Source organism: Nocardia sp. 348MFTsu5.1, assembly GCF_000383535.1.
GTDB classification, from domain to species: Bacteria; Actinomycetota; Actinomycetes; order Mycobacteriales; family Mycobacteriaceae; genus Williamsia; species Williamsia faeni.
On the sequence record NZ_KB911517.1, the window covers coordinates 115,140 to 172,810 of the forward strand.

A 57,671-nucleotide genomic window follows, 5' to 3' on the forward strand; every position below is an offset into this window, starting at 1 on the left:
GGTGAGCAGCGCGGGGCGCTCCTCGATGAACGAGGTGGTGACCCGCCCGGCGATGAAGTCGGCATCATCGAGGACCGCTTGCAGAAACGGGATGTTGGTCGCCACGCCCCGGATACGGAACTCCGCGACCGCGCGGCGTGCACGGGTCACCGCCGTCTCGAAATCTCTTCCTCGACAAGTCAATTTGACCAGCATGGAATCGAAGTGGGCCTCGACTGCCGCGCCCGTGGTGGTTCCACCATCGAGTCGGACGCCGGCTCCCCCAGGACTGCGATAAGCGGTGATGCGTCCGGTGTCCGGCCGAAATCCGTTGGCCGGATCCTCGGTGGTGATGCGGCATTGCAGGGCTGCACCCCGCAGCACGATCGTCTCCTGGTTCAGGCCGAGGTCGGCCAAGGTCTCCCCGGCCGCGATCCGCAGCTGAGCCTGAACCAGGTCGACGTCGGTAACCTCCTCGGTCACCGTGTGCTCGACCTGGATTCGCGGGTTCATCTCGATGAACACGTGGTTGCCTCGACCGTCGAGGAGGAACTCGACGGTGCCGGCGCATGCGTAGCCGATCTGCTTGGCGAATGCGACAGCGTCGGCACATATCTTCTGCCGCAACGACTCTGGCAGATTGGGTGCCGGCGCCATCTCGATGACCTTCTGGTGGCGCCGTTGCAGCGAACAATCCCGTTCGAACAGGTGCACCACGTTCCCGTGACCGTCGGCGAGGATCTGTACCTCGATGTGGCGTGGGTCGATGACCGCCTGCTCGAGGAACACCGTCGAATCCCCGAATGCCGACTGTGCTTCCCGCGCCGCGGCTTCGATCGACTCGCGCAGCTGCGCAGGCTCAGCAACCCGCCGCATCCCTCGGCCACCCCCGCCGGCCACTGCCTTGACGAACAGCGGGAATGTCATCGATTCCGACGCCGCCACCAGCTCGGAGACATCTGTCGACGGCTCCGACGACGCCAGTACCGGCAACCCGGCCCGTCTCGCGGCGGCGATGGCCCGGGCCTTGTTGCCCGTCAGTTCCAGCACCTCGGCCGACGGTCCGACAAACGTGATGCCCGCGCTCGCGCACGCCGCGGCGAGATCCGGGTTCTCCGAGAGGAACCCGTAGCCGGGATAGATCGCATCGACACCCGCCTGAACCGCAACGTCGACGATCTCGTTCACCGACAGATAGGCATGTACGGGATGCCCGACCTCACCGATCTGATAGGACTCGTCCGCCTTGGTGCGGTGCACCGAATTGCGGTCTTCGAACGGGAACACCGCAACGGTGGAGATTCCGAGTTCATACGACGCGCGAAACGCACGGATCGCGATCTCACCCCGATTGGCGACCAACACCTTGGCGAACTTCGGCACAACAACATCCATTCATCGTCGAGTGACACCGAGGCGGCACACCGCGGCGGGAAAACAGCTACCGGCCACCGCGGGTGGCCGGAAGGGATCAGTGCATGTGGCTTCCGCCATTGATGTCGATAGTGGTGCCGGTCAGATAAGCGGCGTCATCGGAGGACAAGAAGGTGATCACCGATGCGATCTCACGCGTGGTTGCGGTGCGGCCCAAAGGGATCCCGGAGGCGATCGCCTTTTCCTGTTCCTCGGTGCTACCGACCCGGATATTGGTGTCGACCGCTCCGGGGGTGACAGCATTGATCGTGACGCCTGTGTCCTCGAGTTCCCGGGCCAATGCCTTCGTGAAGCCGAGGACCGCTGCCTTGGCCGACGAGTACGGCACTTTGCCGAACACACCACCGCCGCGCTGGGCCGAGACGGACGACATGGTCACGATCCGTCCCCATCCGAGGGCGATCATGTCCGGCAGAAATGCCTTGGTCACCAGGTATGTGCCGGTCGCGTTGACCGCGAACACCTTGTTCCACAGCGCGAGTGTGGTCTCGAGGAACGGCACCGGGGAGGTGATCCCCGCGATGTTCGCCACCGCGCCGACCGGAGGAAGGTCGCCGGCGTCGACTTCACGTTTGGTCGCCAGGTACGCGGCCTGCACGGAGGCTTCATCGGATACGTCTACGGCATGGCCGAAAGCCGGGACGTTGTATGTGCCCCCGATCTCCGCGGCGACCTTGGCCGATGCCTCGCCGTCGAGGTCGAGAATCACCACTGCCCAACCATCTTCGGCGTACCGCTCCGCGGTCGCGCGGCCGATCCCCTTCTCCGAGGTGGCGCCGGTGACAACTGCGGTACGTGTCTTGGTGTTCATCTTTTCTCCTGTGTGAGTTGATATCTCAAGCGGCGAACGTGAGGAGTTCGCCGATGTTCTGCGCAGCGGCAGCGGTCGCGGCCGGGCGTTCGTCGTCGGTGACGTCTCGGGTTTCGAGTTCGAGAGTGAAGTGACCGCCGTATCCGGCAGCGTCGAGCGCGCGCAGACCGGATGCGAAGTCGACATCCCCGCGACCAACGCTCAGGTTGATGTTGCCCGGACGGTCGCTGATCGGTTCGGTGTCGAGTTGGACGTGTCCCCGCAGGGCATCGCGGATGTGCACGTGAGCGATTCGTCCCGCGGTGTCCTGTACGAAGTCCACCGGATCGCCACCAGAGGCGACGATGTGACTGAAGTCCATCACGATCCCGATGTCCGGATGCAACCTCTCCGTCAACGCCGCCGCGCGCGTGTGGTTGCAGCACAGCCGCCAGACATGCAGGGACTCGACCCACAGATCGACACCGAGCAAGCGCCCCCGGTCGAGTACGAATTCGAGATTGTCAGCCACCCGTAGGAGGTCATCGTCGAGATCTGTCATCGGGGTGTGCTCGAGCGCCCCGTTGGGCAGGACGATGGCTTTCGCCTCGAGCACGGCGGCCAACTCGAGCAGCCGGAACAGATGCTCGGAATCGTGCATCCGCGTCCTCGGATCGTTCAGGTCACCGACGTCGACGTTGATCGATCGCACGGTCAGACCTGAATCGCGAACCGCGCCCACCACCCGAGCGATGCCCGCCCTGTCGAGGTCCAGCGGGACGTGGTCACACACCCCTGGCAATGAGCCCAGGTCTATTTCGGTGAATCCCAGTTCCGCCATCGCCGCCAGTGCGTCCGGCAGATCTAGATGACGAAACGAGATGCTCGAGCACCCCAGCCTGCTAGCCGTCATGGCTTCTCCGTTCGTCGTTAAGTGATGCGGCCCACAGTAGGACAAATAACGGTTATCAGTCAACCGTCGCCGGTTGACTGTTGACAGTGACAGTGCAGTGGGTCACACTCGTTGATGTTGACAGTCGACGGTCACTGGACGAGTTTGTAACTACTACCTCTTCAGGAGGGTTCCAATGAGCATCAATGCTCTCGAGATGCGCGGACCGGTCCACGGCACGAAAGACGCCAAACGCGTCGCCGTCGGCTCGTCGGTCGGCGCGGTCATCGAAACCTACGATTTCATCGGCTTCGGCACGGCCGCAGCACTCTACTTCGGCACAGCATTCTTCCCGGGCCAAAGCTCGGTGGCCGGCACCCTCGCCGCCTTCGCCACGCTTGGCGTCGGGTTCGCAGCGCGACCGATCGGCGGTGTCATCGGCGGCCACATGGGCGACAAGGTGGGCCGCAAACCGGTGCTCGTGGCTTCCTTGATCATCATGGGTCTGGCCACCTTCGCCATCGGCCTCCTGCCGACCTATGCGCAGGCAGGCGTGATCGCACCGATTTTGCTCGTGCTCGTTCGCATCGTGCAGGGATTGGCGTTCGGCGCCGAATGGGGCGGTGCAATTCTGATGAGCTACGAACACGCACCATGGCGAAAGAAGGGGCGGTACACCGGCATCGTGCAGGCCGGCTTCCCCGTCGGCCTATTGCTGGCAAACCTGGTCTTTCTCGGTAGCGTCCACCTCGGAGGCGACTGGGCCTGGCGAGTGCCGTTCCTGGCCAGCATCTTCCTGGTCATCGTCGGACTCATCATCCGATCCAAGGTCCCCGAATCTCCAGTCTTCGAAGACGTCAAAGAGGCCGGCGACATCACCGACTCCCCCATCAAAGAGGCGATCAAGCAGGACTGGCGGAACATCCTCCGCGGCATCGGACTTCGTGTCGCAGAGACCGCCGGATACGCGGTGTCGGTGACCTACATGATCTCCTACCTGCACACCGAGAAGCTGGCATCGACCACGGAAACCATCACCGCCCTGTGCATCGCCTCCGGGATCGGAATCTTCGCCACCGCGGGCTGGGCGGCACTCACCGACAAAATCGGGCGAAGGCCGCTCTATCTGATGGTCTGCGGCTTCGCCGCCCTGTTCGGGATCCCGATGTTCTTACTGGTCAATACCGGACTCTCGCTGTTTGTCGTCGCAACCATCGTCTTGTCCTACGCCGTGTGCCAAAACGCACTGGCAGGATCTCAAGGACCCTGGTTCCCCGAGCTGTTCACCGCCGCCCGCCGCGCATCGGGAGCCTCACTCGCCTACCAGATCTCAGCCATGGTCTCCGGCTTCACACCGTTCATCACCACGTTGCTGTTCGTCTGGATGGGATGGCTGGGCCCGGCGCTGCTATTCATCGCGTACGCCCTGATCGGACTCTTCTCCGCGCTCGTCACCAAAGAAACATGGGGACCCACCGAGCGTCGCCTCGCCAAGGAGGCAGAACGCACCACCCCTACTGAACTCACCGCTCCCCAGCGCGAAAAGGAACTGGCATGACAACGACCACCACCGAGTCGGCAACAACCGCAGAGCGCATCGAGCGCGCAGCCCGGTTCGCCTACAACATGCGCCACCACGTCATCGACATGGGCGAAGCCCAAGGACAGGGTTACGTCGGACAAGCGCTCGGGGCTGCGGACATCTTCGCCGCCGTCTACGCCGACCGACTCAACTACCGGGCCGACGATCCGCACTGGGAGGGACGCGACCGATTCCTGCTCTCCACCGGCCATTACGCCATCGGCCTGTACGCCGCACTCGCCGAAGCCGGGATCGTCCCGGTCGAAGAACTCGAGACCTACGGGTCCGACGACTCCCGGCTTCCCATGTCCGGGATGGCAACGTACACACCGGGTATGGAGATCTCAGGTGGCTCACTGGGCCACGGGCTGACCGTCGCGGTGGGCATGGCCCTCGGACTGCGCTTGCAAGGCTCGCAGTCCACGGTGTTCAACTTCCTCTCCGACGGCGAACTCGACGAAGGATCGACGTGGGAAGCAGCCATGGGCGCCCACCACCATCGCCTGGGCAATCTGATCGCCATGGTCGACATGAACGCCCTGCAGGCAGACGGACCCACCGAAGGCATCCTCGGAATCGAGCCCGTCCACGAGAAATGGGCCGCCGCCGGATGGTTTGTGCAACGCGTCAACGGAAACGATCCCGCCGCTCTGCTCGCCGCCTTCGACAACGCCTGCGCCGCGGCGACCCCCACCGGTAGGCCCGCGATCATCATCTGCGACACCAAGATCGGCTACGGCGTACCACTGCTGGAAACACGAGAGAAGGCGCACTTCATGCGCATCGACGAGCACGAGTGGAGCATCTGCCGCGACCAGCTCACCAGTCGCTTCACCGACCCTACATATTTGCAAGAAGATGAGGTTCAGGCATGACCGCCACGACAGCACCCAAACTCAAGACCTCGGCGATGATCGCGTCGTTCGTCGATCCCGGACAACGCACCGCGACAGCGCCTTTCGGGCACGCGCTGGTCAAAGCCGCCGAGGGCAACGACAAGATCGTCGGCCTGAGCGCCGATCTCGCCAAATACACCGACATGCACATCTTCGCTCAGGCCTTTCCGGAACGGTTCTTCCAGATGGGCATGGCCGAACAGCTCCTCCTCGGAGCATCGGCCGGGATGGCCGAGACCGGGCTCATCCCATTCGCGTCGACATATTCGGTGTTCGCCGCCCGGCGCGCCTACGACTTCCTGTGCCTGGACATCGCCGAACCCAACCTGAACGTCAACATCATCGGCGGACTGCCCGGACTCACCACCGGCTACGGCCCCAGCCATCAGGCCACCGAGGACATCGCGATCTTCCGCGGGATGCCGAACCTGACGATCATCGACCCGTGCGATTCGGTCGACATCGAGCAGGCGGTTCCACAGATGGCCGCCTCCGACGGCCCGACGTACCTACGACTCCTCCGCGGAAAGGTCGCCACCGTCCTGGACGAATACGACTACACCTTCGAACTCGGCAAAGCGAAAGTCCTCCGTCCAGGTAACGATGTCGTGTTGGTCTCGAGCGGACTGATGACGATGCGGGCGCTGCAGGCGGCGACCAACCTGGAGAAGCACAACGTCGACGTCGCCGTGGTGCACACCCCCACCATCAAACCGTTCGATGCAGTCACCGTCCTCGCCGAACTCGACACCGACCGACTGGCTTTCACACTCGAGAACCACACGAAGATCGGTGGACTTTTCGAGACCGTTGCATCGGCAGTGGTGGAACGTGGCCTCGGCAAGCGAATCGGCTCCATCTCCCTGCCCGACAAGTTCCTCGACGCCGGCGCCCTCCCGACCCTGCACGACCGGTACGGGTTGTCCACGTCAAGTATTGAGTCACGCATCCTGGCCGAGCTGTAGAAACAGCTGGATCAGTGAATCCACAGTGCGCAGAAGGGTGCCGGTAGGATGACTGTCAACAGACAGCGGTCGACTGTCTGCAGTGGGACGTCACCGAAGTACCGAATGAATGGAGGCTCCGTCATGGGCCAACCCGGCGCTCTTCTCGGACTGCAAAAAACCAACCTGCGCGAGCAAGCGGTCGCAGCCCTGCGAACGGCCATTACCCGGGGTGAACTCAGGCCTCGAAGCGCGCTCATCGAGACAGAGCTGTCCGAACGCCTAGGAATCAGCCGCGGAACGTTGCGCGAGGCGCTGCGGCAACTGCAGCAGGAAGGACTTGTTGTTGCCGGCGCACGCGGTCGCCTCGCCGTCAGAAGCCTCGACCCAGGGGAAATCACGGAAATCTTCGCGGTTCGCGCTGCACTCGAAGCTCTCGCCGCAGCCGAACTCGCCGCGCTCGAAGATCGGAGCCCGGTCATCAAACGACTGCGGGAGACACTCGACCGGATGGCACTCGCCGGCACAGAAAACCTGGACGATCGAATTGAGGCAGACCTCGATTTTCACCGCCTGATGTGCGAGCTCACTGGCAATCGAACCCTGCTGCACTCGTGGACTTCTCTCGAGGGATCAATCCGAATGTCCATCATGTACGGCGGCACCGACCGCGCCGTCGGCAACATGGACACCGACCGACACTCCGTCATCATTGATGCCATCGAATCCGGTGACAGCGACGCTGCCCGCGATTCGGTTGTCACACACATGACGTGGGCTGCAAACAATTTGGTCAGTGCCGACAGGTAACGACCAGGCGTGTCATCTACGGGGACTTGTTCGTTACAGAGAAAGCCGGCCTCTCCAACACCGGTATGGATAGGTATGCAGAAACGCCGAACACGGTCGCAACGACCCAACACCATCAAACACCAATACCGCTCCCCCACTGCATAATTCACATACGGTCAACAAACTCCACAATGCACAGGCATGAGATGGCCGTAACGGTCGAGGGTCATCGTCGCGCTCTTGTGACCCAGCAGACACTTGAACCGCATAACCGCAGGTCAACATGTCGCGCGTGGATGGTTGTGGACGGCAGGGGATGCAGGCGGCGAGAACACGAGGTTAGGGTTCGAATCCCCTCGGGCGCAACAAAATAGGCGTGACCCCAACATATGTGCTCGATCATCTCCTCGTTCAATGAGGTCTCCAGGACCGTTTGGTGAGCTGCTCGAACAGTCCGTCCGGACTCGTCAGACTGTTTCTAGGGCGCCGCTGACTGACCCATGGGTCGTCACTCCCGAACTCTGCACTGCACCGATGGACGGAGTACCGGTCGAGGCGTGTTTCGACGAGTTCGACCACACCGCGCTTGCGGCGGAGTTCCTCGGGTAACGCTTCGGCACGGACACGGCTCCTTCGACGGCGTCGTGACCAAGAGTCAAGCAAACCGACTCCATGCGACCCGGGGTACATCGAGGTGCGCATCAAACGCGGGGCGGGTCAGTGACCAATCCGCGGCGCGGCCGGATCCGAATCACTTTCTGCGACCAGAGTTCTGTGGACGTTCCACAGCTTCCGCCGCTGACTATTGAAGGGAAACTATGGATGACGACCTGCAGGAATTCGCACTGACTGGGGAAATCGCCCAGGATGTGCGGCAGCGGATAGAACTGCTGCGCCACTTCGACTCCGTCGGTCAACTCCCGTTTTTCCAACAAATCGATGCCGTCGACACACCGTTCGTCGAGGTTCACGGGCGGAAGTGCGTGTTGCTTGGCTCCAATTCCTACATCGGCTTGTCGACGCATCCGGACGTCGTCGCCGCGTCGGTCGAGGCGACGAAGGAATTCGGTTCGGGCACCACCGGTAGCCGCCTGCTCAACGGGACCTACAGCCTGCATGTGGCGCTCGAACTGCAGATTGCGGCATGGTTGGGCCACGAGCAGGCGCTGGTCTTCACCACCGGCTACCAGACGAATGTCGGCACCATCCAGGCTCTGCTCAGCGACGATTGCCTCGCGGTGGTGGACTCGTTGGCCCATGCGTCGATCCGCGACGGGGTCCGGCTGAGCCAAGCGGTCGAAGCCAAGTTCGAGCACAACGACGCCGAGGGGTTGGCCGAAGTTCTGCGCAGCCATGCCGGCACTCAGTACCGCCGGGTTCTGGTAGTCGTCGACTCGCTCTACTCGATGGAGGGCTCGACCGCTCCGCTGGAACGGATCATCGAGATCTGTAAGAACGCCGGCGCACTCCTGATGGTCGACGAGGCGCACGGCATCGGAGTGTTCGGCCCCACCGGTGGCGGTTTGACGCAGCGGAACGGGGTCGCCAAGGATGTCGACATCCTGATGGGTTCTTTGTCGAAGGCGATCGGCGGCCTAGGCGGATTCGTTGCCGCATCAAGGGATTTCATCGACGAGATCCGGCTGAGCGCGAGGTCGTTCTGGTTCAGCACATCGGCGACACCCGGCGCGATGGCGGCGGCGTCCGCCGCAGTCAAGATCATCCGCAGCGACGAGGGCACTGACCGCCGCAGCCGATTGGAGCGCAACTCGCGGCTCATGCGGGAAGCGCTCGCACCCTTGGACGTCGCCCTGCTCCAGTCGGACGAACACAGCCCCGACTGGTCACCGATCATTCCCATCCGGCTGTTCGATGAGATGCGAACCGCCTTGAGCTGGAATCAACTTCGGGATGCGGGGGTATTCGTCACACCGGCGATCTATCCGGCGGTCCCGATCGGCAAGCCGATCCTTCGTGTCTGCATGACCTCTGAACTCAGCGAGGACGATGTCCTCAATTCGGCCGAACTGCTCGCGAAGGAACTGTCCTGGGCCCAGGCGGATGCATGAGCGGCGGGTTCCGTCTCGCAATCACGGGCGGAACCGGAGATTTCGGACGGTCCATGCTGAAGTGGGCCATCGAGAACGACGACATCAAAGAGGTCACCGTCCTCGGTCGCCGACCGACCGGGGTGGTGCACCCCAAGCTTCGCGAAGCGTTCCTCGACTTGAGCAACCATGTCGATCTCGACGCCGTCGCTGGTTACGACGCGCTGATCCATCTGGCGTACTGCGTGGAGGAACCCAGAAACAAGCGTCACGCCTATCAGGTCAATGTCGTCGCGACGCGGACACTTCTCGAGGAAGCGAACCGGGTGGGCATGGGCCGGCTGATCCTCACCTCCAGCGCCAACGCGCTCGGCGTCGCGGCATGCGGCACAGGAAAACAGTTGACGGAGAACAGCTATCCGGCCGGCGATCAGAACTCCGACCATTACTACTTCTATCACAAGGCGCTTGTAGAGCACCTGGCCAACTGGTACTGGGCGCATCGCACCCCGGGGTGTACGGAGTTGGCGGTGGCACGGCCCTGCTACGTCGTCGGCGAGCACTTCGACAATTCGGGCCTGCAGGCGTTCCTGGCCAAAACCGTGATCTACCCCGACCCGGCACACTCCTACTACCAGTTCCTCTGGGACTCAGACCTGGTGCAGGCCTACGCCACCATTCTCACGGAGGGCCTGACCGGGATCTACAACATAGCCCCCACCGACCAGACCAGCGTCAAAGAGATCGCCTCGATGACCCAGGCGCGCTTGATCTCCGGACCGCTACGTCTGCTGAAACCGGGCGCCGATCTGGCGTTCCGGTTGCGCCTGTCCCGCTTCTCCGGGCACTGGGTGACACCCGGCGACCCACTGCTCGACTCCCGGTTATTGCGCGAGACGACCGAGTGGAAGCCCTCGGCCAGTTCCGCAGAAGCGCTGCGCCGTTACATAAATCGCACCTGATCGAGGAAGGACTTTTATATGGACCGCACTGGACTTGAGGCACAGCTGTCGCACGTGGCGGCTGTCCGCCGTCACCTCCCCGAACTCGCTGACAAACTGGATAAGCTCGGCCTGATGGTCGCCGAAGATCCGGAGACGAACGTCGTCGCACTCTGGAAACAGCACGACGGGCCCCGGCTGACCGCGCCGAAAGGCCTCGGCGGAATCGGCGCGACCTGTGTGGAAACCCTTGAGCTGCAACGTGGTGTCGGCTACCTCAGCCCCTCGCTCGCCGCGGCGACCACCATGCATTACCTGTCCGTGGCGGGCCTGGCCGACTTCGCGAACTCCGCCGATGAGGAGACCGTCGGCCTGATCAAATCGCTGATCGAGAACCGTACCGTCTTCGCCTCGGGATTCTCGGAGGGCAAGATCGCCGGCAGCGTCTTTCGTCCCACTATGCAGGCCAGCCCTGCCGACGGTGGTTACACCCTGACCGGGCAGAAGAAACCATGCAGCCTCGCCGACAGCATGGACTGTGTGATGGCCAGCGTGCTGCTCGATGACACCAAACAACGGGCCATCACGGTGATCTTCAACGGCAGCCCCGGTATGAGTGTCAGCCCGCTGTGGACCAGCTCGCCGCTGTCCGCCGCGCAAACCCACGCGGTGGTCTTCGAGGACGTCTTCGTACCGAACGATCTGATGATGGTCAGCGACGTCGAGGATGCCGACGGCCGCAACGAGAAATCCGGGTACGTCCTATTCGGACTGATCATCACGGCAGGCTATGTCGGCGCCGCCACCCGACTCGCGCTCAAACTCGCCGACCGCGACGACTTCACCCCGGCAGACTTCGTCGAACTGTTCTCGCCGGTCGAAGGAGTGTGGCGCGCGCTGCGGATGATCGCGGCGCGTTATGACAACGGTGATCGCAGCGACGACCTGTTCGCCGACCTGCTGTGGATCCGTCTCGGTCTGCGCGACCAACTGCAGACGGCCGTGGCCCGCATGGTGGCGAAGGTGGGCGGCGTCGCCTTCGCGACCGATCCTGAGATCGCCTACCTGTCCTCGTGTATCTCGGCGTATTCGTTCCACCCGCCGAACCTGCGCGAGTCCGGCACCTTCCTGCTCGATCACGAGCTGGCCGGCGAGATCAACCTGACTCGCTGATCCCCACTTTGGCGTGCAGCTTCGCCAGGGGTGCGGGCGCCCACCAATTCCAGGTCCCGGCGAGCTTCATGACGGCCGGTAGCAACACCATTCGGACCAGGGTCGCGTCGACCACGACGGCGAGTGCGAGACCGACACCGATCATTCGCATGAACGCGACCTGACCGCCGGCCAGCGCCGCGAAGACGATCACCATCAGAATCGCGGCCGCCGTGATGACCCGCCCGGCGCCGGCGATCCCGAGTGCCACGGCCTCGTCGTTGTCCTCTTTCCGGCGGGGCGACGCGAGCCAGTGTTCACGGATCCGGGACAGCAGGAACACCTCGTAGTCCATGGACAACCCGAACGCGGTTACGAACAGGAACACCAGCACATCGGCGACCAGCGTGCCGGTGGGTGTGGTGCCGAGGCCGCCCAGGTGCCCCTGTTGGAACACCCACACCAGCGCGCCGAGCGTCGCCGTCAGGGACAAGGTGGTGAGTACCAACGCTTTCACGGGGAGCAGCAGGCTTCCGGTGAGCAGGAAGATCAACACGAACGTCGTGATCGCGATGAGCAGGAGAACCGTGGGCAGCAGCCGGACGATCTCATCTACCGAGTCCTGGTTGAGCTGGTTGGCACCGGTGAACAGTGCTTCGGCGCCGTGCGGCACCGGGACGGCGCGCAGCCGGTCGAGCTCGTCCCGCGACAACTCGTCCGACGATGGGTGCTCGATCGCCACGGAAAGCCATACGCTGCCGTCTTTCACCGCGGTCGGCAGCAGCGGCGGGCCGACGGCACGGCCCTGGACGTAGGAGCCTTTCGGGGCAGACACCGCGACGGCACCGGGCACCTCGGACAACGCAGCGGCGTAGGCGGCAATGTCGTTGTCGGTCAGGCTGCGCCCATCGGGGATCACGATCGAGGTGGCCGCGGCGGCATTGTTCGGGAACTCGGCGCGCACGATGTCGCCCACCTGACGTGACTGAGCACTCGCGGGCAGCACCCGATCGTCCGGCAACCCGAAAAGCGCACTGAGGAACGGGGCCCCGAGAATCAGCAACAGCGAGACCACCGCCAGCGCGCACGGTATCGCGTGACCCATGACGAAGGTGGCGGTCCTGTAGAGCATGCTCACTCGGACGTCCTGATCCTTGGGCCCGCGGCGGAACTTGGTACGGATGTTGAACGATTCGATCCGGTCGCCGAGGAGCTTGATCACCGCCGGGGCGACGATCACGGCGAAGAGGCCGGCGAGCGCTATCACGCCGCAGCCCGCGTAGGCCATCGATCGCAGGAAGTACATCGGGAAGACCGCGAGTGCGCCGACCGCGAGGAACACGGTGCAGGCCGAGAACAGAATGGTGCGGCCGGCTCTCGCCACCGCCCGCCGCAGGGCCTCATCGCGATCACCGACCAGTTGATACTCCTCGCGGTACCGGCTGACGAGCAGCAACGTGTAGTCGATCGCGAGTGCCAAGCCCATGGCGGTGGTGAGATCGAGTGCGAAGATCGAGACGTCGGCGAAAAGAGTTATCCCGCGCAGCATTCCGAGGGTCCCGACGATGGCCAAACCGCCGACAACGAGCGGTAGCAGCGCAGCGAACACCCCGCCGAACACCCAGATGAGCACGACCAGGGACAGCGGCAGTGCGATGGCTTCGGCGATGAGCAAGTCCTTCTCGGACTGCACGTTGATCTCCGCGGAGATCATCGCCGCGCCACCGGCCAGCACGATGAGACCGTCACGCTCGCCGGTGACTCCGTCGGCGACCTCCTTGCCGTGCTTGGGCGCATCGTCCTCGCCGCCGGTCATCTGGACGATCACCACGGCGGTCGCGCGGTCGGCGCTGAGCAGAGCCTGGCCGGCGGGAGAACCGTCCCAGGGGGATTCGATGCCGCCGACGTGCGGGGCGGCTCGCAGGTCAGCGACGAGCGCGCGTCCGGCCGCCGCGGCTGCCGGCTCCAGCACACTGCCTCCACCGGTGCGTCGCACCACGAACGTCAGATCCATGTCGCCCTGGCCGAACGTGTCGGTGAGCACCTTTGTCCCGCGCGCCGATTCGGAGCTCGGGTCCTGGAAACCGGCAGCGCCAAGATGTTCGGTCACGGTCGCGCCGCACACCCCGGCGATGATGGTCAACAGCCCGACAACCAGAAGCACTCGTCTCGGGGCGGCGATGACCACGCGGGCCAGCAAAGTGAGCACACCGCGGATCCTACGGGTTCGCGCTGATGGACCGTGTGGAGTTCGGTGCTCGCGCAGGCGCTCATTGTGCCGGCCTCTCGTCGTCACGGGAGTGTGACAACTCATGCGCGACACCCGCGAACGCGAACGAACGCCCACGAGCAATATGCGCGGGTAGGACCGCAAATTGCGTACACCCGCGAATACCCCCGGACGGGTCCCTTCGCTGGCTGGTCTCATATGCATGTTGGCAGCGGGGCCGACGAAAGTGGATCACGTCCTGATCTGGATCCGGGTGTATTTGATGGCTGCTGCATTGTCTGAAGAAGACGATGTCACTGAGCTACGTAAGTCCATGGAGGGCCTGCGGATTGGGGAACCGAAGGTTCATTGGCATCGACGTCGGCGCCAACACCGCCGCAAATGCATGGAAGTCCTGCTGCCGCATCTGACGCACATGCCCTGCTCCACAATCACTCTGGAATTTAGAGGTCAGCTCGACAACAGCGACCTGTCCAAGCTGCAGATGCTGCGGGCCCAGCGTGCTGTGGAGTCGACCCTTCGATCGAACACTCGTGGGCTGAGCTTTGCGCACAGGATTGAGGGAAACGGTGGGCTATCGTCGCCGGAAGTATCCACGGGCGCGGCGTATTGGGCGGATGCGCCAGAATCGGGGTCGGCGGTAACGATGTCGAGGTCGGTTGGGGAGCGATCGTCTCTGCACTCGCACCAATGCGCCGCGCCAACCCGCTGGTGGAGCCGGCTGCGGATCTGATGCGTCAATACGGCATGTGAACAGCCATTTTCCACTGCGGCGGCATACCAGTCGCGGGCAACTTGGTCGTCGAGCTTGTCGATGAGCACGGTGAGGTGTCCCCACGGCAATTGTCCAACAGCTTGTTGGACAATTGCCCCCCCCGCGACCAGGCGCCAGCCGCGGTGCGCATGTAGTGAAGGTTGCTCCGAGAGAACCCCGCATGTCGGAAACTCCGCCCTCAGATCGGTCGCAAGCCGATCAATCACACAGCTGCCCACCCCCGAACGTCCTGGCGATCCGCGTGCTGAGCTGATCGAGCAGGTCACCGTAATCATCGGGCAGTAGCCCTGCGTCGCTCACACGACCATCTTCCCTCGTCGGTTCCCGGGCGTTTCACCGCGATAACCAGACCGACATTTGGTTAGAAGGCCGGGCCGAGGCGGCCCGGCAGTGGGTGCCGTTCAGCGCCGGCCCGGTGGTGTGCCCGGGCCGAAACCTGTTCTTGCACATCACGAGTACCGCCTCGGCCGTGATGCTGTCGAGGGCGCAGTTCACGCCGGGGTCATCGCCTCATCTGACCCCACGGGGGCCGCTGCCGATTACCCTCAACAACAGTGGACTGCGCTGGACAGTGCACCATGGCTCTCTTTGATTGAGGTTTAACCTTCGGGCGCCGGTGCGGTGCCCTCGGCGTCCGCCGCAACGATCTGCTGGGCGCTCTGGGCGAGTGTGACATTGGAGTCCTGGGACAGGTCCGTAGAAGGTCGCATGCCTCGTCGGCGGCGATGCCATAACGCTCCATGAGCATGCCCTTGGCCTGCCCGATGACGTCGCGGCTCTGTATTCCCCACGGAGTTGTTCGCGTTCGCGGCCGGCTGCGAAGGCGCCACAGGCGTGCCTGGCGAACAGACCGACTTCTCAGTCGCAATCATGGCCTCGCCACGAAGCGTTAGTGTTTCGGGCGGCGACCGATTGATCATCTTGAGATTGCTCAGTGTTCACCCAGTGGCGGTACAAAGGCGTAGGACGGGTGACGGCGAAGGAGCCAACAATGAGCGAAACCGATGCGTTGAAGCACGAGATGCTTGAGTTCGAGGCACGCTGGTTTCGATTGGGCGGCGGTCCGTCGCACGAGATTCATTCTCGTTTCGGCATGACCGATCGGACATTCTTCGCTGAGATGGATGCCCTCATGGACGAGCGGCGAGCACTCGATCACTTCACCCCCCGTGATACTGAGGTGATACGCGCTGTGATCCGGCGCCGGCTGTGGCTAGCTAGCTAGCTGAGGGCGGCGAGTGATTCCGGTGATGCGGTGGCCCGGTCGCCGAGTCGCTCATGAGCCCGCCGTTCGACCAGCAGGGGCACGAAGTCGCGGATCGGTTGGTCGTCGAAACGGCGGTACGCGTCCTCGACGACCTGGGCGACGGTGTCAGCCGACAGACTCGCGTGTTGCTTGGTCAGTTTTTCGGCAATGAGATCGATGTTCTGCCGCTCGTCTTGCTGGCGCTTGTCGGCAAAAGTAGTCATGGGTTCTATTTTATGACCGAAAACAACGAGGCTCCAAGTCGGTCACACCTTGTTCTCCGCACATTTGCGTGTCGTTCACTCATCGCCGTGTCGGTGTCAGGAGTCTTACGCATAGAGGACCATTGCACCGTCACGCGGGCAGGGAGCGGACGTCGAACAGGCGCGCTATTTTGCGGCGGAACTCGAGCGTTGGGTCGACAAACTCGAGTCGAGGGCGATGCGGCTCCGAGCAATGACTGGGTCGATGATCTTCACCCGGACAGGGCGTAGCTGACGATTGCACCAGCCCTGCCGGGGTGAGGACGCGTCCAGGATGGCGATCTGGGCGCTGCGCTGTTGCAGCGTTCCATAGGAGAACAGCTAGTGAAGATCGTCGAATGATTCTGGCGTTGCCGTGGCCCGGTCGCCGAGTTGCTCGTGGGCCCGCCGTTCGACCAGCAGGGGCACGAAGTCGCGGATCGGTTGCTCGTCGAAACGGTGGTACGCGTCGTCGACGACCTGGACGACGGCGTCAGCAGAAAGTCCAGGGTGTTGCTTGATCAGCTTCTCCGCGATGAGATTCATGATCTGCCGCTCTTCGTGCAGGCGCTTGTCGGCATAGGCAGTCATAAGTCCAGGCTACGACCGAAGACGACAAGTCCGGCACCTTGTTCACTTGCTGTTCACTCTTCGGTTGCGTGTCATTCAGTGTGCAGTCATTTTCCGTTTCGGTACCGAGAGTCGTAAGCTACGCGAACCATGACATCCTCAGACGGGCAGGGAGCGGACGCTGATCAGGCGCGCTATTTTGCAACAGAACTCAAGCGTTGGATCGACAAACTCTCGTTAGAGATAGGCCATGGTGCCGAGTCCGCAACCAAACGGCACGAGCTTGGTGATCTCCGCCGTCAGCTAAAAGCGTTGCGCGACAGTTTCCCTGGCGCGTTCGAGTAACCCGGGCGCTGTTGCTTATCCGCGAAAAGGCCTACGTAGAAAGATGGTTGGATTCGTTCGAGGTCGTGCATCCGGAGATCCGCGTAGTGCGGATGCGGCCGGCGTTCATCTTCAAGAAGCGCTCTGCGACCGGACAACGCAGACTATTCGGAGGCCCCTTCGTACCGGGTCGGCTCGTCTACCCCAAGCGATTGCCGATGGTCCCGTCCATTCCGGGTCTGAGTGTGCAGGTGGTCCATACCGATGACGTGGCAGCCGCATATGCATCCGCCGCCGTCCGTCCGCATCCGCGGCGCCTTCAATCCGGGGTCCGACATTGCAGTTGACTTGTCCGGTCCCCCAGAACCGCCACACCAAACCGTCCACGGTTTGAGGAACGCAGGGATCGAAACCCGCAATCTGTTTGCGTAGCCCGGTTTCTCGGGCCTTCACCATCAGTTGCCGGATATCTCACCCGTGTGCACCGCCTCCTCGAGTGCGCGCAGCGACTGGCAGACGTCACGGGCAACACTGTGTCAGGTGGGTGCGATCGGGTGAAATGGCCGAAGTTCGTCTGCGCCAGGTCTGACAACCCCCGCCGAGGATTCCGGCACCTCGTTCCACGCCCCCGGAAGGTCACGCAACGGTTCGGAGACAACGAGCCGGGTCTCCGAGCCCAACCTGCGTAGCACCTCCACCTCCGGGTGCAGGGCCTGCAGCCTGGTTATCTCCGTCGAGTAGAACAAAGAGCGCGATTGCAGCTCGCTCGAGTAGCGGAATATCCATGTGGATTCGCCATCCGACGTCGCGACGGTCATCTGGACAGGGTCGTCGATCCCATGTGCGTGGCCGACGTCCTCGACGAAACCGACCGCACGGGCAACAGCTTCGAAAGGCTCGTCGGTGAGACCGAACGTCATCGCGAGAAAGAACAGCGTCTCCGAGTCGGTCGAGCCGTCGAGGTCGGGGAACAGCGCCGGGTCAATGGCTGTCACGAGGTCGCGCCGGGTTTCATGAAAACCCCGCAGTGCCCCGTTGTGCATCCACAACCACCGCCCATGGCGGAACGGATGGCAATTGCTGCGCTGCACCGGAGTCCCGGTCGACGCACGTATGTGTGCAAAGAACAGCGGCGTGCGTATTTGACCGGCAATCTCGCGCAGATTGCGGTCGTTCCAGGCGGGTTCGATGCTCTTGAACATGGCCGGTTCGGTGCCTTCTCCGTACCAGCCGATCCCGAAACCGTCACCGTTCGTCGTCGTCGCCCCGAGACGGGAGTGCAAGCTTTGATCGATCAGTGAATGTTTCGGCTTGAACAGCAGATCCTCCGCGAGTATCGGAGCCCCCGAGTAAGCCATCCACCTGCACATCCTTCGATTGAAGCAACTTCACCGTTGGCACCTGACCCGAACAGAGGAATTGCAGCTCGCGCACCATGTAAGTCGATGGCCGCGACGCGGCTTCGTTCGAGACGGAGCCCGCTATGCTAGCCGTTGCTCAGGTGGCCGATCCCATGCAGGATGACCGCCACTCGATCGAGCAACGTCTGGCGCAGCCAGGCCGCCGGGCGATCCCCCGACCCCCAGCGCGCGATCGCTTCCATCGTCACCGCAGTCAGCATCGCTGCGCCCTCTTCCGCATCGATCTGCGCGCTGAGTTCACCGCGCTTGATGCCGTAACGCAGAAGCGATTCAAAGGCGACGTTCAGTCTGGGGTTCTCCGGGGTCCCCACCAGTGCCCGCGTCGGGAAGCCGAGCGTGCTCGACCGCACCGCGGCCACCCTGGGCGCGCGAACCGTGCGTCGCGCCATAGCGGTCATCACTTGTTCGCTCAAGGTGTGCAGCGGGACATCCCCGGCGGTCCCCGCGTCGATCTGGTCGATCATCGCCCGGATCGTCGCCGAACCCATCTCGAGGAGGATTGCTTCCTTGTTGGCGAAGTGGAAATAGAAGCTCCCCTTGCTGACCCCGGCGGCCTGGGCAATGTCGGCCACCGTGCTCGCCTCATAGGCCGCATCGAAGTCGCCTTCACTCCACAACCGGAGAGCCGCGCGGGTCAGTGCCCGCCGCGTCTCCTGCGACCGGGTGTTGACCAGAGTCGCCCGCCGGCGGGGCGTCCGACTGGGTTGCATGACCGAAGCATACCCAGCGCGCGGTCGCTTCCGACCGTCACCATTTGAACGGTGATCAAATGCGTGTTAGCTTTATTTGAACGGTGATCAAATGACAATGGGAGGCGCACTATGGAAAGACATGAGGAACTGGACCTGACCGACAAGGTCGTGATCATCACGGGAGCCAGTCGAGGGGTCGGCCGGCAGACCGCCCTCGGCTTCGCCCGTCGCGGCGCGAAGTTGGTCCTTGCCGCACGGACAGTCGAGCCGGACAACTGGCTACCCGGCACGCTCGGCGAGACGCTGAAGCAGATCGAAGACATGGGCTCGCAAGCGATCGCGGTGCAGACTGACCTGGCCAGCGAGTCGGACCTCAAAAACCTTGTCGACTCGGCTGTCGAGCGATTCGGTGGCGTCGACGTGCTCATCAACAACGCCGCTGCCACTGCAGGCGACTACTGGTCCAAGGGGTTCCTCGACCTGACCCGCCAAGATTGGCTGTACCAATTCGACGTGAACACCCACGCGCCCTTCACCCTGATCCAACTGGTGGTTCCGATCATGGAGAGCCGGGGCGGTGGGCGCATCGTCAATCTCAGCACCGGCAGCGGCGAGGTCTTCCGCGTGGCGGAAGAGCCGCCAAAGCTTGCGAGCTGGGGCGAGTTCAGCCTGGCAGTACCCGGCTACTACGCGAGCAAGCGGGCACTCGACCGGCTCGGCAACACCCTTGCTCCCGAGCTCGCGCAGAAGAACATTGCCATCATCGGTATGCATCCCGGCTTCGTGTCCAGCGAGATTGTCCAGGCCCGAGTAAAGGATGCCGGCCTTGATAACAGCCAGGCCGTGCCCATGGTGGTGCCCGCTCGTATGCTGGTGTACTTCTCCTCATGCGCCGACCCGATGGAGTACACGGGACGCCTGTTCTGGGCCGAACGCGAGCTCGCGGAACTAGGGCTTGAGGTGGACGACCAGGTCGCGATCGGCAGCTGAGCACCGAACGCCGCCGGATTGCCCGGCACATTGAATACCCGAGTAGAGAACACCCGGAGGTCCGGCGCGATGTCAGCCCATCCGCACGAGGCGCTGGACGCGGAGAGTCTGGGCGAGGTCGTCGTGCGCGGCGTCCCCGTCAGGTTCTCCGTGGTCGGGCGCGGCGATCGCGACGTCTTGCTGGTGCATGGCAGCGGCGCACATCGATGGTGGTGGCACCTACTCATCCCACAGTTGGTTGCCGCTGGACTACGGGTGACCTCCTTCGATCTGAGCGGGCACGGTGACAGCGGCCACCGTTCGGAGTACGGCGCCGAGGTGTGGGGCGAGGAAATACTCGCTGTGATGGCGGCAACCGGCTCCTCTCGCCCGGTCGTGGTCGGCCACAGTCTGGGCGGCAGACTCACCCTGATAACAGCGGGCGCGCATCCAGACGCGTTCGCCGCGTTGGTCTTGATCGACACCCCGTTGCGCCCTCCGCCGAGCTACCGGGCCGCGGTGGCAGCGGGGCGCGGGCAGCGGGCCAGGCAGGAACGTCGCTACAGCCGCGAGGAAGCTATGGCCCGGTTCCGCTTGGTACCACCTCAGCCCCACCCGGCGGCCGAGGTGATGCATGCTCTCGCCGTCAACGGGGTGCGGGAGGTCGAAGGGATGTGGACCTGGAAGCACGACCAATGCATGATGCCGGCGTTCTACGGTCCCGAGTTGCTGGCCGCGGCCGCGAGAGTGCGGATCCCGCTGTGCTACGTCTACGGCGGCTGCAGCGCACTTGTGAAGGACGACGAGGCCGACTTTGTCCGGTCACACGTCGCCGGCGAGGTGAAGGTCGTCCGTATCGCCGACGGTTTCCACCACCTCAGCTTGGACCGGCCTACTGAGTGCGCCGCCGCGATCATTTCGACTCGATCCCGAGCCTGATTTCTGTAGGCGTGCCCTGGCCCACTAAGGACCTGTCCTTGCTGGTTGCTCGGCGAGCATCTGCGCCTTTGAATTTCGCTCAGGTGCCGGAACCGCGAATCTACAGCACCACCAGTAACTCCCTTGAGGTCGATCGCAGTCCGAACAGGGTTGAGAATCTGACCGACGCGGAGTCTGCAGAAAGCAAACTGCTCAGCTATGGACGACCCCACTACCACTCACGGTCATCGACGTCACATGTCAGCGAACAACAAAGGGCAACCTCGAGCCCAACAGCATTGCACGCCAACCATTTCGACAGAGCCATCACGAACACGCACATGTCGACGACGCGGCCTTCGGCAACCGCGCCCAGAATGTTCCAGGGGCCACCTCCCACAGCACGTCCTACTCCAGTTCGACCTCGACCACGAGACGTTCGAGTGTGTTGTTCTGCTCCCGGCACACTGTGGGCTCTATGGCCGCGTCAATTTCCATACCGCCCCTACCGGCGCGCGAATTGACCACCGACACCTCCAGCACGGCGAACCATGCACCGCGGCTCATATGAACTCTTAGCACCGCTTCAAAGGGTCATGCATGTGCAAATTGACACCGCACAAGCCACTGAATCGTCCTGGTCTCCACCAGACCCAGGACGGTTCAGTTCGACACCAACTGGGCGAAAAAGAGGACCCGGTAGCTCCGGTGCCTCGCGTTGCCCATGCAATTATCTGTGCCACGCTCACTTCGGCGACGGTCGTTATAACGCACCCGATTCGGCGCCTTCCGATCGCGGTCTCTCGGGATGTGCAGTCATGGTGGCATTCTCAGTCGTCGACGTCAGGTTGTTAACTCACGTATTTCACGGCCTCGACGATGAGCTCTGCGACCACGCCCGGGTTCGACACCATCGACGAGTGCGATGCGTCCGGGATGACCCGAGTCGATTGTGATCCCGCCCGATCTGCCATGTACTGCATCGCTTCGGCAGGTATGTTTTTGTCTGCGTCACCGAACACGAACCACGACGGCAGGGTCTTCCATCCGGGCGTGGTGGTGGGAAGTGGTTCATTGAGCGCGTAGTCACGGATTGGCCGCTGCGTGGCGGCGGCGATTGCCGCCTGGTCGAGTGGTACGTCGGCGGCGAACTGCTGGGGGTAGAGACTGCGATCGACGATCAAATCATTGGTGCCGTCGCCGAGATCGTATGGCCGCACAGTTGATCCGAGGGTACTGCCGGGGAATTGATCGGTCAGTGCCAGCGCGGTTTCACCGTGGTCGGGGGCGAACGCGGACACGTAGACCAGACCTTTGACGTTGCCTGCTCCCGTAGCTGCCTCGGTGATGACGGCGCCGCCATAGGAGTGCCCGACCAAGATCACCGGCCCGTCGATCGCTTGGACCGCCCGGCGGACGTTGTCGGCGTCGGTGGTGACACTTCGTAGAGGGTTGGGGGTGGCGATGGTCTGGATTCCGATATCGCCCAGGGCGGCGATCACTCCGTTCCAGCTTGCGGATTCGGCGAATGCCCGTGGACGAGTACGACCGTGGTGTTCATTGTCATCACTTTCCTGTTGATCTGATCAAGGTGTTTGTAGACCGCGAAGGAAGTCGACGGCCTGGGCGATGGCCGCGGTCGCGGCACGGGTGTCGTGCAGGGAGTTGACCATCACGAAGTCGTGGATCGTTGCCGAGTACGTGACGTGGGTCACCGGCACCCCGGCCGATCTCAACAGGTCGGCGTAGCCGGCGCCGTCGTCATGCAGGACGTCGGCTTGTGCGTTGATGATCAATGCCGGTGGAAGGCCTTCGAGTTGCTCGGGCTTTGCGCGTAGTGGCGAGGCGGTGATCTGCGCTCGGTCTGTTGTGCTGGTGGTGTATTGGTCCCAGAACCACTTCATCCCGGTTCGGGTCAGCCAGTAGCCCTCGGCGAATCGCAGATATGAAGGGGTGTCGAATGCGGCATCGGTGACTGGATAGAACAACACCTGCCCTCGAAAGCTCACATCGCCGCGGTCTTTGGCCATCAACGTCAACGCGATGGCCATGTTCCCGCCGACCGAATCGCCGGCAATGGTGATGTTGGTGGTGTCCAGGCCCTCATCGGCGCCCGATGTGCCGACCCATTGCGCCACGGCGTAGGACTGTTCGTTGGCGACGGGATAGTGGACGTCGGGTGAGCGATTATATTCTGGAAATACCACCGCTGCACCGGTTCCCGTTGCCAGGTCTCGCACAAGCCGGTCGTGGGTGTGTGCGTCGCCGAATACCCAACCGGCGCCGTGGGTGTACACGATCACCGGAAGGGAGTCTGGTGCGTTCTTGGGTTTGACGATGCGGACTTTGACCGTGCCGGTCGGGCCGCCGTCGACGGTGATCCACTTGTCGTCGACGTCGGGTTTGTCGATGGGCGAATCTTGTACGCCGTCGACGGTGGTGCGTCCTTCGTCGGGACTCATTTCGTACAGATACGGTGGATTGGCTGTTGCCTCGGCAAACTCGAGTGCCGCGGTTTCAAGTGAAATGTTGTGCGGGTTGGCGGGCATGATCGTTCTCCTGGCCGATGTGACGAATGACGCCGCGAGTGGGCGGTGGTCTCAGTTGATTTCTGTCAGTGCTTCTTCGATGAGGGCGACTACCGCGTCGGGGTTTTGATGCATGATCAGGTGGGGGGCGCCGTCGACTTCTACGATCCGTTTGAGGCCGGCCCTGTTGTAACCGAATCGTTCGACTTCGGGGTTGATGGTGCGATCGGCCGAGGAGACGATTCCCCACCCTGGCTTGGACTTCCACGCAGCGACCGCGGCGCCTTCGCCGAACGCAGCGGCCGAGAGCGGTCGTTGCGACACCGCCAACACCTGTGCGGTGTCGGGATCGACGCCGTCAGCGAAGACCGACGGGAAAGCAGCAATATCGACGGAAACATCGGTTCCGTCGGTACCGTCGGCCTGCGGATAGGGGGTGTAGACCAGGTTGGCAGCCAAATCGGAGTCGGGGAATCCGCCTTGAAGCTGACCTAGGCTCTCCCCTTCTTCCAGGGCGTAACCCGCGATGTAGACCAATCCGACGACGTTGGCTGCGACTCCGGCGACGGTGATCACAGCACCGCCATAGGAATGGCCGACCAGCAGAACCGGTCCATCGATCTGTTCGGTGAATCGCCGGATCGATGCCGCGTCGTCGGCGAGGCTTCTGTTGTAGACCGGCGGCACACGCACTGTGTGGCTTTTGTCGAGCAGTCGGCGCGTGACCGGAGCCCAGCTCGCTGAGTCTGCGAATGCGCCATGCACGAGCACGATTGTCGGAGCCATGGGGAACCACCTCGAATAATTGTTGGGGACCGATGCGCGGGAGCGAACCTGCCGTCCTGAGCAGCGTAAGGAGCACCGCAGGTCCTCCACATCGGTCAGGTGTGCCTAGATTCGCGGGTATTCGTACCTAGATCGCGGTCGCTCGCTACCCCAGCGTTCGAGTCGTATCGGTGGCATGATGGCGGGCTGTGCGCCCTAATGCAACGTTCGTCGGACGCGACCCCGAAGTAGCTCTGCTCAGCGCGCTGTGCACGAACGTGCACGAGCGCGGCGCGGCGATCGTCATCGAAGGCGACCCGGGTGTTGGTAAAACCGCTCTGGTGGAACAGTGTTCGCTGCACGCGCGAGAGCGTGGACTGCGCGTTCTGCGCGTCTCGGCGTCTCCGGCCGAGGCCGGTGTTCCCTACGCCGCGTTGCACCTACTGCTTCATCCTCTCCATGCGCTGTTCGAAACACTCCCCACGCCGCAACGCAACGCTGTCGAAGTGGCGTTCGGGCTCGCCGACGTAGTCGCTGCGCCGTCCCCGCTGATGGCGGGTCTGGCGACCCTGACCTTGTTGACCGACGCCGCCGCTGAGCAGCCGCTGCTTGTGATCGCCGAGGACGTGCACTGGTTTGATTCGGCGTCTCGCTGGGCGCTGGAGATGGCTGCTCGACGCATCTGCGACGACCCCGTTGTCATCATCATGACGACCAGAGGATCTGGCGATACCCTCCCGGCGCTGGGCATCAGCCAGATGTACCTCGAGCCACTCAGTGAGGCCGAGTCAACTGAATTGATCGGCACTCGAGCGGACATTCCCGCAGGCAGAGCGGTGCGGGCCGTGCTGGAGCGGGCCGCGGGCAACCCCCTGGCACTGCTCGAACTCGACCCGCCCGAGCTCAGTGCGGGCGCTTTCGACGTCGCACCGGTCACCCGGCGACTGGAGGCGACATTCGCTGGTCGCTTTGCCGACCTCGCCGCGCCCCTACGGTTGGCTGTTCTGGCAATGGCGTTGGGAGACAGTCCTTCACCCGAACAGTCTTCGCGAATCGTTGCCGACATCGTCGGCAAACATCTCGATCCTGCTTGGATCGACACCGTCACGACCGCAGGATTGGCAGTGTGGTCACCCGAAGGTCTGCGGTTTCGCCATCCACTGGTTCGCGCAGCAGTGACCAGCGCCAGCCGGCCCTCCGAACGGTCGGCAGTCCTGCAGGCGCTGGTCCGTGCGCACGGCAACGAGCCATCTCAAACGTTGTGGTGGCGCGTCAAGCTCGCCGGTGACATGGACGCGGCATTGTGCGTCGAACTCACCGAGCTCGCGCGGGCAAGTGTGCACACCGGTGACCATCAACTTGCCGCCCGCGCCTTCGAGAGAGCCGCCGAACTGACCGATGACCCGATCGAGCGTGCCTCGCGGCGCCTCGACGCAGCAGAAGCCGCCTTCGCCTCGGGCGCCTGCGACATCGCCGCCCGGCTCATCACCCACACCCTGACAGACACCGATGCCCCAGCCGTGCACGGTCGCGCACAATGGCTCCGAGAAATATTGGCACCCGACGACTCTGCGCTCACACGCGGCGACTTCGGTCCAGCGCTGGCCGCGATCGACACGATGCGTACCGCCGCCGCGACCGACGATGCGATCGCATCGCTCGTACATTTGGCGTCGATAATGTGGGACCATTCCACCGACGCCGGCGACCCTGAACGCATTCAGCAGGCCCTGAGCAACTTCGATCTACCAGCCGAGGATCCACGCGCTCTCTTCCTGGACGCCGTCACCGACCCCGCCACCCGCGCGGACCACGTCCTTTCGACCGTGTCCGCCATCGACCCGCAGTCGATTCAGGACCCGTACTCTCTGTGGTTGCTGGGCCACGCCCTCAACGTCAGCGGGGAGCATGACCTTTCTTGGTCCTACGCATCTCGCGCGGTCGCCGCCCTGCGAGCAGCCGGCGACGTAGCCCTTCTTCCGCATGCGTTGATGGGCGCTTCCTGGACCAGCTACCTGCGCGGGCACTTCGACGTCGGGCGGGAACTCGCCGATGAATGTCTCAGGCTTGCAACGGACCTGGGCAATAATGTGCTCGCTATCGGAGCTCGCATCGGATTGGCGTGGTTCGACGCCGTCGACGGGTCACGCCCCGACATCGACGCCATCACCGGTCAATCACCGGCCGCAGCGGAAGTACTCCACGCCCGCAATATCCGCGCCTCGTTGATCGGGTCCGACGCTGCCACAGCACTCGTCACCGGTCACCCGCGACAAGCGCACGATCTCCTGCGCCCTTTTGCCGACCCGTCAGACCCCGTGTACGGCACGATCTTCGGAGTCGCCGTACTACCCGACATCATCGAGGCCGCACTCACAATCGGCGATCGAGACCACGCCCTTACGCGCGTCGCCCACGTTCGTGAACTCAACCGGAGCTGGCACGCGCCCCTTATCGACTCGGTACTACGGTTCGCCGATGTCGCGCTGGCCGACGAATCCGACCTGGCGAAGATCCAAATCCAGCTGGTCGACGGTCCGCCGTCGATACCGTACTTTCAAGCCAGGGCCGAATTGCTGCTCGGAATAAGACTCCGCCGACTGCGACGGGTCGACCAGTCCCGACAGCATCTCACCCGCGCCCTCAAAGTCTTCGACGACCTGCCCGCGCCGGCATGGTCCGAAAGATGCAGAGACGCACTGCGCGCCACCGGTGAACGACTTGCCAACGAACCGCTTTCGCGGACCCACGTGCTCACTCGCCAAGAACTGCGTATCGCAGCACTCGCCGCCAACGGCCTGAGCAATCGCTCGATCGCCGAACAACTCTTCCTCTCACCGCGCACCATCGCGGCTCATCTATCCGCTGCCTACCGTAAACTCGGCATCACCGCGCGCGGCCAACTCCCCCTGGCGCTCGCCGACGACACCCGCCCGGCAGATACGCCGCCTGAGCAGGACTCTGCCTGAAGCAGGCTGGGCGAGTGTCTCTACCAACCAAAGCGGTAAGTACCCCAGGGCTGACGGAGTCGATTCCTGGGGCCACCGGCCCGAGTCGCGGATCTGCGAGCCAGCCCAACCTGTGATCGTCGACTTGTCAGCCGTCCTTGGGTGGGCCTTTCAATTTCGCCGACCGCCGATCGGTGTCTCGCCGGAAACCCGCGCCTACGGCGTGCGGTACGAGCCGAACCAGACTGGCTTGTTGGCGGCGTGGTTGCGCGCCGCCGGCGGGACGTAGGTCGCGATTGTCGCTGTCAGATCGTCAGCGCGAACACCAAATGCGCTATCAGGCAGCGTTTTCGGATACTACCCGAAGCGGTACTGTAGAAGTTCCGACCTGGGGATTTGTCCGTCGTATCCACAGCGGAAATTAACCCGAGCGGACCCATCAGGCACTGTTTGGCGCCTCCGCGGATATCGAAACCAGTGCGTCTGACCGACATGATCGACGCCACGACCAGGTAGCCAGATCGCCAACGATCCGCAAACATCCACAACCAACAGTTCAAAACCCGTCCATTGTCAGTTCGACTCTGACCGGGGGCACAAGACTGCAGGTCAGAGCATTGCATGCAAGTGCATTAGGGACCCCTAGGTGTTGGGTACGCAGAGGGTTCGCAGGAACTTTCGGGAGTGCTCGTTCAGCGAGGATAGAAGGCCACGACTGTGGCCACCACCGAGCAGCGCAGCAGGCCACATATCGAGCCGACTGGAATGCAATTCCCCACCTGCACAACGGATCTGAATTTCTTCCGAGTCTCCCAGCTGTACCCTCCGCACACCCAAATTTGGGATCCGCGATCGAAACGCGACTGGATGGATTTCCCGATACGTACCCGTTGGGCAGCTGCGTGCGCCGCCGAATGACTCCGCCGCGCATGCCGATTCGCACCACCATCTGCCACCAGCGGTTGCATGTCCACGCGCTGAGCATTGAAGGTCGCTCAAGTCTTGACGATACCCACTCGGTATGCGGTAGGTACGCAGCAATCTCAGCTGCAGCGTGACCTGCCTTGGCAGAATTTTTGTCGAGATCATCCGACATCAGACGCCCGCAGCACTCGAATGGCATCGTCACTATCCGCCCGAGGCGCCGGCGTCAGGCACCGCCGTCCAGCGTGGGCTGTCGGGTCGAAAGCCATTTCCACCTGGCACCGTCGACCCTGAGACTAAGCTGCGAGCCATGGCATTCGACGCGTTGTTCGCCAGGGACGTGGCGCTCCCCCTGGCCCAGGCCGCATACGACGCGTCGAACGGCCGCCCTCTCGCACTTCCGCCCGGATTCGTGCAGACCGCCCTCATCGAGCCCGACAACACCGCTCGCACCGCTCTCACCGCGATGACCGACTCACATCCCGCAGTGAGGGCGATGACGCGGGACAACCTTGTTTTCGGGCTGATGGGACAGAACACCGGCACCCGCACAGCGTTTGTCTCGTTTCGCGGTACCCAGCACCTCGAGGAGTGGGTGCGAAACGTTGATGCCGAACCCCAGGAATACATACCGATCCCCGGATTCGGAAAGGTGCACGAGGGCTTTCAGGCGACCTACCACCTCGTGCGCAACAGCATCGCCGCGAACCTCGCAGCCGCCTGCACCGACTGCGATCAAATCCTGCTCACCGGGCACAGCCTCGGCGCGGCGCTGGCAGTACTCGCAGCGCCCGACATCTTCTCGAACATGCCACCGAACACACTCGAACCCAGACTTATCACCTTCGCCGGACCACGCGTCGGACTGAACGACTTCGTCACCTCGTTCAACACCGCCATAGAAAGCTGCTACAGAGTGGTCAACTTCCTCGACATCGTGCCGCACGTACCGCTGGCTCCGTACACCCATGTCGGCGCCCAGATCGCCGTCGACAGTGACGGACCCATCGACCTGATCTGGCGCCACGCACTCCCGGCCTATCGCGCCGGCCTAACCAAATCGATTGCCACTCACCCGTAACACCAAACGCCCACCGACCCTGCCAACTCGACCGGCACCACCCTCGCTCCGACCAGACATCGGCAACATCACCCAACGATGAAATAACAAGTAACAACTGATCTTTCGGGCCTTGCCGACTCGACGTGCTGCAGGTCGATCCGCAGCCCGCAGACCTTGGCGAATCGGCTTCGCCGACCGACCACCTCGTACAAACCGTCACCCGTCTGCCGGGCGAGGTCACCGGTTCTGAGTTCGCCTCCGGGTGCGTCGCAGCGAGTTCCGGTGGTAGGCACGCAGCGCGAGGTCGGGATGCAGCAAGTGCTTGGAGCCTTCACGAAGCTCCTCGATCACCGTGCGCCCACCGGTGCTAGCACCACCACGTCGGGTCGGTACGCGGCGACCAGGCACGGACGTTGTCGGGATTGTCGCCTGGTGCCAGCAACACCGGATGCCCGGCGAAGAGGACTGCGAGGTAGGTGATGAGCACATCGATCTCATTGGATCCGGCGATCAACACCAGGCGGCGGGTCCGGCCGGGTGCACAGCTCGACTGTGTCCCCCGGCGGCTGTGCGATCACTGAGTGCCGGAAACCACACCTGCACAATCTGATACACGATCGTGGCCGAACCTACCCCGGTAGGTTGTCGGCGCCTGCCGGAGGGACGACGGCGACATCGGGTTCGGCCATCTGGACCTGTTCCTTGTTGCGCCATCTCTTGTAGGCCTCCCAGGCGATCGGGAGCACCGAGATGAAGACGATAACGACGAAGATCGGCTCGATGAGTTTCTGCACGAACGCGAATTGGCCCAACCAGTACCCGAGCAGCGTGACCCCGCAGCCCCAGACGATGGCGCCAATCACGTTGTAGACGAAGAACACCCGGTAGTTCATCCGTGCGGCCCCGGCCACCAGTGGCGCCAGAGTGCGGATGACAGGGACGAATCGAGCCACGAACACGGTCACCGGACCGTGCTTGTCGAAGAACTCATGGGCCTCGTCGACGTAGCGCTGTTTGAGGAAACGGGCATCGGGCTTGAACATCGCGGTTCCCGCGTATCGACCGATCCAGTAGCCGATCTGGCCGCCGATGATCGCAAAGAGCGGGACGAAGATCAGTAGTTGCCAGAGCGTGGCGAAGGAGTCGACGCCGTCCTTACCACCTGCGGCGACAACCATTCCGGCCACGAACAGCAGCGAATCCCCGGGGAGAACCGGAAACAGGATGCCGGATTCGATCAGAACGACGGCGAGCAGGCCGGCCAGCGCCCATGTCCCGAAGTAGCCGAGCAGGGTGATGGGGTCGAGGAATCCCGGCAGCAGGGCCAGATTTGCGGTCGAACCAGCTGCGGCAAGGGCATTTACGTTCACGTCCGCAGACAATAGCCTCCTGTCGCTGAGCAAACGCTGAGCCCGGTCGCACCTGGTGGACCGCTCTCGGGACGCCCACCGAGTCAACCTCGCCGACAACAATTCTCAGCTCGACTAAGCGTTTGACAGGACAAAGCGCGAATGCTGGACGTATCGCCCGGCGCGACGGTCGGACATCCACTCGAAGGAAGTTACATGACACTGAAATCATGAGTACCAAAAAGAAGATCGCGGGGGTGGGCTACTGCGGCAGCAGTTCTCACCGGAGCCGGCTACGGGATCGCGGCTCCTGTGACGCCGAACGATTCCCCGCCGGCGTCAACCACGCAGCCTCGTCATCGCCCGGTTCTGGTCATCGCACTTTCGAGCATGACACCGACGAACGCGGCGACCACCGCTGCCGCGGTCACCGACGCCTGCCAGGTCCAGCCCGGGGCCATAGCGAAGCGATGTTTCATCGATCCGGTCGAATCATGGCTCATCGCTGTGACGTAAAAGAAGGTGGACGCCCACATCGCAATCGCGGCGTAGGCCACGGCAACCACAGCAAACCACCGTTCGATCCGTGGTGGCGCAGTCGCCGTCGGCACTCGGTCGCCGGTCATGTCCGCACCACATATTCCGGATCGGCCTCGCCCCGCTTCTGTTCGATCCGATCGACTTTGCTGACGGTCAGGTATCCGACCAGTGCAATGATCACCACAAAGAACGTGACATTGACTGCGGTTGTCCCGAGTCCGAGACCTCCTTCGTCGGTCGGTTGGGTCAAAAGGTCACCCAGCGAGGCACCCAGCGGACGGGTCACGATGTAGGCCGCCCAGAACGCGACGATGGCGTTGAGGTGGAACACATAGTGCGCCAGCGTGATCAACGCGATGACCGCCGCAAAGATCAGCAGCGACGCGCCGTAACCCACCGCCATCTTCTCGGCGATCAGGTCACCGGCGGCGGTCCCGAGGGCAAAGGTCACCAAGATCGCGAGCCAGTAGAAGGCCTCACGCCGCGGGGTTCGGATCGAATGAATCGACAGCGTCCTCTCGACGAGGTACCAGACGGAAAAAGTCGCGATGAGAGCGACGACGAACACCGCTGTCGTCACCGCGAGCGGGACACCCCAGTTGTCCGTGAGGTTGTCGGTGATGAGCGTTCCGGTCACGCTGATCACGACGACGGCCCACCAGTACACGACAGGGATGTAGCGGCGCACCGCAAACTGTGCGATCAGGCTGAGGATCAGCAGTATCACCGTGACGACGGTGGTATTGGTGAGTCCCCAACCCATCGTCTCGTTGAGGTAGTCCGCGGCGGTCTCCCCCACTGTGGTCGCCAGGATCTTGATGATCCAGAAGAAGATCGTGACCTCGGGAACCTTGCTCCACGAGATCCTCGAAGGTCGCGGTGATCGGGTCGATTCGGCAGACAGGGGCGATCCGCTGGGTTGGTTGTCACTATGCGACGGGTGCACTATGTCGCCCTTCCTGAGGTTGTTCGGCTGAATGCCCCAAAGTGATGGGTGGATAGAGGCTGATGGGTGGATCGAGGTAGGGCCGCGTTCGCTGCGGTAGGCGAGGTCCGAGTGCGACCAACACCGCCACAACAACTGACGGCATCGCGATCGCGGCCGCGGCGCCGACCGCGATACCGGCGAGAATGTCGGAGAACCAATGCAGTCCCAGGTACAACCTCGTCAGCGCGGCAAACCCCGCGACCACCATTGCGATGACGATCGCCACAATCCGCGATCTCCACGTCGTGCCCACCGTCACCGCGAGCGCCAGAGCGAGGACCAAGGCGGTCGTGCCGGTGACATGCCCAGACGGAAACGACTGGGACGCCTCGAAAGTCGCCGCCTGATCGACGAAAGGTGGCCGGGTCCGATCGAACACGATCTTGAGGATGCCCCCCAACGCCCCCGCGACCGCAACGGACGCAACGACTGTCATGGCGCGGACGGCATTGCGGTCGAACAGAATGAGCGCGACAGCAGCGATCGCTGTCCACGTGACAACCCACGCAGGGCCGAACAGACCAGTGACCCCCGCGATCACCGTGATTCCGCCGGACGATCGATGAGAGACCATCCACTCGAGAACCGGTGCATCCACCGCCCCAAGAGGATTGTGGTGCAGGACTGTTGCGACGCCGACCACCACGACAAGGCCGACGATCACGAGGCCGACCGCCGACGACTTGTTTATGTGGGGCATGACGAACATCGTGGTCGCCCGGTCCTGTGAGGACACTGCGATCTGCTGAGCAAACGCTGAGCGAGGTCGGGTAAACCCGGCACCATCTGGGTTGGTGCCGTCGACCGGTAGCGGATCAGTGATTCCACAGGAATTGCCAAACGCTTCACAGCCGCCACCGGCATGCTCACGCTCGTCGCCTGTCGGCGGTGTATTCAATCCGATTCCGCGACGACCTCGAGTCGATGTTCGCGCGGCGATGTCCGGATTGCTGATGTCCATGCTGGCCTGTGCACGGCGGCGGCACCTGGCGTTCGCACGACGAGTGCTGATCGGGGCAGTATCGCAACCTCGTCTGCAGTGTGCCCGTCAGGTCCTGTGAGGACCCTGCGGATGACTGAGTAAATCCTGAGTACGGTTCCCATTGTGGGCGGCAGTCCACATACCCTCTGATCATGCGGGTGCGAATGCGACGAAGCTACGTCCGTATCCGAGCCGTGGCGACCAGCGTGCGTGGGCGCCTCACCATCCTCGCCACGTCCTTGCTGGCGCTCGCCCTGGCACTGGCAGCGGCGATCATGCTCTACGTCCTCTATCAATCGCTGTTGAACTCGGCCGACGCGGCCACCTCGGCACGGGCCCACGAAGTAGCTACCGCGATCGCCGCCGAAGGCGTTGCTCAGCTTGATGATTCGTCGCTGGTGTTGTCCGAGAACCTAGACGTCATACAGGTGATCGATACACAAGGCCGCGTTCTGGTATCCAACCCCAGCACCCACACCTCCGCGCTGACGCCTCCCATCGAACCCGGCACCCAGCGCACATTCGACGGCGCATGCTTCCCCGGATGCCCCACCGAGTACCGCGCGACAGCTCTCGGAATCACAACCGCAAGCGGCGGTGTCACGGTCGTCGTCGGCACTGCAGAAGGGCCGATGATCGATGTCGTGGTGACAGTCGCCTCCCTGCTCTGCGTCTTGTTCCCGCTGATCCTGCTGATGCTGATCTTCGTCACCTACTATTTTGTCGGCAGAGCCCTACGCCCTGTTGAACACATCCGCGCCGAGGTTGCCGAGATCACTCACGGTGACCTCAGCAAACGAGTGCCGGTCCCGAATACGAACGACGAAATCTCCACGTTGGCAACGACCATGAATGAGATGCTCGACGGACTCGAAGACGCTCGCCTACGTCAGCTGCGTTTCGTCGGCGATGCCTCTCACGAACTGCGTAGCCCACTGATGACGTTGGTCGGACTCCTCGACCTCTCCCGCACAACCCGAGACCCGATCGACCCGACAACCGTCGAAGAAATCCTCCTGCCCGAAGCACAACGTCTCCAAGCCATGGTCGCGGACCTACTCCTTCTGGCCCGCGCCGACGAGCGTGGTGTACCACTGCGATTCGTGGAGGTGGATCTCGACGAGATCGTCAACAGAGAAGCAGAACGCGCCGAAGCAATCACCGAGCACCAAGTCCGGGTGAACATCACACCCGTCCGCGTTCGCGGCGACATCGAAATGCTGACGCGTGCAGTACGTAACCTGGCCGACAACGCCGTCCGCCACACCCGATCCACCGTGACGTTCGACATGTCCATCGACGTCGACCATGCAGCAGGTCGCATCTCGATCATCGACGACGGCTCCGGCATCCCAGACGCCGACAAAGCCCGCGTCTTCGACCGATTCGTCCGACTCGACACCGACCGTGAACGCTCGAGCGGTGGATCAGGCCTCGGATTGCCGATCGTTGCCGAGATCGTCCGGGCGCACCACGGCTCCCTCAACGTCTCCGATACCCCCGGCGGGGGCACCACGGTGACTATTGCACTGCCCATCGAAACAGACTGACTATCCAGAAGAACCGGCAACTTCAACCATCCACAACTGCAACCGACGGAGAATGTCATCATGCGAGTACTAGTCGTAGAAGACGACCGGAACGGCGCCGAGACGCTACGGCGAACGCTGCTCGCCGAAGGATGGATGGTTGACCTCGCGAACAACGGCGAAGACGGATTGTTCATGGCCAGCAACGATGCCTACGATGCGGTGATCTGCGACATCATGATGCCCAAGCTCAGCGGCTACGAGGTAGTGAGGCAACTGCGCCGCAAGGAAATCTGGACTCCGGTGTTGATGCTGACCGCCAAGGACGGCGACTACGACCAAGTCGACGCATTCGATCTGGGCGCTGACGACTACCTCGTCAAACCCTTCTCCGTCGCAGTGCTCACCGCTCGACTGCGAGCACTGATCCGCCGCGGAAGACCCGAGAGGCCCGCAATCCTGACCGCCGGCACCCTATCTCTGGATCCGGCTGCCCACATCGTCAAACGCGGTGACACCGAACTAGCACTGACTCCGAGAGAGTTCGCGATGCTCGAGTTCCTGATCCGCAACAAAGGCAACGTGGTGAGCAAAGCCGAAATCCTCCGGTCAGCGTGGGATGTCAATTATCGCGGTGACGAGAACGTGGTCGAGGTATATGCCGGCTATCTCCGGAAGCGAATTGATACACCGTTCGGCTGCAAAGCATTACAGACCGTCCGAGGGGTCGGCTACCGACTGTCCGCCGACGGAGATGGGCGCGGCTGACGCCCGTATGTTCACACCCCGGCCGATCTCGGCCAAGTACAGGGTGATGTTGCAGTGCAAGGTATTCCGAGATCCATCGACGCATGACAAACGTTGCGACAAACGGACTTCAGCGAATTCGCAACAGCGACTCGGACACTAGGCGGGTGTGGAGTGACACGAAGTGTCATGGTGGCGCGTATCGTGGGCGATTCAGTTGCACAGTCGACTGTTCAGCCACGGAAGAGATTGACGAAAAGCGTTGGCGGCGAACGGCCAGGTGTGTCGTCCAGGTTGTTGTAGGAACACGGTCGTGATGTTGTTGGCCTGTGCCACAGTGTTCAAGGCCGTCGCGGCACGGATTTGCGGTGAGGTCAGGCGGTGGCCGGCGGTGCGGTGACCTTCTGCTTGAAACCAGCCGGCGACATTGTCGTAGCGGCCGTGACCGGCCATGGCCGTGGCTGGATCGAAACGCGCCCATTGGTCGGCATGACCGCCATATAGATCTGCGACGGTCTGGTTTCTGTCGCCGATGTTGGGCCCTTGGTCGCCCGATATGTCGACAAAAGTGTGGAATAGGTCAGAATGTTCGACCGTGAGATCGACCGCGCACGTCCCACCCATCGACCAACCGGCCACCGCCCATCGCGCCGGATCAGGGGCAGCGCCGAAAGCGGAGATCACGTAGGGGCGTACTTCTTTGGTGATGTGGGTGTCCACGTTGCCGTGGGGGCCGTCGACACACTCGGTGTCGTTGCTCAGCCCTCCGGTGGGATCGACGAACACCAGTATGGGCGCCTGACCGTGATGAGTGGCGGCGAAGTCCTGCACAGCGGCTACCGCTCCCCCGCTGCGTACCCAGTCTTCAGGGGTGGTGATCACGCCACCGATGAGAATCAGGGCGGGCAGTTGAGGCGGAGTAGGTCCGGCGAACCATGCCGGAGGCAGGTACACGTACTCGGTTCGATGGTGAAAGCGGCTCGTGCTGTTTTGAACTCGGATGGGAATGATCTTGCCATTCGGCTCGGGAATATTGCGGAGCTCGACCAATGAGCGAAGGGAGGCCTCGTTGGACAGTGGTTGTCCGGTCAACCCTTGCCAAGCCCGGCCGGTGGACGGATAGAACCCAGACCACTGGTTGACGGACAGTCCGATGCACAGCACCGCGAGTAATGTCGCCAGCACCGCGCCGGTGCGCCTGCCCCACCCGCTACGGGTCCATCCGGTCACCAACAAGACGACTGCGAGAACTGTCAGGGCGATCCACACCCAGAGTGATCGTGGTGCGTCGCCAGGCAGAAGGCCCTGGCGGGCCAGCATCCAGTAGACGACGACGGCGGTTCCCGTGCCGGCTACCAGGCCGAACAGTAGCCACCTCATGCTCCGTCCGGGTTGGCGCCACCTCACCGCGGCCACCATAACTGTGCCCGTCACGACTTCGATTGCTGGTACCAGCATGCCATGCAGTAACGACATTCCGGCGATGTTCACCTTGCGATCCCCCTGATATGAACCGTTTGGACTTACGACCTGAGCAGCTGATCATCGCTGGCGTGGCCGGACGAACGGGAATGTCAATGTTGACCGAATGGATCCACCGGTGAGCATCATGACGAGCCGGTCGATCCCGAGTCCAAGACCACCGGTCGGTGGCATCGCATAACTGAGCGCGGCGAGGAAGTCCTCGTCGAGTTGCATTGCGTCAGGGTCACCGCCTGCGGCGGAAAGAGATTGGCGGGTCAACCGTTCGCGTTGGATGACGGGATCTGTTTGCTCGGAGTATGCGGTTCCCAACTCCATCCCGAACCCGGCCAGGTCCCAATGCTCGGCCACGCGGGGGTCGTCGCGATGTCGCCGGGCAAGCGGTGAGACCTCCACGGGAAAATTCATGTAGAACGTTGGGAACTCGGTCTGCTTTTCGACCAGCGTTTCGTAGAGTGCCATCACCATGTGCCCGGCGGACATCTCCGTTGTTGTGTGCACATCGTGAGCAGCGCATATTGCCGCGAGCTCAACAACCGACGTGTTCGTCGTGACCGTCGCGCTGCAGGCTGCCGAGACCGCGTCGTGAACTGTGATGACAGGCCAAGGCCGATCGAGATCAACCGTCTGGGCCTCGCCGGACGCGTTAAGGCGTTGCGCGATCGGTCTCCCGTGGATTGCGGTGGCCATGGCGCAGATCAGTGACCGGGCGAGGTCTTTCATGGTGTTGTAGTCGGAATAGGCTTGATAGACCTCCAGCGAGGTGAACTCCGGATTGTGCGTGAAATCTGCGCCCTCATTCCGAAAGTTCCGGTTCAGCTCGTAGATACGACCCATACCCGCGACGCACAGTCGTTTGAGGTACAACTCCGGTGCAATTCGCAACGACAGTTCCTGGTCGTAGGCGTTGATATGGGTAGTGAAAGGCCGTGCCGCGGCCCCGCCGTGGACAGTTTGCAACATTGGCGTCTCGACCTCGACGAAATCGCGGGCATGCAGCGTCTCACGCAGTGCGCGCACGCCCCGAGCTCGTTGTTCGAGTACGGCTATCGACGCGCGGTTGTTGAGGAGATCCAGTGTTCGATTGCGCACGCGAACGTGGTCGGCGAGTTCTGCATCGAGGGCAGGGATGGGACTCAGGCATTTGCCGACCATCTGCCAGTGCTGCAGCCGGATGGACAGTTCACCGGTGCGGGATGTGCCCACGGTACCGGTGACAGCGATCAGATCGCCCAGGTCGATATCGCGGCGGAACATGTTGTGGGCGGACCTGTCGCGGGACAGTGCCTCCGCCAAGATCTGGAGTCGGTCACCGTCTTCCTCGAGGGTGACGAAGGCGAGACCTCCGAAATCACGGATCGCCCTGATCCTGCCGGTCACGGACGCAGTCGTTGTGGTCTGTACGTCCGGGCCCAATTGACCGTACTGATCCCGAATTTCGGCGAGGGTGTGGCTACGCTGCACGTGAACCGGGTAGGGCGCGTGTCCCCTGGCGAGCAACGACTCGCGCGTGCACTGCCTGATCCTCTGTTGCTCATTGAGATACGGTGGCGGACATTGCTTTTCAAGCAACGATTTCAGTTCGAGAGCCTCGACGGCCGACGCGAACTCCCTGGTCCGCGGCAGCTGCGTCCCCGGTGCCTTCGGCCCGACGAGGAACGCCGGTCCGATGTGCGGGAGAAACCCTTCGGCGACACCGGTGGCGACAGCCGCCCGAACCACCGTCAACGACGGGTGGTAGCAGAGGGTCCGCGGTACCCACTGGGGCCGATATTTCTGATTCGACCGGTACAACGACTTCAGTTGATAGAACTTGGACGCAAACCCGAGAAAGGAGTCGGTCGCCCTGGTGACCGGGCCGGCACCGACTCTCTCGGCATCGGAGAACACCGACCGGAAGACCGCGAAGTTCAGTGATACGCGCCGGATTCGGTGTTCTCGGGCAGAAGCGATCAGGGTGGCAACGAGGTATTCGTTGATCCCGTTTTCGGAGGCCCTGTCCCGTCGCATGAGGTCCAGCGACACGCCGTGACTCCCCCACGGCACAAAAGACAGGAATGCCCGAATTACGCCTTCGGTGTCGTGCGCGGTGATCAGCAAACAGCGCCCATCGGCGCGATCTCCGACTCTGTTGAGTGCCATCGAGAATCCACGCTCGGTATCCTCGCCTCGCCACTTCTCCGCCAGGTCCGCGATCTCACCCAGTTCGGCCGCGGACAGCTCGGCGTGACGACGAATTCGGGTGGTGTATCCAGCTGCAGTTACGCGGTTGACCGCTTGCCGAACCGGTTTCATCGCCCTGCCTCGCAAGGAGAATTCATCTACATCGATGATGGCTTCGTCACCGATCGCAAGTGTTTTGAGGCCGGCCGATCGGTAAACCCGGGCACCGTCCTCGCTCGCCGCCAGAACCGCGGCATGAAGGCCATGTCTCTTACACCGGTCGAGCCAGGTGTGCGCGGCCGCCGGCCACGACTGGCGATCGCCGATCGGGTCGGCGCTGGCAACGCTGACACTGCCAACAGTCCGGAACGTCACAGCGGCCTTGCCGTCCGGAGCGAAAATCACAGACTTGTCGCGGCGAGTGGCGAAATACCCCAGAGAATCACCTTCGCCATACGTCGCCAACAGTTGTCGGATCGTCAGTTCATCATCGGCGTTCTGGAAAACGTTGATGCGGTTCGATCGCCACAGCACCAGCAACGCCACCAACAGCGACAGAGCAGACATCCAGCCGGCCAGCGCATAGACACTGTGATGGCCAAGATGCCCCTGTAACACTGGATCATTGACGGTGCTTCGCTCACCGAATGTCGAGCGCGCCGCCCACGTCGCAATCTGTGGCCACCCGCTCAAGGTCCGCGGAAACGCCGCGGTGAGGGCCACGGTGACCAGCAGTGACAAGGACAACCCGCTAACCAGCACGAGCAGCGCCGTGCGAACCGACCTCGGAGCGAGCTGCCCGGTGAACGCCGGACGCGCTCGCGCCACCACCGAGAACACCAACAGTCCGACCACCAGGACCAGCGCTGCCACCACTGCGGACGATCGCCATGCCCAATAACCTCCGCCCGCATCAGCATTGGCCACTGCGAGGCTGACCACAGCCGCGATGTCCTCGATCAGCACGCCGACCATGACCAGCAGCAGGGCCGTATGCGCCAGCCGCAATCGACGACGGATGGCGCCGGCCAGCGCCAGCATCAGGCACACCACAAAGATGCTCGGATCCGCAGGTACATTCACCACTGCCATGAGGTCTGTGATGACGTCGGTCCCGGACCAATGCCGCAGTGGGATGCTCACCAATGAGACCACGGCGGCCAGCGCCAAGGTCCGGCCGGACCACGTGGCCACTGTGTTGCTTCGGTTCAATCGCCTTGCCAGTTTGCCGCGATCGACCTTCACCGGGTCCGGCTTGGCTACGGTCCCGGACCGTGCTGCCGCCAGGGGCAACCCGGGCGAGCGCGAGAAAGAGGTGATGGACACCTTTTTCACCGTAACTGTCAATCCTGTGCAATCGCTGAATGCGCGGTGGGTGGAATCTCGCCAACCCCAGACTTAACGGCGTATCGGAGAGTGCTTCCTGAACACTGTGCTACGCAATGTCATTCGAGGCCCGTTTGGAGACTGCACCGCGCACCCGAAGATACAACGCGGCGGGGTTCCACTCAGGACGCTCACTTCCGCGGGCCAGCGGATAGAACGCCAGACCGATGATCATCGAGGAGAGGTGCCCGATGCCGGTCAACCCGGGGTCGATGATCACCGGGACACCGAACCAGGCCAGGATCAGGAACAAATACACCCAGCGCCAGGGAAATGCTATGTGGTACGTCAATACTCCGACGATAGCCGCCAGAAAGTAGCTGACCCCGATGTCGCGCGCGTCGACCAGTGACGAATCGGCCAGTCCCTGGCGGATCGCGATCCACAACAAACCTTCGCTGATGTAGGTGGCGACGACGTGCGCGGTGAGCCCGACCACCGCCCACCGCCACGCACCCAACCACCGCTCGGCAGGGGCATGGAAGACACAGAACATCAGCAGATATGGCAACCAGAAATAACCGTCGATCCAGAACAAACTGCTGACGAGGACGTGCAGTGGATCCGTCGCAAGGTGATGCAAGTTTGTGGACCGCGCTGCAAGCAGACTCTCCAAAGTCGCTCGTGACACCGAGTGCTGGATGGTGGTGGTGATCAACAACAGCAGCAACCAGGAAAATGTCCACGGGGCACTGCGCAGATAGCACCAGACACCTTGGCCAAGTGTGCGCCACCTCGACGGCGAAACGACGTCGACCAATGTGAACTCCTCGAAGCGATCGGCGGAGACGAGCACCCGCGAGATGTCGCCGCACGCACGTCAGTTGGTGCGCAGGAGATCGAGTGCTACCTGGAACACGTGCGCACACACCAACGTACGGCCGATTCGCTGGATGCGTGAGACACCCGCAGGCGCACAGTTGGCACAGACCCAACCATCGAATGTTTGTTCCCCTGGGTCGGATCCCACATCGGATAAGACTGTTACCAAGATTCGCCTTGTCCACATCAGCAGAACGAATTGCAGTACCCATGCCCGCTTCGAACAAATCAAGTCGGTGTCGTAAGGTCACACCTAACCTGCGATGAGTGGGTGCTGAGAGTTGTAGCCTGACCTGTCAAGCCGCGGTGCAGGTGTCCGACATACCGTGTGTCGATAGATGCACGGATCGGCCCCGGGGGATTTTTCACGTGAGCGTTCCAGTGAGTACGACCTTGCCTAGTACTGTGTGGTGCCGCGGTGGCTGAGCGCGGAGCCACGTCCGCCGTGGCCACGTTGCGGCGCCGGGCGCTGCACGCCATCAGTCACCTGTTCAGCCCCCTGCGGCCGGACGACTATCTGTACATGTCACCCGTGCGTATCGCTGTAGTCGTGCTCCTCGCGTTCACCGGTCTCGCCGGCGTCAGCGGGACGCCACCTGGTGCCGCAGCCCCGCTGTCCACGTGCGGTAGTAGCACCCTCTCGCCCACAGATCGTGACCGGATCGCCTCGTTGTCGGACCGCCGCAACGACCCACCGGCCGCACCCCTGGTGCAGCTGCGCGACCACGTCGCCGATCTACAGGCCATCACCGACCTCCTCACCAAACACCGGGACCGGCGGGGACTGTTCGCCCTGGGCCTTGCCGCGGTCGAACGCGACGCGGTGATGCCCCTGCAAAACCGTCCGGAAGTGTTCAATGATCCGCAGTGGGCGCCAGTCATCAGTCTGCGACTGCTCGATCGGTTCCTCGACGCCCTGCACGCCGAATTCACCGGGGCACCCGCGCCGCCGCAATGGCGGTACTACTTCGACCTCGCCGCCGACTGCCACGTGCCCGGCGAGCGGGTCGCCCTCGCCGGATACAACTCGCACATCACCGTCGACCTTGCCTACGCCACCGCCGACGCCCACACCACCCTCGCCCAGGCCCGCGACTTCTTCCTCATCGTCGATACCATTGCCGCACACGCAGAGTCGATCATCACCTCCACCGACAACGCCTATGGCGTCGATCTTGGGCCGACGTTTCGTTTCTACGCGTTCGGCGAAGGGCTCGACCGCGTGGTCGGTGCCGGGCGCGCCACTGGGCCGATGCTGCGGGCGGGTGATGTCGGCTACAACGTCATCACCTTCAACAACGGCCTGGCATTACAAGACCCCACCCGAACCGCGGCGACGCGCACCGCAATCACAGAACTATGGTCGACAGGAAACTCGGCCTTGATCGCCGCCGAGGACACCGGACTCATCAGCTGACCCCCAACGCACCGATCCGCCATACCGTCCGCGTCGCTGACCGCCACCAGACTGCACGAAAGGCCTTGTCCGGCAATCACCTTTCTCTGTTCAGATGGTCCGGGTCAGGGGATCGGCCGCGGAAGGCTGGAGACTTAACTTCGGGTGGTGGCGGCTCCGCGGCTGCAACGCCCCTATCCACATATCGTCGATCACTGTTGCCACGAAGATGCTGCTGTCCACTTGCACGGTGGTGCCCAGATACAGACGCCCGTTGATGACCATGCGCCCGCGGCCCAGGACCGGCAGATAGTCCTCGGGCGGACCAGGGTTGGACACCACATCGGTGACATCCCAGGGGAACGGATCTGTGCCCAGAGCATCGTGGACCGTTCGTACCGCGTTCTCCAACAGCAGTGCCGGATAGACCCGGCGCTCGGATGGGTCGGCACCAGGCTGGGCGGAGGAATGGCTGGAGACTGCAGTCAGCCAGATACGGCCGGCGTCATCAAATGCCCATCGGGTCACATCGTCTACTCCGGTCGTGTGAGTGGGTCGCCAACGCGCCTGTTCATCGGTAAACCACACGCTGGGAACAGCTTTGACATTACCCATCGGAGGGTCACTCCTCTCCTCGCGCTCCTCTCCCTTTCCAAGACCACCAAAACACAGAGTCACATGACACGTCGTTGTCACCAGATGATGAGTGGTGGTGCCGCCCAGGTGATCTGGGCGGCACCACCAGGGTTGGGATGTTGGTCGCCGTGTCGACGACTAGATTGGTGATGGTGTTCAAGACCGGCAGGCCAGTCCCTGCTACGGGGCTGGGGCCGGCCAGGTCACCCAGTCCTTGACTCTGTCGATAGGCGTACCTCCTATAGGTCGGTTACGCACCATCAATCACCCCCGGGGCCACGCGTCCCTCACATTCGACCGCCTCGCGGGTTTGGCCAGCGAATGCTGATGGGTCAGTCGGTGGCGGGTTCGATGGAGCGTGAAGTGTCGGAGTGTTCGATCTCGATACGGCGAGGCTTGGCCTTCTCTGCGATCGGAATTGTCACCGACAACACACCATTGTCGTAGTGCGCGGAGATGGCGGCGGGGTCGATGCCCTCACCGAGGGTGAGTTGTCGTCGGTAACTGCCGAAGAACCGTTCATTGGTCAACCACTGCACACCATCCTCGGAGCGGGGGGTGCGCTGCGCGGACAGGGTCAGCACCCCGTTGTCGATGTTGACATCGACCGACCCCGGATCCACACCCGGAAGGTCAGCGGTCAACAGATAGTGACCGTCGAGTTTGCACAAGTCCATCGGCATGAACCGAGGAGTTCGAGTCGATCCTGCCGACTGCAGCAACCCGCGGGTCAACACATCGACGTCACCGAAAGGATCAAAACGAAGCACAGCACCCACCTCCTACATCGCTCAACGCCCGCCACCCTGGCGGGCGACAAAATCACTGTGCCCCACATTTTTAGCACTCCACCCACGAGAGTGCCAAGTACTTTTCGGAGAGTTTTTCGGTGGGACCTACTGCCTCACTGAACTATTGGCTCCAGGCTCCCGCTATCCGAACCAAAAAGGCGAACAGACCCCGTCCATCCGCACAGCCGATTACGGCCCCAAATTCTCCACTCCTTCCAGATCACCCGGTAGGTCTTCACGGGGCTTGCCGTTGGGGCGCTGCTTCGTCTCATACGCCCCCAGCAAGACCCTCCGATGATCCCACCAGCGGCGACGCAAGCTCGCGATCGGGGACACTGCCGATTCCGGGGCCGCCAAGTGTTGTGGGACTCTGCCCTGTCACCGGCTTGAGCGCCAGGAGAATGGGCGACCCCGACCGGATCTGTGGCGGCGCTTCGGCGTGGATGGTGCGCCGGTGGCCGGCCCCGTCGACCAGGGTGATATCGACGAGTCGGGCACCGCCCAGTGAGGTTCCGGGAAATGCGATGTCAGTGATGGCCGCGGCGATCGGCACGTGTGCTGCAATGCGGCATTCGAGGTGCTCGGGTGGGTTCGTCGCCACTGTGATCAGTCGGGTCGCCAATGTCGGGAGCACCAGGTCCGGCGGACAGAGTTTCTGGCATGTGGGCAGGCCCTTGTCATCGAGGTAGAAGGCATCCTTGCGCCGCGAGAACTCCTGCACGACAGAACGTCCGCCGATCTTGATATCGGTGCGGTGTGCTTGGACCGATGGGCCCCAGGAGTTGCTGTCGAATGTTCGGTTCACAGTCACTGCTTTCAACGAAGGGAGGATCTCGAAAAGAGTCACACCATCAGTGGTACTCCGATTTCGCAACTGCACCAACAGTTTTGGCCGCTAAGAACTCATCAAATCGCAGCTACGTATAGATTGTGTCAATATCGAGTTGTCTGGCGTCAAAAGGACGTTAGTGCCGCGCGGTAAGCTCCTCCGCCCGTGTGACCATGGGCAGATGAGTGAAGCCTGTAGACACGACAGCCATATCCGATTTCGCCGCCCATCGACCCCGCTGGATGTCCTAGGATCTACCGGCGATGCCGGTACCGACTGGTGGACAAGACTTATCGAAGGAGTTCATCGGTGGGATCGTTCGACGGGCGACGCGGCCGCCACTGGATCTCACGCACCCGATTGATCGTATTTGCGCCCCGGCACAACGGCCTTTCAGTGGTCACTTGACGAACCTGTACCCCATCCCTGATTCGGTGAGCAGGTGACGTGGATGGGTGGGATCGGTTTCGAGTTTTCGGCGCAGGCTGGCGATATACACACGGAGATAATTGGTTTGGGTCATGTACGAAGCACCCCACACATGGTTGAGAATCTCCGAGTGCACCACGAGGTTGCCTTCATTGCGCACCAGCAACTCGAGGATGCCCCATTCGGTGGGAGTCAGGTGAACGTTCGCCCCACCTCGAGTGACTTTCTTGGACCTCAGATCCACGGTGAACGCGCTGGTTTTGATCACTGGTTGCTCGGCGTGGACCGCAGCACTGCCTCGACGTACCGCCGCCCGCAACCTGGCCAGGAACTCCTCCATACCAAAGGGTTTGGTGACGTAGTCATCGGCGCCGGCGTCGAGAGCCGCTATCTTGTCGGAGGCGTCGATGCGCGCGGACAGCACGATGACCGGGACGTTGGTCCAGCCGCGCAGGCCCGCGAGGACGGTGAATCCGTCGATGTCGGGCAGACCCAGGTCGAGCACGATGACCTGAGGGTTTGTTTTGCCGGCGGCGGTGAGCGCGCCGGCCCCGGTGGATGCGGTGGTGACATCGAAGCCGCGGGCTTTGAGGTTGATGCGCAGAGTGCGCAGTATCTGTGGCTCGTCATCGACGACCAGTACCCGAACCTTGTCTGTCATGATGATGGGCTCTCTGACTTGGGCGTCGTGGGGAGATCGACGACCATGGTCAGTCCCCCACCTGCGGTTTCGTGGGGCGTGATGGTCCCATCCATGGCGTGCACAAACCCTTGTGCCACCGAAAGCCCCAATCCCACACCGATACCCACGTTCTGGTCGCCGAGTCGTTGGAAGGCGGTGAAGACCTTTGCCCGGTCTTCAGCGGGTATCCCAGTGCCGTGGTCTGCGATGGTGATGACCGCGCGCGGCGGATCGTCGGCGGTCAGGCGGGCGGTAACCAGTATCGGCGAGGAGGCACCGCTGTGGCGTAGGGCGTTGTCGATGAGGTTCGCCAGCACCCGCTCGAGCAGACCTGGGTCGGCATGAACAAGTAGGTGTTCAACGTCAACCTCGAGGCGGTTCGCGCCGGCCGGGTCGAGCCGCGACATCCCGACGCTGGCCCGGTCGACGATCTCGGTCAGGTAGACCATTTGCAGATCCGGCCGGACCGCACCGGCGGCCAGGCGCGAGGAGTCCAGGAGGTTGCCGACAAGCGCGGTGAGGTGATCAGTGGATTCCTCGATGGTGGCCAGCAATTCGGCGGTGTCCTCAGGTGAAAAAGCTACGTCGGTGCTCCGCAGGCTCGATACCGAAGCTTTGACCGCAGCCAGCGGGGTGCGCAGGTCGTGACTCACCGCCGAGAGCAAGGCCCTGCGCAGTTGATCAGTTTCAGCCAGCGCCCGGGCTTCGGCGGCTTCTGCGGCGAGTTGTCGCCGTTGTACAACCCCTGCCGCCTGGATGGCGACCGCAGTGAGCGGCCGTCGGTCCCGGCCCCCGAGTTTGATGCCGCGCAGCAGCATCTCGAACTCACCACCGGGTACGGGGACCACGGTGTCGGCGTCGCCGGCGCTAGCGGGCGGATTCTCCCCGACCGACCCTTCGATAATGTTGGGTTCGCGATGGCCGACCCGGACGATGGACACGGCCTGTTGGTCGTAGGTTTCGCTGACACGCGCCAGCAGACCGTCCAGACCTTCCCCGCTCAACACCGCGCCGGCGAAGGTGGCCATCAGCTCTGCGTCGCGGGTGGCGCGTTGGGCCTGTGCCCGCCGCACGGTGGCCGAATCGACCAGTGCAGCAACCGCTATTGCGATCATCAGCATCACGATGATGGTGATGAGGCTGTCAGGCTCATTGATGGTGAACGTGTAGCGCGGGGCGGTGAAGAAGTAGTTCAGGAGCAGTCCGGACACGATGGCTGACAATGCTGCCGGACCGATGCCACCGAGCATCGATACCGCGAGCACAACGACAAAGAACAGTGCGGATTCGCTGGCGATCCCGAGCCACCGGTCGAGCACCGCGAGGAAGGCCGCCGCGACGCACGGCACGAGCACCGCGAACACCCAGCTGAGCGGGCGGTGGAATCGGGTGTGTCTGATGTCCAGCGGATTTCGCGCCTTGGTCTCCTCATGGGTGACCATATGCACGTCGATTTTGCCCGATTCCCGAACGACGGTGGTCCCGACGCCTTCGTCGAAGAGTCGTTGCCACCGCGACCGGCGGGAGGTACCCAAGACCAGCTGGGTGGCGTTCACGCCGCGGGCGAACTCCAGAAGTGCGGTGGGCACGTTGTCACCGACTATGGTGTGCACCTGGGCGCCGAAGCCCTTGGCGAGTTCGGTGAGTTTGCTGATGTCCACCGTTGACGGGTCTGCCAGGCCATCACCGCGAACGATGTGCACCACAATCATGTCCGCGCTCGATCGTGACGCGATCCGGCTCGCGCGGCGCAACAGGGTCGCCGATTCGGGACCGCCGGTGATCGCGACCACCACCCGTTCGCGGGCCTCCCAGGTGGCGGTGATGGCGTGAGCGGCTCGGTAGTCGGCAAGATTGTCGTCGACCTGATCGGCCAGCCACAGCAGCGCGAGTTCTCGCAGCGCCGTCAGGTTGCCTTGCCGGAAATAGTTGGCCAGGGCGCCCCCGACTCGATCACCGGGGTATACCTTGCCTGCCGAGAGTCGTTGCCGCAGCGCTTGAGGGGCGATGTCGACCAGTTCGATCTCATCGGCGGCGCGGACCACGTCGTCGGGGACGGTCTCACGTTGCACGACACCGGTGATCTGTTGCACGACGTCGTTGAGACTCTCGAGATGCTGAATGTTGATCGTCGACAGGACGTCGATGCCCGCATCACGCAGTTCCTCGATGTCCTGCCAGCGCTTGGTGTTGCGCGATCCCGGCGCGTTGGTGTGGGCGAGTTCGTCGACCAGTGCCACTCGGGGTCTGCGAGCCAGGACAGCGTCGAGGTCCATCTCCTCGAGCCTGGTGCCGCGGTAGTCGATCGAGCGGCGCGGCACCGTCTCGAGGCCCTCGGTCAACGCCGCGATGGCTGAGCGTCCGTGTGATTCGACCACCGCGACAACCACATCGGTTCCCTCGGCAACCAAAGTATGTGCTTGGGCAAGCATTTCGTAGGTCTTGCCTACACCCGGGGCACACCCGAGGTACACCTCGAGCGTGCCCCGGCTTTCAGTGTTCGGCATGATGTGAACGTTATCCACAACTCGGCGCGGTCAGGCCCAAACCGAGGTTGACCTGAAGAACATTCACCGTCGGCTGACCGAGGAACCCGAACTGACGGCCGTCGGTGTGGGCGGCGATGACCTCGCGCACCCGCTCCTGACTGATCTGGTTCTCCCGAGCGATCCGGGGCACCTGCAACTCGGCGTAGGCCTCACTGATATCCGGGTCCAGACCCGACCCCGATCCGGTCACCGCATCGACCGGAACCTGTCCCGGTGCAACACCTTCCCGGCTCGCGATGATCTCCCTGCGGGCCTCGATCCAGCCGGCGAGCGTCTCACTGTTCGGACCCTGGTTGCTCGCTGCCGACGCGGCCGGGTCACCCGGGGCCATCGGATCGTCGGCCGATCCCAGCACCCGGGCATGCAGATACTTGTCGGGCTCACCCGCAGGCACCTGCGGATCGATCCCGATGAGGCTCGAGCCCACCACGCAGCCATTGCTGTCGGTGACCTGGGAGCCCTCAGCGGAGGTCGAACCGATGCGCGACACACCCCAGACAACCGCTGGATACGCCACCCCCACAATCGCTGTCATCGCCAGCAGAATCGACAGGGCCACCACGCATTGCCTGATCCATGCAGTCACAGTGTTCATGTCGAGCTACCCCATTCCCGGGAGAAAACGCACCACGAGGTCGATCAGCCAGATCCCGATGAACGGCGTGATCACACCTCCCAGTCCATAGATGAGCAGGTTGCGGCCCAACAGTTTCGACGCCGAACTGGGCCGATATCGCACACCCCGCAACGACAGTGGGATCAGTGCCACGATGATCAAGGCGTTGAAGATGACCGCCGAGACAATGGCCGACTGCGCCGAATGCAGACCCATGATGTTGAGCTTGTCGAGCTGTGGGTAGACCCCGGCGAACAGTGCCGGCAAGATCGCGAAATACTTGGCGAGGTCGTTGGCCAGCGAGAACGTCGTCAGCGCGCCTCGGGTGATCAGCAACTGTTTGCCGATGGCCACCACGTCGATCAATTTTGTCGGATCCGAATCCAGATCCACCATGTTGCCGGCTTCTTTGGCCGCCGACGTTCCCGTGTTCATCGCCAGACCGACATCGGCCTGAGCCAGTGCAGGTGCATCGTTGGTGCCGTCGCCGGTCATCGCGACCAGGCGGCCACCGGCCTGCTCTTTACGGATCAGCGCCAGTTTGTCTTCCGGGGTGGCTTCGGCGACGTAGTCGTCGACCCCGGCCTCGGCGGCGATCGCCGCTGCGGTGCGCGGGTTGTCGCCGGTCACCATGACCGTCCGGATGCCCATCTCGCGCAGCTGCGCAAAGCGATTGGCCATACCGGGTTTGACCACATCGGAGAGCGCGATGGTGCCCAGTACCTGCGCCGGGCCACCATTGGTCCGAACACCCACGACCAGCGGAGTCCCGCCGCCGGAGGCGATGCGATCGACCTCGTCGGACACCTCGACCGCCGCGTGTCCGCCGCTATCGGCCACCCAGCGCAGCAGCGCATCGGCAGCACCTTTGCGGATGCTCTGCGGTCCGTCGGCGGTGGTGATGTCCATGCCTGACATACGGGTCTGCGCGGTGAACGGCACGATTTCCCGATTCGCCCGGTCGGCACCCTCGAGCGCCTGCGGGTCCTGACCGTACTGTTCGCGGCACAGGTCGATGATGCTGCGGCCCTCAGGGGTGTCATCGGCCAGACTCGACTGACACGCCGCCCGCGCCAACTCCGCGACGGTCACCCCTGGCGCCGGCACCAGCGCGGTCGCGCGGCGATTGCCGAAGGTGATGGTGCCGGTCTTGTCCATCAACAAGGTGTCGATGTCACCAGCGGCCTCCACCGCACGGCCCGACATCGCCAGCACGTTGCGTTGCACCAGCCGGTCCATACCCGCGATACCGATCGACGACAGCAACGCCCCGATGGTGGTCGGGATCAAACAGATCAGCAGCGCAATGAGTTTCACCGCATCCGGGCTCTGCCCGGCATACTGCTGCATCGGCCCGACCGCCACCACCGCAAGCAAGAAGATGATCGTCAGACTCGCCAGCAAGATATCCAGGGCGATCTCGTTGGGCGTCTTTTTCCGCGAGGCCCCCTCCACCAGAGCGATCATCCGATCGACGAACGACTCACCGGGAGAGGTGGTGATCTGCACGATGATCCTGTCCGACAGCACGACCGTGCCGCCTGTCACCGCACTGCGATCGCCCCCGGACTCGCGGACCACCGGAGCAGATTCGCCGGTGATGGCCGATTCGTCGACGGTGGCGATCCCCTCGACCACATCACCGTCACCGGCGATCACCTCACCGGCCTCGACGACGATCCGGTCGCCGATCACCAGACTCCCACCCGAGATCTCGGTGATCGACCCATCATCGTCGAGACGGCGTGCCATGGTGTCCTGCTTGACCTTTCGCAAGCTCGCCGCCTGCGCCCGGCCACGCCCTTCGGCGACCGCCTCGGCGAGGTTCGCGAACAACACCGTGAACCACAACCAGAACACCACCGCGAACGAAAACCACGACGGCTGCCACAGCGCCAGGACGCTGGTGATGATCGCACCGAGATAGACCACGAACATCACCGGGTTACGGGCCTGGTCGCGGGGAGTCAGTTTTCGTAGAGCCTGCGGCATCGAAGTGATGAGCTGCCGTGGGTCGAATGCCCCGCTACCGGCGAGATCATCGGATCCGGTGTCGGTCGAAGGAGCCTCGTGCGCAACCCCTGTGGTCATGAGAGTGCCTCTGCTATCGGTCCCAGCGCCATCGCCGGGAAGAAGGTGAGTCCAGCGACCAGCAACGCGGTACCGGTCAACAGACCGCCGTAGAGCAGCCCGTGCGTCGGCAGGGTTGCCGTGGTCGTCGCTCTGGTCTTTTGCGTCGCCAGCAACCCGGCAAGGGCCAGTACAAAGATGATGGGCAGGAAACGGCCCAGCAACATCGCGAACCCCAGAGACGTCTGGAACCAGTCACTGGTGACGGTCAACCCGCCGAATGCGCTGCCGTTGTTGTTGGAGGCCGATGCGAACGCGTACAACACTTCCGAGAATCCGTGGACCGATTGCGGGGTGCCGGGATCGCCACTGTTGCCTTGGAACCCCGTGGTCGAAGACAAGGTCACGGTGATCGCCGTGCCGATCAGCACCAGCGCCGGCATCACCAGAATCGACAACGCGGCCATGGTGATTTCCTGCTGCCCGATCTTCTTGCCGAGGAACTGCGGTGTACGTCCCACAAGAAGGCCACCGACGAAGACCGCGATGATCGCCAGGACCAGCATCCCGTACAAGCCGGTTCCGACGCCGCCCGGCGCTACCTCGCCGAGCAGTATATTCCAGATCAGCGCGCCACCACCCGCGGCGGAATAACTGTCATGGGCCGAGTTGACTGCGCCGGTAGAGGTTCCGGTGGTCGAAACCGCGAACAGGGCCGATCCGGCGACACCGAAGCGTTGCTCTTTGCCTTCCATCATCGCACCGGCAGCCTGGGCCGCAATGCCATTGGTGTGAGACTCGAAAGCCCAGACCACCGCGAGCATTCCCGACCAAATCACCGTCATGACACCGAGGATCGTCAGACCCTGGCGTCGGTCGCCGACGAGGGTGCCGTAGGTGCGTGTCAAGCACACCGGGATGATCAGCAGTGCAAGGACTTCCTCGACGTTGCTCAATGGGGTGGGGTTGGAGAACGGGTGCGCGGAGTTCGCCGACAACGTTCCGCCACCGTTGGTGCCCAGTTCCTTGATCGCCTCCTGTGAGGCGAAGGGGCCGACCACGCTCGAACCGTGCGACCCGTCCAGACCAACGAAGTCGAAGCCGCTCTTGAACGACTGGATGGCGCCCTGCGTGAGCAGGAACACCGCGATGATAATGCTCAGCGGCAACAGGATCCGCACAGTCGCGCGGGTCAGGTCGACCCAGAAGTTTCCGAGTTGACCATCACCCTTTTTCGCGATGATTCCTCGGATCAAGGCGATCGCCACCGCGAGACCAACTGCTGCGGACATGAAGTTCTGCACTGCCAGTCCCAGCATCTGGGTCAGGTTGCTCATCACCACCTCGGGTGAGAACGACTGCCAGTTCGTGTTGGACACAAAGGAGATCGCGGTGTTGAACGCCATCGAAGGACTGACCGCCGCGCGACCATCACTCCACGGCAGTACACCCTGAAGCCGTTGCAGCAGATACAAGAACAGGACACTGACGAAAGAGAACGCGATGACTGCCATCGCATAGCCAGTCCAGGTCTGTTCGCGTTTCGGATCGACTCGAACAAGTTTGTAGAGCAGACGCTCGGGTGCCCAGTCACGGGCAGCGGAGAACACTCGCGCCATGTAGTCGCCCAGCGGTACGTACGCCGCAGCGAGAATGAAGACCACCACCCCGACCTGCAAGACGGCGGCCACAGAGGTATTCACGCGTCAGAACCTTTCGGGAAAGATCAAGGCTGCGAACAGGTACAGCACAACGACGACCGCAATGACCAGCAGCACCACATTGATGGCGCCGTCGGCGGTCACTGGCGGGTCCTTGCACCGACAGCGCGCAGGACAGCAGCGCAGAGCGCAAACCCGCCCAGTATCGCCAGCACGAACCAGAAATCTGCCACGCCCACTCCTGAAAACACCCCGGGCTACTCCGTCGAACCCAGCTGGTGTTCACAGCATGGCGCCCGCTGGTAGCCGCAGACCCCGGCGTTAACGACACCTATACGCCCACAGCCTGCATCTATACGAAATCTTTACGCCCGCCCCACATCCGCCCAAAAGTGCATGCCCACACCGCATCCGCAGCCCGCATTAGGAATCCATCAAAAATAAGTGCGGCGGCGTTCAAAACCCGTAAAGATCCGACCGCTCGAGCGGCCGGCGACGTACACCGGAACTATGAACATCAACCTCGCACCACCGGCAGCCACCCGCCGGGGACCGCGTTGGATTCGGCTTCTCGATGGCGACCAAAGCTGGGGATCCACCGACACCTGGTACTCCCGCCACGGCACGATCCGCCGCCGACTCGTCGTGTTCCCTCCCGGTTTCAGCGCGACAGAGCGCCGCTGCCTACGACTGTGGCGAGGCTGGCCGCTGTGGGGCTCGGGTTTGTGGCTCACCGTTGAGATCACCCTCAGCAACCCGATAGCGCCCATCGCGGCCCTCATCGTCTCCACCACAGTGGTCCTCCTCGCCGGCATAGCCGCGTTCATCCGGGCCAGCGGTGTCCGCCCAGGCGTTCGGACTCAAGACGTCCTCGTCGCAAGCGACGGCCTCGTAGACCTCGACACCATGCTCGAAAACGCAGAAATCACGCGCCAAACCCAAACCCTCATCGACGCCGACGACCAACACGCCGCCGGACAAATCAACGCCATCGAACACGAAGCAATCTGGAGCACCATCTACCACCAAATACCGGCAGCAAAGCCATCCATTCCCGGTACTCAGAGGGTACGCAGTAGTGCCGAAACCGCCCAACGCTGTCCAACGCCGCGAACGCGAAACATGCTCCCCCACTGAATGATTCATCAACACTGAGAATCCCCAACGATCAGCAAACATCCACAACCACGAGTTCAAAACCCGTCAAATGTCAGTTCAAGTCTGACCGGGGGGAAACCGCAGGTCAGAGCGGTATATGCAAGTGCATTAAGGAATGCTATGCGTTGGGTACGCGGGGTAGAACCCCTACGACTGCACTGCCCCCAACACACGTGCAGCTACAGTCCTTTCGACCAACGTGACAGTGCCCTTACACATCAGGTGTGCGCAGGCAACACGTGGTCGGCGATCTTGTCCGTGCTCAGGCACAGCGAGCACACGTACGCGTCGTGTGTGTCGCAGGCCGCCATGTCGGGCCGCTCGTACTCGTGATGGCAGACGTGGCAGCGCAAGTGCTCGTCGGAGGGGTTGCCGTGTTCGTCGTACATCGGCAGATCGATGCCGTCGTGGTCACGGCGCAGGTAGTACTTCCCCTTGGTTGCGATCGCCAGAATCGGCGGCAACACCACCGCAAGTCCGATCGCGACGAGCGGTGAGTAGGGCTTGATCGCCGAGCCAAGCACTCCGAAGAACGCAAGAATCGAGATGCCCGCTGCAACCAGCATGGATACGAAGCCGACCGGGTTGATCGCATACAACATGCCGCGACGGAACTCAGGTTCCTTCGGCGAGATCTTCAACAGGTACTTGTTGATCGCGATGTCGGAGGCCACCACGACCACCCATGCCATACCGCAGTTGGCGTAGAACCCCAAGATGGTGTTGAGGAAGTCGAACATGTTGGCTTCCATCAGAAGCAGCGCGATCGCCAGGTTGACGACGAGGAATACCAGTCGGCCCGGATAGTGTTTGGTCACCCGGGTAAATGAGTTGGTCCACGCCAGCGAGCCGGAGTAGGCATTGGTGACATTGATCTTGATTTGGCTGATCACCACCAGGATGACGGCGAGAGTCATGGCGAGCCAGCCGGGCATGAAGTTCTCGTAGATCTCCAAAAACTGATGCACCGGCTGGTTGGCAATCGCGGCACCGTCGGCGACGTTGGCGATCAGGTACACCGCCAGAAACATCCCGACGACCTGCTTGATTGCGCCGAAGATCACCCATCCCGGCCCGGCGAGGACCATCCACGTCCACCACCTGCGCTTGTTCTCCGGGGTGCGCGGCGGCATGAAGCGCAGGTAGTCGATCTGCTCGGCGATCTGCGCGATCAGCGACAGACACACGCCCGCGGCGAGCAGCATGGACCCGAAATCTGCTGCGCCGTTACCCTCTTCACCCTGGTAGGCGAAGAAGTCGCCAACCGACTCCGGATGGCTGATCACCAAGTATGCGAACGGAAACACCATGAGGAACAGCCACAGTGGCGTCGTCCAGACCTGCAGCTTGGACAGCACCTTCATGCCGTAGATCACCAGAGGGAAGATGATCAACGTCGAGGCCGCATAGCCCACCGGCAACGGGATATTCAGCCCGAGTTCGAGTCCTTGCGCCATGATCGAGCCTTCGAGCGCGAAGAAGATGAAGGTGAAAGTCGCGAAGATGACATTGGTGACGACCGACCCGTAGTAGCCGAAGCCGCTGCCGCGGGTGATCAGATCCAGGTCGATGTTGTAGCGAGCGGCGTAGTACGCCAACGGAAATCCAGTAACGAAGATGACCACTGCGAAAATGAGAATGCCCCACAGCGCATTGGTCGTTCCGTACGACATGCCGATGTTGGCACCAATGGCGAAATCGGCGAGGTAGGCGATACCGCCGAGGGCAGAGATCCCGACGACGCCCGTGGACCACTTGCGGTAGCTGCGTGGAGCAAACCGCAGCGTGTAGTCCTCCAAGGTTTCCTTGGTGGCGGTCATCGTGTCGAGATCGGCTTCCACCGATCGGTTTTCGATATGCTGCGACATGTGCAGTCACACTAGGACTGCCTTGTTTCTAGCTCGTTTCCGTGCCGTTCCGGCAATATGGCACTAGCCGTATTACGTGACGTCCTCAGGTGACGGGGTTGGTGGGGCCAGGCCTCGCTCACAACATTCGCGTGCTACCAGGCACGGGCCGCCCGCCGCACGGACTGATGGTCCCCCATGCCTTCGGGGCCGACGGAGGGCCAACGGCGACGCCACCGCCGCGATCGATGACTTGCGGATGCGCCGTGCGGAATTCTCGGCTGGCTGTGATCCGCGTGACCCGATGCGCGATGCCCGTCGTCATCGAGGCTCGGTCGTGTTGGTGGTGGCGAGTACGTCGGAGCCGTATTTGTTGGCGATGAGAGTCCACGGGTCGGCGTAACGTCCGCGCCGTTCCCGGCGCCGTTGCAGGCTGAGGACCGACCTGAGGACGACACGCAAGACCGGGCCGAGCAACCTGAGGACTCGACGTGTCGCCGGGCTCTGTGATTCGGCCACCCAAGCAACGGTCTGGGACCAGTCGTGGTGTTGATAATCGAGCAGGGACTGCGATTCTGTGGTGTCGAACCAGCCGGTGAAGCTCCAACCACGCTCGTCCTCGGGATCGCCGGGCAAGCTTGCGGACGGGCCGAGCCGGCCGATGCCCATTGCCTCCATCATGTCGTCTTCGACGTCGCGGTGGGTGTGCCTATAGCTGTCGTTGCCGGCGATGAGCAGGACCTTGCCATTGATGGCCTCGCGTCGGTCGACGGTGTTGGCGAACGCCATACCGACGTCGCGCGCGTCGACACAGTGTAATCGGTTGTCGCCGGGGCTGGCGCGCATCAGCAAGAGGTAGTCGCCGTTGACGTTGCTCGCACCATCCGGAGACAGCACGCCGCCCAATCTCAGTACGGCGTAGGGCAATCCACTGTCGGCGATGACATTTTCCCCGAGCACCTTGTCCTCGCCATACTGGTCGATCGGGTTCACCGGGGTCTGCGGCGTGATCAGTTCGGGGTACCGGTGCGGGTTGCGCGACCCATAGACCGCGGCGCTCGAGGCGAACGCCACCAGCGGGGGGTCCGATAGCGCTCGAGCTGCGCGGACCAGGTTCGCGGTGCCCTCGACGTTGACCTTTCTGGCCAGGGCCGGATTGCGGTACGAGAGTGGGGAGAATACCGCCGCCAAGTGAATGATCGCGGTGGGGCGGTGCTCGGCGACAATGCTCTCGATCGCCGCGGCGTCGAGAAGGTCGGCGTGCAGGACTCGCAGGGTCCCCGGGTGCCCGGAGTCATTCATCGAATCGGCAACAGCCACGGTGGCGTCGGTGCGCAGGTCCAGGGCGATGACAGTGCGTCCCCGCGACAGCAGGATCTTGGTGCAGCGTCTGCCTACCTGACCGAACGCCCCGGTGACCAAGATCGGGTCGTTCATTTCTGCTGCTTTCGTGCCATGGCTGCACCTGCGTTGCGCAGCCACTGGGGAACCCGGAACGAGATCAACGGGTTGAAGATGTCCTCACGAAGCCGCGTGAGTTTCGACGTCTTGATGTACCAGCGGCCGTCGATCTTCTCGTATGTCTCGTGGTAGTGGCCATAGCCGAGCAAGTTCAGTCCCGGCGCCAGGCGCACGACGTCTTGCAGGCCCCAGATCCCGCGGGCGGTGGTGGGTCCGGTGAGCTCGATCTCCGGTGCGTGTACATGATGCACGGTGGGCTGAGTGGGTTTGCCCAGTTGCGTGCGCAGGTACGCCACGAACGCGTCGGCACCGGAGATGACGCGACCTCCGGACTCGGAGGTGTCACTGACGAAGTCATCGGTGAAGATGCCGCGCCAGGATTGCCAGTCCTTGGCATCGAGATGGCGGCAGTAGCGGGCTTTGAGCTGCTTGATCTCCTCGATGTCGTGAAAGTGCTGTAGATCAACGGCATTCGAGACCGATTGATCGTGGT

49 protein-coding genes (2 of these 49 cut by a window edge) are annotated in these 57,671 nt (G+C 62.7%); 16 read left to right on the plus strand and 33 right to left on the minus strand.

Annotated features, from left to right (window positions below; translation table 11 throughout):
- The 3 genes from H290_RS0117650 to H290_RS0117660 all read right to left on the minus strand — a co-directional run.
- Nucleotides 1-1,374, minus strand: the 5' end (the start) of a protein-coding gene (locus H290_RS0117650; protein ID WP_020108152.1) for a pyruvate carboxylase. The gene continues 2,058 nt to the left of window position 1, outside the view; only the first 1,374 of its 3,432 coding nucleotides appear in the window; its start codon is at nt 1,372-1,374; its stop codon lies off the left edge, out of view.
- A 76-nt stretch (nt 1,375-1,450) separates the two neighbouring features.
- A complete protein-coding gene (locus tag H290_RS0117655) occupies nt 1,451-2,224 on the minus strand; it encodes an SDR family NAD(P)-dependent oxidoreductase (protein WP_020108153.1) in 774 nt (257 codons plus the stop codon).
- Between the two features lie 25 nt (nt 2,225-2,249).
- Nucleotides 2,250-3,116 carry a sugar phosphate isomerase/epimerase gene (locus H290_RS0117660; RefSeq protein WP_028463337.1) on the minus strand — a complete coding sequence of 289 codons (867 nt, stop codon included), beginning with the start codon at nt 3,114-3,116 and terminating at the stop codon, nt 2,250-2,252.
- A gap of 175 nt (nt 3,117-3,291) precedes the next feature.
- Between H290_RS0117660 and H290_RS0117665 the strand changes: the two genes are divergently transcribed.
- The 7 genes from H290_RS0117665 (at nt 3,292) to H290_RS0117700 (ending at nt 11,471) form a co-directional block, all read left to right on the plus strand.
- Entirely contained in the window at nt 3,292-4,653 is a 1,362-nt protein-coding gene (locus tag H290_RS0117665; RefSeq protein WP_020108155.1) for an MFS transporter, read from the plus strand.
- A complete protein-coding gene (locus tag H290_RS0117670) occupies nt 4,650-5,552 on the plus strand; it encodes a transketolase (protein ID WP_020108156.1) in 903 nt (300 codons plus the stop codon). The genes H290_RS0117665 and H290_RS0117670 overlap by 4 nt, the downstream gene beginning before the upstream one ends.
- Nucleotides 5,549-6,538 (plus strand): transketolase family protein, encoded by a 990-nt coding sequence (locus tag H290_RS0117675; RefSeq protein ID WP_020108157.1) that lies wholly within the window; start codon nt 5,549-5,551, stop codon nt 6,536-6,538. Before H290_RS0117670 ends, H290_RS0117675 begins: the two co-directional genes overlap by 4 nt.
- A 123-nt stretch (nt 6,539-6,661) precedes the next feature.
- The gene (locus H290_RS0117680; protein ID WP_020108158.1) at nt 6,662-7,327 is read left to right on the plus strand and encodes a GntR family transcriptional regulator; all 666 of its coding nucleotides are present in this window, start codon (nt 6,662-6,664) and stop codon (nt 7,325-7,327) included.
- 800 nt (nt 7,328-8,127) lie between these two features.
- On the plus strand, nt 8,128-9,378 hold the full coding sequence (locus tag H290_RS0117690) for a pyridoxal phosphate-dependent aminotransferase family protein (RefSeq protein ID WP_020108160.1): 1,251 nt from the start codon (nt 8,128-8,130) through the stop codon (nt 9,376-9,378).
- Nucleotides 9,375-10,319: an NAD-dependent epimerase/dehydratase family protein gene (locus tag H290_RS0117695; RefSeq protein WP_020108161.1), complete on the plus strand. Its 945-nt coding sequence runs from the start codon at nt 9,375-9,377 to the stop codon at nt 10,317-10,319. Before H290_RS0117690 ends, H290_RS0117695 begins: the two co-directional genes overlap by 4 nt.
- A gap of 18 nt (nt 10,320-10,337) precedes the next feature.
- The gene (locus tag H290_RS0117700) at nt 10,338-11,471 is read left to right on the plus strand and encodes an acyl-CoA dehydrogenase family protein (protein ID WP_020108162.1); all 1,134 of its coding nucleotides are present in this window, start codon (nt 10,338-10,340) and stop codon (nt 11,469-11,471) included.
- On the opposite strand, the gene H290_RS0117705 is transcribed toward H290_RS0117700, so the two are convergent.
- Together H290_RS0117705 and H290_RS30805 are read right to left on the minus strand one after the other, a co-directional pair.
- On the minus strand, nt 11,455-13,659 hold the full coding sequence (locus H290_RS0117705; protein WP_028463338.1) for an MMPL family transporter: 2,205 nt from the start codon (nt 13,657-13,659) through the stop codon (nt 11,455-11,457). The genes H290_RS0117700 and H290_RS0117705 overlap by 17 nt on opposite strands.
- A gap of 471 nt (nt 13,660-14,130) precedes the next feature.
- Complete coding sequence (locus H290_RS30805) at nt 14,131-14,673, minus strand: DUF1016 N-terminal domain-containing protein (protein WP_231373741.1); 543 nt, start codon at nt 14,671-14,673, stop codon at nt 14,131-14,133.
- Between the two features lie 773 nt (nt 14,674-15,446).
- Here H290_RS30805 and H290_RS0117720 point away from each other — a divergent pair.
- On the plus strand, nt 15,447-15,680 hold the full coding sequence (locus H290_RS0117720) for a DUF3263 domain-containing protein (RefSeq protein ID WP_036519460.1): 234 nt from the start codon (nt 15,447-15,449) through the stop codon (nt 15,678-15,680).
- On the opposite strand, the gene H290_RS0117725 is transcribed toward H290_RS0117720, so the two are convergent.
- The 4 genes from H290_RS0117725 to H290_RS0117750 form a co-directional block, all read right to left on the minus strand.
- Nucleotides 15,677-15,925: a three-helix bundle dimerization domain-containing protein gene (locus tag H290_RS0117725; RefSeq protein ID WP_020108166.1), complete on the minus strand. Its 249-nt coding sequence runs from the start codon at nt 15,923-15,925 to the stop codon at nt 15,677-15,679. The two genes, H290_RS0117720 and H290_RS0117725, sit on opposite strands and share 4 nt — an antisense overlap.
- Nucleotides 15,926-16,285: 360 nt before the next feature.
- On the minus strand, nt 16,286-16,534 hold the full coding sequence (locus H290_RS0117730) for a three-helix bundle dimerization domain-containing protein (protein ID WP_020108167.1): 249 nt from the start codon (nt 16,532-16,534) through the stop codon (nt 16,286-16,288).
- Nucleotides 16,535-17,373: 839 nt separating this feature from the next.
- A complete protein-coding gene (locus H290_RS0117745) occupies nt 17,374-18,195 on the minus strand; it encodes a class II glutamine amidotransferase (RefSeq protein WP_020108169.1) in 822 nt (273 codons plus the stop codon).
- Nucleotides 18,196-18,323: 128 nt separating this feature from the next.
- The gene (locus tag H290_RS0117750) at nt 18,324-18,968 is read right to left on the minus strand and encodes a TetR/AcrR family transcriptional regulator (RefSeq protein ID WP_020108170.1); all 645 of its coding nucleotides are present in this window, start codon (nt 18,966-18,968) and stop codon (nt 18,324-18,326) included.
- Between the two features lie 150 nt (nt 18,969-19,118).
- On the opposite strand from H290_RS0117750, the gene H290_RS0117755 reads away from it, so the two are divergent.
- Both H290_RS0117755 and H290_RS29000 read left to right on the plus strand, forming a co-directional pair.
- Nucleotides 19,119-19,940 carry an SDR family oxidoreductase gene (locus tag H290_RS0117755; RefSeq protein WP_231373732.1) on the plus strand — a complete coding sequence of 274 codons (822 nt, stop codon included), beginning with the start codon at nt 19,119-19,121 and terminating at the stop codon, nt 19,938-19,940.
- A gap of 69 nt (nt 19,941-20,009) precedes the next feature.
- Complete coding sequence (locus H290_RS29000; RefSeq protein WP_020108172.1) at nt 20,010-20,858, plus strand: alpha/beta fold hydrolase; 849 nt, start codon at nt 20,010-20,012, stop codon at nt 20,856-20,858.
- 387 nt (nt 20,859-21,245) lie between these two features.
- Here H290_RS29000 and H290_RS31240 read toward each other — a convergent pair whose 3' ends face one another.
- From H290_RS31240 to H290_RS0117780, 4 genes are all read right to left on the minus strand, one after another.
- A complete protein-coding gene (locus H290_RS31240) occupies nt 21,246-21,404 on the minus strand; it encodes a hypothetical protein (protein ID WP_020108173.1) in 159 nt (52 codons plus the stop codon).
- Between the two features lie 284 nt (nt 21,405-21,688).
- Nucleotides 21,689-22,339: an alpha/beta fold hydrolase gene (locus H290_RS0117770; protein ID WP_020108174.1), complete on the minus strand. Its 651-nt coding sequence runs from the start codon at nt 22,337-22,339 to the stop codon at nt 21,689-21,691.
- A gap of 84 nt (nt 22,340-22,423) precedes the next feature.
- Nucleotides 22,424-23,386 (minus strand): alpha/beta hydrolase, encoded by a 963-nt coding sequence (locus H290_RS0117775; RefSeq protein WP_020108175.1) that lies wholly within the window; start codon nt 23,384-23,386, stop codon nt 22,424-22,426.
- A 51-nt stretch (nt 23,387-23,437) separates the two neighbouring features.
- The gene (locus H290_RS0117780; protein WP_020108176.1) at nt 23,438-24,151 is read right to left on the minus strand and encodes an alpha/beta fold hydrolase; all 714 of its coding nucleotides are present in this window, start codon (nt 24,149-24,151) and stop codon (nt 23,438-23,440) included.
- A 188-nt stretch (nt 24,152-24,339) separates the two neighbouring features.
- On the opposite strand from H290_RS0117780, the gene H290_RS0117785 reads away from it, so the two are divergent.
- Nucleotides 24,340-27,099, plus strand: a complete 2,760-nt coding sequence (locus H290_RS0117785) for an AAA family ATPase (RefSeq protein WP_081631626.1) — start codon at nt 24,340-24,342, stop codon at nt 27,097-27,099.
- A gap of 1,213 nt (nt 27,100-28,312) precedes the next feature.
- Nucleotides 28,313-29,083 carry a lipase family protein gene (locus H290_RS0117800; RefSeq protein WP_020108180.1) on the plus strand — a complete coding sequence of 257 codons (771 nt, stop codon included), beginning with the start codon at nt 28,313-28,315 and terminating at the stop codon, nt 29,081-29,083.
- A gap of 349 nt (nt 29,084-29,432) precedes the next feature.
- Here the strand turns inward: H290_RS0117800 and H290_RS32060 are convergent, their stop codons facing one another.
- From H290_RS32060 to H290_RS30270, 5 genes are all read right to left on the minus strand, one after another.
- On the minus strand, nt 29,433-29,582 hold the full coding sequence (locus tag H290_RS32060; protein ID WP_369758832.1) for a hypothetical protein: 150 nt from the start codon (nt 29,580-29,582) through the stop codon (nt 29,433-29,435).
- 112 nt (nt 29,583-29,694) lie between these two features.
- Nucleotides 29,695-30,435: a DedA family protein gene (locus tag H290_RS0117810; protein WP_020108181.1), complete on the minus strand. Its 741-nt coding sequence runs from the start codon at nt 30,433-30,435 to the stop codon at nt 29,695-29,697.
- A gap of 335 nt (nt 30,436-30,770) precedes the next feature.
- A complete protein-coding gene (locus H290_RS0117815) occupies nt 30,771-31,040 on the minus strand; it encodes a hypothetical protein (RefSeq protein ID WP_020108182.1) in 270 nt (89 codons plus the stop codon).
- Nucleotides 31,037-31,858, minus strand: coding sequence for a membrane protein (locus tag H290_RS0117820; RefSeq protein WP_036519464.1), 822 nt, complete (start codon nt 31,856-31,858; stop codon nt 31,037-31,039). The genes H290_RS0117815 and H290_RS0117820 overlap by 4 nt, the downstream gene beginning before the upstream one ends.
- 25 nt (nt 31,859-31,883) lie before the next feature.
- Nucleotides 31,884-32,642 carry a phosphatase PAP2 family protein gene (locus H290_RS30270; RefSeq protein WP_196809568.1) on the minus strand — a complete coding sequence of 253 codons (759 nt, stop codon included), beginning with the start codon at nt 32,640-32,642 and terminating at the stop codon, nt 31,884-31,886.
- Nucleotides 32,643-33,076: 434 nt separating this feature from the next.
- On the opposite strand from H290_RS30270, the gene H290_RS0117830 reads away from it, so the two are divergent.
- Together H290_RS0117830 and H290_RS0117835 are read left to right on the plus strand one after the other, a co-directional pair.
- Nucleotides 33,077-34,474, plus strand: coding sequence for a cell wall metabolism sensor histidine kinase WalK (locus tag H290_RS0117830; protein WP_231373733.1), 1,398 nt, complete (start codon nt 33,077-33,079; stop codon nt 34,472-34,474).
- A 60-nt stretch (nt 34,475-34,534) separates the two neighbouring features.
- Entirely contained in the window at nt 34,535-35,221 is a 687-nt protein-coding gene (locus H290_RS0117835; RefSeq protein WP_020108186.1) for a response regulator transcription factor, read from the plus strand.
- Between the two features lie 192 nt (nt 35,222-35,413).
- Here H290_RS0117835 and H290_RS29010 read toward each other — a convergent pair whose 3' ends face one another.
- From H290_RS29010 to H290_RS0117850, 3 genes are all read right to left on the minus strand, one after another.
- Nucleotides 35,414-36,580 carry an alpha/beta hydrolase family protein gene (locus H290_RS29010; RefSeq protein WP_196809569.1) on the minus strand — a complete coding sequence of 389 codons (1,167 nt, stop codon included), beginning with the start codon at nt 36,578-36,580 and terminating at the stop codon, nt 35,414-35,416.
- A gap of 162 nt (nt 36,581-36,742) precedes the next feature.
- A complete protein-coding gene (lysX, locus tag H290_RS0117845) occupies nt 36,743-40,171 on the minus strand; it encodes a bifunctional lysylphosphatidylglycerol synthetase/lysine--tRNA ligase LysX (protein WP_231373734.1) in 3,429 nt (1,142 codons plus the stop codon).
- A 109-nt stretch (nt 40,172-40,280) separates the two neighbouring features.
- Nucleotides 40,281-41,027: a rhomboid-like protein gene (locus H290_RS0117850; protein ID WP_020108189.1), complete on the minus strand. Its 747-nt coding sequence runs from the start codon at nt 41,025-41,027 to the stop codon at nt 40,281-40,283.
- Nucleotides 41,028-41,471: 444 nt separating this feature from the next.
- On the opposite strand from H290_RS0117850, the gene H290_RS0117855 reads away from it, so the two are divergent.
- A complete protein-coding gene (locus tag H290_RS0117855; RefSeq protein ID WP_020108190.1) occupies nt 41,472-42,470 on the plus strand; it encodes a DUF5995 family protein in 999 nt (332 codons plus the stop codon).
- Between the two features lie 90 nt (nt 42,471-42,560).
- Here the strand turns inward: H290_RS0117855 and H290_RS0117860 are convergent, their stop codons facing one another.
- The 9 genes from H290_RS0117860 to H290_RS30820 form a co-directional block, all read right to left on the minus strand.
- Nucleotides 42,561-42,977: a hypothetical protein gene (locus tag H290_RS0117860; RefSeq protein ID WP_020108191.1), complete on the minus strand. Its 417-nt coding sequence runs from the start codon at nt 42,975-42,977 to the stop codon at nt 42,561-42,563.
- Nucleotides 42,978-43,417: 440 nt separating this feature from the next.
- Nucleotides 43,418-43,855, minus strand: a complete 438-nt coding sequence (locus tag H290_RS0117865; protein WP_028463342.1) for an Hsp20/alpha crystallin family protein — start codon at nt 43,853-43,855, stop codon at nt 43,418-43,420.
- 289 nt (nt 43,856-44,144) lie between these two features.
- A complete protein-coding gene (locus H290_RS29015) occupies nt 44,145-44,681 on the minus strand; it encodes a hypothetical protein (protein WP_155976906.1) in 537 nt (178 codons plus the stop codon).
- A 424-nt stretch (nt 44,682-45,105) separates the two neighbouring features.
- Nucleotides 45,106-45,795 carry a response regulator gene (locus tag H290_RS0117875; protein ID WP_020108194.1) on the minus strand — a complete coding sequence of 230 codons (690 nt, stop codon included), beginning with the start codon at nt 45,793-45,795 and terminating at the stop codon, nt 45,106-45,108.
- Complete coding sequence (locus H290_RS0117880) at nt 45,792-48,323, minus strand: sensor histidine kinase KdpD (RefSeq protein WP_020108195.1); 2,532 nt, start codon at nt 48,321-48,323, stop codon at nt 45,792-45,794. Before H290_RS0117880 ends, H290_RS0117875 begins: the two co-directional genes overlap by 4 nt.
- Before the next feature lie 10 nt (nt 48,324-48,333).
- Nucleotides 48,334-48,960, minus strand: coding sequence for a potassium-transporting ATPase subunit C (locus tag H290_RS0117885; RefSeq protein WP_028463343.1), 627 nt, complete (start codon nt 48,958-48,960; stop codon nt 48,334-48,336).
- A 6-nt stretch (nt 48,961-48,966) separates the two neighbouring features.
- The gene (gene kdpB, locus H290_RS0117890) at nt 48,967-51,072 is read right to left on the minus strand and encodes a potassium-transporting ATPase subunit KdpB (RefSeq protein ID WP_020108197.1); all 2,106 of its coding nucleotides are present in this window, start codon (nt 51,070-51,072) and stop codon (nt 48,967-48,969) included.
- Entirely contained in the window at nt 51,069-52,754 is a 1,686-nt protein-coding gene (kdpA, locus tag H290_RS0117895) for a potassium-transporting ATPase subunit KdpA (RefSeq protein ID WP_028463344.1), read from the minus strand. The genes kdpB and kdpA overlap by 4 nt, the downstream gene beginning before the upstream one ends.
- 3 nt (nt 52,755-52,757) lie before the next feature.
- Entirely contained in the window at nt 52,758-52,856 is a 99-nt protein-coding gene (locus tag H290_RS30820; RefSeq protein ID WP_020108199.1) for a potassium-transporting ATPase subunit F, read from the minus strand.
- A 366-nt stretch (nt 52,857-53,222) separates the two neighbouring features.
- On the opposite strand from H290_RS30820, the gene H290_RS29020 reads away from it, so the two are divergent.
- Nucleotides 53,223-53,849, plus strand: a complete 627-nt coding sequence (locus H290_RS29020; RefSeq protein ID WP_020108201.1) for a DUF6611 family protein — start codon at nt 53,223-53,225, stop codon at nt 53,847-53,849.
- Nucleotides 53,850-54,088: 239 nt separating this feature from the next.
- Here H290_RS29020 and H290_RS0117915 read toward each other — a convergent pair whose 3' ends face one another.
- The 3 genes from H290_RS0117915 to H290_RS0117925 all read right to left on the minus strand — a co-directional run.
- Complete coding sequence (locus H290_RS0117915) at nt 54,089-55,738, minus strand: cytosine permease (RefSeq protein ID WP_020108202.1); 1,650 nt, start codon at nt 55,736-55,738, stop codon at nt 54,089-54,091.
- Nucleotides 55,739-56,038: 300 nt separating this feature from the next.
- Nucleotides 56,039-57,154, minus strand: a complete 1,116-nt coding sequence (locus H290_RS0117920) for an NAD(P)-dependent oxidoreductase (RefSeq protein WP_020108203.1) — start codon at nt 57,152-57,154, stop codon at nt 56,039-56,041.
- A protein-coding gene (locus tag H290_RS0117925) for a nuclear transport factor 2 family protein (protein WP_020108204.1) crosses the window boundary here: on the minus strand, nt 57,151-57,671 show its 3' portion. It continues 13 nt past the right edge of the window; only the last 521 of its 534 coding nucleotides appear in the window; the start codon falls outside the window, past its right edge; its stop codon occupies nt 57,151-57,153. The genes H290_RS0117920 and H290_RS0117925 overlap by 4 nt, the downstream gene beginning before the upstream one ends.

Bases quoted from the DNA above. Each gene is read 5' to 3' on its own strand.
- H290_RS0117655 (WP_020108153.1), bottom strand. From the start codon at position 2,224: ATGAACACCAAGACACGTACCGCAGTTGTCACCGGCGCCACCTCGGAG.
- H290_RS0117660 (WP_028463337.1), bottom strand. From the start codon at position 3,116: ATGACGGCTAGCAGGCTGGGGTGCTCGAGCATCTCGTTTCGTCATCTA.
- H290_RS0117665 (WP_020108155.1), top strand. From the start codon at position 3,292: ATGAGCATCAATGCTCTCGAGATGCGCGGACCGGTCCACGGCACGAAA.
- H290_RS0117670 (WP_020108156.1), top strand. From the start codon at position 4,650: ATGACAACGACCACCACCGAGTCGGCAACAACCGCAGAGCGCATCGAG.
- H290_RS0117675 (WP_020108157.1), top strand. From the start codon at position 5,549: ATGACCGCCACGACAGCACCCAAACTCAAGACCTCGGCGATGATCGCG.
- H290_RS0117680 (WP_020108158.1), top strand. From the start codon at position 6,662: ATGGGCCAACCCGGCGCTCTTCTCGGACTGCAAAAAACCAACCTGCGC.
- H290_RS0117690 (WP_020108160.1), top strand. From the start codon at position 8,128: ATGGATGACGACCTGCAGGAATTCGCACTGACTGGGGAAATCGCCCAG.
- H290_RS0117695 (WP_020108161.1), top strand. From the start codon at position 9,375: ATGAGCGGCGGGTTCCGTCTCGCAATCACGGGCGGAACCGGAGATTTC.
- H290_RS0117700 (WP_020108162.1), top strand. From the start codon at position 10,338: ATGGACCGCACTGGACTTGAGGCACAGCTGTCGCACGTGGCGGCTGTC.
- H290_RS0117720 (WP_036519460.1), top strand. From the start codon at position 15,447: ATGAGCGAAACCGATGCGTTGAAGCACGAGATGCTTGAGTTCGAGGCA.
- H290_RS0117725 (WP_020108166.1), bottom strand. From the start codon at position 15,925: ATGACTACTTTTGCCGACAAGCGCCAGCAAGACGAGCGGCAGAACATC.
- H290_RS0117730 (WP_020108167.1), bottom strand. From the start codon at position 16,534: ATGACTGCCTATGCCGACAAGCGCCTGCACGAAGAGCGGCAGATCATG.
- H290_RS0117745 (WP_020108169.1), bottom strand. From the start codon at position 18,195: ATGGCTTACTCGGGGGCTCCGATACTCGCGGAGGATCTGCTGTTCAAG.
- H290_RS0117750 (WP_020108170.1), bottom strand. From the start codon at position 18,968: ATGCAACCCAGTCGGACGCCCCGCCGGCGGGCGACTCTGGTCAACACC.
- H290_RS29000 (WP_020108172.1), top strand. From the start codon at position 20,010: ATGTCAGCCCATCCGCACGAGGCGCTGGACGCGGAGAGTCTGGGCGAG.
- H290_RS31240 (WP_020108173.1), bottom strand. From the start codon at position 21,404: ATGAGCCGCGGTGCATGGTTCGCCGTGCTGGAGGTGTCGGTGGTCAAT.
- H290_RS0117775 (WP_020108175.1), bottom strand. From the start codon at position 23,386: ATGCCCGCCAACCCGCACAACATTTCACTTGAAACCGCGGCACTCGAG.
- H290_RS0117780 (WP_020108176.1), bottom strand. From the start codon at position 24,151: ATGGCTCCGACAATCGTGCTCGTGCATGGCGCATTCGCAGACTCAGCG.
- H290_RS0117800 (WP_020108180.1), top strand. From the start codon at position 28,313: ATGGCATTCGACGCGTTGTTCGCCAGGGACGTGGCGCTCCCCCTGGCC.
- H290_RS0117815 (WP_020108182.1), bottom strand. From the start codon at position 31,040: ATGACCGGCGACCGAGTGCCGACGGCGACTGCGCCACCACGGATCGAA.
- H290_RS30270 (WP_196809568.1), bottom strand. From the start codon at position 32,642: ATGCCCCACATAAACAAGTCGTCGGCGGTCGGCCTCGTGATCGTCGGC.
- H290_RS0117830 (WP_231373733.1), top strand. From the start codon at position 33,077: ATGCGGGTGCGAATGCGACGAAGCTACGTCCGTATCCGAGCCGTGGCG.
- H290_RS0117835 (WP_020108186.1), top strand. From the start codon at position 34,535: ATGCGAGTACTAGTCGTAGAAGACGACCGGAACGGCGCCGAGACGCTA.
- H290_RS29010 (WP_196809569.1), bottom strand. From the start codon at position 36,580: ATGAGGTGGCTACTGTTCGGCCTGGTAGCCGGCACGGGAACCGCCGTC.
- H290_RS0117875 (WP_020108194.1), bottom strand. From the start codon at position 45,795: ATGACAGACAAGGTTCGGGTACTGGTCGTCGATGACGAGCCACAGATA.
- H290_RS0117880 (WP_020108195.1), bottom strand. From the start codon at position 48,323: ATGCCGAACACTGAAAGCCGGGGCACGCTCGAGGTGTACCTCGGGTGT.
- H290_RS0117885 (WP_028463343.1), bottom strand. From the start codon at position 48,960: ATGAACACTGTGACTGCATGGATCAGGCAATGCGTGGTGGCCCTGTCG.
- kdpB (WP_020108197.1), bottom strand. From the start codon at position 51,072: ATGACCACAGGGGTTGCGCACGAGGCTCCTTCGACCGACACCGGATCC.
- H290_RS29020 (WP_020108201.1), top strand. From the start codon at position 53,223: ATGAACATCAACCTCGCACCACCGGCAGCCACCCGCCGGGGACCGCGT.
- H290_RS0117915 (WP_020108202.1), bottom strand. From the start codon at position 55,738: ATGTCGCAGCATATCGAAAACCGATCGGTGGAAGCCGATCTCGACACG.
- H290_RS0117920 (WP_020108203.1), bottom strand. From the start codon at position 57,154: ATGAACGACCCGATCTTGGTCACCGGGGCGTTCGGTCAGGTAGGCAGA.